Genomic DNA, 57,671 nt, shown 5'->3' on the forward strand with positions numbered 1-57,671 from the left:
ACGAATGAGCCGAAAGAGAAAGCAGATCATAGTTGTCGGAACGAGTTGTCTGGTGTTGGGGCTGGTGTTTGGAAATATATTTGGCGGTATAAGACAAAAGAAACAAGCAGAAAAGCAGATTAAAAAGGTGACAGCGCAGGTTCAAAAGGAAGAGCAGAAAAAGACAAAGGCAGTACAAAAAGAATTAGAGCAGCTGCAGCAAAAACAGGCAGAGCAAGAAGAGGAACTGCCGTGGAATATGGTGCTTGTGAATTCATCGCATCCAATGACGGAAGGATATGTTCCGGAGCTTACGGAGGTGGCGGATGGATATAGTGTGGATTCAAGAATCGCAGAGCCTCTCAATAATATGTTGAAGGCAGCAGAGGCGGATGGAATGAACATTATTATCTGTTCTGCGTATCGTTCGGTGGAAAAACAGGAGCAGGTATTTAACTCATCTGTTCAGGATCGTTTGAATACAGGGATGAATTACTGGGAAGCGTACAGTGACACTGCTATGAGTGTTGCGCTTCCGGGGACAAGTGAGCATGGACTTGGACTTGCGCTTGATCTTATTTCAAATCAATACTCGGAGCTGGATGAAAAACAGGCGGAGACAAAAGAGGCAAAATGGCTGGAAGAGAACTGTTATAAGTATGGGTTTATTCTTCGTTATCCGCCGGAAAAAACAGCCGAGACAGGAATTATCTATGAGCCTTGGCACTATCGGTATGTAGGCCAGGAAGCCGCAAAGGAAATTATGGAATCAGGTGTGACATTGGAAGAGTATTTGGAAGAGAGTTACTAAGGAGGAATCGGACATGGAGAATCTGACATTTGGTGAGCAGGTAAAAATTATCTTAAGTCGCAAGGGGATGACGATCAAAGAGCTGGCAGAGCAGATTGAGGAACGAACCGGGAAAAATATGTCCAGACAGAATATGACGCAGCGGCTCAAAAGAGATAATTTTCAGGAACAGGATATGCGTATGATTGCAGAGATATTGGGATGTTCTTTCCGGCTGAGTATAATGGAACAGATAGAAATGGAGACGGAAAAAGAACAGATTAAGAAAGGAAAACCACAATCGCAGAAGCATGCCGCCGAACGAGATATTACGGTTGGCGAGCTAGTGAAAATGAGCGAGGAACTTCAATTGGAGCCAGTGTCAGAGCCAGAGCCTGTTAAAGAACTTCCGAAAAAGGTGGAAGAAAAGGAGAAGAGAACCGGATTTAGCGGAATCAGAGGCTATATGCGGAAACCAAAGTTTCGAACTGCGGATACAAAGAAAGAGTCAGAGAAGAAAGAGCCGGAAACACCGGTTCTTGGCGAGATCAATCCGTATACGGGAAAAGAATACCAGACAAACAGTGTACGAATACATCCAAAGCGGATCGGCTATGTACAGGTATATGATCAGGAACAGCATAAATGGACAGATATGACAGAGTGGGCATTTCTAGGGTATCAGGAGAGGAAAAAAGCGCTTCTCGGAAAAGATTATGACCCGCCGATTTATTTGGATTAGAGAAACAGTCAATTGGCAAAGAAAGGGGTGAAAGTATGAAGTGGGAGCAGTTATTATCCAGCAAAAGAAACAGAGAGTTTGGCGGTCGGAGTAAGGCGGCGGACCTTCGAAGTGAGTTTGAAAAAGATTATCATCGCATTATTGGGAGTGCCTCGTTTCGAAGACTTCAGGATAAGACACAGGTATTTCCGCTGGATAAAAGTGATTTTATCAGGACAAGACTGACACATTCTTTGGAAGTGTCTTCTTTTGGGAAATCGTTGGGACAGAATATTGGAGAATCGATTTTGGCATATCAGAAAGATTCGGATTTTACGCCGAAGATGAAGGAAGAGATATGTAATATTTTACAATGCGCGGGCTTGATACATGATATTGGGAACCCGCCGTTTGGACATTTTGGTGAGACGGTGATTCGGGATTGGTTCAGGAGAAACCTGCCGGCGCTGCTGTTTCGTGGAGAGTGCATAGATCAGGTCCTGGAGAAACAGATGTGTCAGGACTTTTATCATTTTGAAGGAAATGCACAGGCGCTCAGATTGGTCAGTAAACTGCACTATCTTGTGGATGAGCATGGGATGAACCTGACATATGCACTGCTTGGAACGATTGTAAAATATCCGGTTTCTTCTCTGAAAATCGATAAAACAACGGGAAATATCAAGGATAAAAAGCTTGGGTATTACTATGCCGATCAGGAACTTTATGAGGCGATTTGCAAGGAGACCGGAACGAACGGAAGGCGTCATCCGCTCACATATATATTAGAGGCTGCGGATGATATCGCATACAAAACAGCAGATATCGAAGATGCCTTTATAAAAGGTTTTCTTTCCTATCATCAACTGAAAGAAGAATTAGCAGCTTTGGAAAAAGAGGAAAGTGCCGTTTCTTTTCATGCATTGGAAAAATTAGAAGCAAAATATGAAAGTGGGCAGAGAAGAAAAGTGGAAAATCCAGAAGAATATGCCGTGAAGAACTGGATTGTGCAGATGCAGGGATTTTTGATCAATTGTGCAACATATGGATTTACTTCGAACTATGAGAAGATTATGGATGGAGAGTATGGTTATGATTTGTTCCACGGGACATATGGAGAAAAATTGATGAATCTTCTGGGAGATATTGCGTACCGAAGAGTGTTTTCTACATCGGTCATCTATAAGATGGAGATGGCAGAGTCGGTAATGCTTGATTTTCTGTTGGATAAATTTGTAAAAGCAGTGATTGATTATGATACAGATGAGGAGTTGAGCGAGATTGATAAACGGATTGTCTCGTTTATCTCAGAAAATTATAAGAGTGCTTATCACTGTCATGCAAAGGGGAAAAGCGAGCAGGAAAAGCTGTATCTCAGACTTCTCCTTGTGACGGATTACATCTGTGGAATGACAGACAGCTATGCAAAACGGCTTTATCAGGAGATGAATGCAATTATATAGATAGGGCGATGGCGGTATGCCGTCGCTTTTTAGTTCTTTTCTTTTGTCGAGGTGAATAAAGTGTCTTATAGAGACAAGAAGAAAGGAATCAAATTATGAAACAGGTCATCCGCTATTTGTACGAGTATGAGAATGGAAACAGAATCCGCAATGTCGGTTTTATAAAGCTAGAAAAACGAATGGATAAATGTGCGATTCATATACATGGAAAGAACCTTGATTTTGGACAGAAAAAGAAATTGGAGGTGTTTGTATTCTATGTGCAAGGAGGAGAATGTATCGGAATCCCGCAAGGGGTAATTGAAGGAGAGGCTCCGATGATTAATTATATCCTGAAATTTGAGCCGGAAGATGCAGGCGGACAGGAAATGTTTGACAAGCTTGCAGGGATTATTTTGAGAAATGTATCGGAAAAAACATATGCTGCGATGTGGGAAGAAGAAGCGGCGGATGTGGAACATATGACGACCGGGCAGAGGGAAGTATTGGAAGAGGCAGCAACTGAAGCTGTGCCGGAGGAGAGACAACAATCAGAGGAACCGAAAGTAAGAGAGAGTCTGATCGAGCATGTGGAGAAACTGGTAGAACAGCAGGAATTTCAGGAGGAAATAGAAAAATATATCCCGCCGAAGACAAGAACATATGAGAAGATTCAGAGGCAGGACATTGCAAGACTTCCGAGAACACAGTGGCATCTTGCGAATAACAGTTTTTTGCTGCATGGATTTTATAATTACCATCATCTTCTGTATATTGAGGAAGGGGAAAATCGATGGATCGGTGTGCCTGGAATTTATCATGAAAAAGAACAGGCAGCAGCAAGAGCATTTGGATTTCCGCAATTTCACCGTGTTATGGATGCGGACCTTGAATTGTCGGCAGAAGAGAAGAATACGTTTGATGATTTTGGATATTGGTGTCGACAGATTTAGAAGAAATCAGTATAATTAAGAACGAGTTCTATTTGGAAGTCTGAATTTGCAAGATACAAAAGGTGAGTGTATGATGAATAAAGATGAAAAATATATGAAAGAGGCGATTAAACAGGCGAAGAAGGCATATGCACTTGGAGAGGTTCCAATCGGGTGTGTGATCGTCTACGAAGATAAGATTATCGGACGCGGATACAATCGCAGAACCATTGATAAGAATACGATTGCGCATGCGGAGATGATGGCAATCAAAAAAGCGAGCAAGAAAATGGACGACTGGAGACTTGAGGATTGCACAATGTATGTGACACTGGAGCCGTGTCAGATGTGCTCGGGAGCGATTGTACAGTCCAGAATGAAGAAGGTTGTTGTAGGATGTATGAATCCAAAAGCGGGCTGCGCGGGGTCGATTCTTAATTTACTGCAGATGGAAGAATTCAACCATCAGGTAGAATTGGAAATAGGCGTGCTGGAAGAAGAATGCAGTGCGCTGATGAAAAACTTTTTTAAAGAACTGAGGGAGAAACGAAAAGCTGAGGTGAAATAACACTCTGATGATAGAATTGTAACAGTTCAGCCTTGCCATAGGCAAAAGGGAGAAATTGAAAAAGTTTTTGCAGTTACTTTTCCACATAGGAATCTGTAACTTCACGATTTTAATTGTCCTATTAGTGCCATGTGGATAACTTCCTGATGGAATGCCTGATTTAGATTCTTTTTTCCTGATTTTATAGCAAATATTCCACAGGATCTCCTGACTATCCAATAATAATCCACCGTCATTTTAACGGATCTGTTTTTGAGCGGTTTTTCTTTTTGTTCCGTTCATGATAAACTATGTTTATCATGAACGGACGGAAGGAGATGCCTCATGGGAAGAAAAAGCAGCTATGAAAACGGAATGTACCAACAGCTCATGGAAATCATGGGGCGTCTTGATACCATTGAAAAAGAACACAAAAAGGAAACAGGGGAATTAAAAACTGAAATTGCAGATTTAAAAAAAGAAAATCTGCTCTTACGCCAGGAAAACCAACTGCTCAAGGATGATAATGCACGTTTGAAAAGCATCATTAACAATGACAGTTCTAACACTTCCCTTCCACCCTCTGCCGACCAAAAAGGAAAGCCTGCCAATACCTATAACGGAAGAAAAAAACGGAACGTAAAACAGGTGGACAGAAAGGCCATAAAGGGACAACACTTTCAAAAGCTGAAATAGAGGAAAAAATTGCTTCCGGAAGATACAGACATGAAGTGAAAACGATCGGTAATACATCCGGACAAAAATATGTCACAAAATATGTGGTGGACTTGGCGGTAGAACCCGTAATCACAGAAGTCCGCATTTATGCAGATGAGAATGGGGTTTTACGTATTCCTGCTGAATACCGCAGTGACGTTACCTACGGAGCAAATGTAAAAGCGCTGGCAGTTTCCCTGTACAGCGAAGGCGTTATGTCAAATGACAGAATTGCATCTTTCCTGAATTCAGTAGGTAACGGGGAATTGAACTTATCGGAAGGAAGCATTTATGATTTTTGCAAAAAAATGGAGAATGTATCGGTTACAAGCATTATAAATCTAGAAAAAGAACAGCTGAACCAAAAAGTTGTGGCAACTGATGCTACAACCGTAACTGTGAATGGGAAACTGAACTATATCCGAAATTTCAGCACAGACAACAGTGTTATCTACCATGCAATGAGCAGTAAATCCATAGATGCGTTAAAATAACTGAATTTCCTGAAATGTTATGTAGGAACGCTTCTTCATGACCACGAAACCACTTTGTACCATTTCGGAACAGAACACGCAGAATGTAATGTCCATATTATCCGTTATCTCCGCAAAAATACGGAGGAAACAGGTAATATATGGTCCGATGAAATGATTTCCCACCTGTGTGAAATGAACAGAAAGCGAAAAGCACTGACTTAACTATAAGGCTGAACTGTTACATAGAATTTATCGATTTTAATGAATAGCATTGACAAATATACTGTCTGGAGAGTATAATATAGACTCGTGCAGCCGGGGCGTTAGCGGTGCCTTGTACCTACAATCCGCTATAGTAGGGGTGATGTTACACGGAGGGCTTTTATTTGTGGAGCTGCCTTTTGAAAGTGGCGTTGATGTTTGGGTCTCACGCGACGGGAATCTGTGAACCGTGTCAGGTCGGGAACGAAGCAGCACTAAGCAGAACCTTCCGGGTGCCGTGAGGGTGCCTGGGCTGAGTTAACTGCAAAAGTAACGTTCATGGAGCGAGTTCGAAGTGTAACGCACGAAAAGAAAAATGCTATTGTATGGACAGTTTGAGATTGTCTATACAATAGCATTTTTACTATATCAGGAAATTTGATTTTCAGATACAAAAAGAAAAGGAGAGATATGTTATGAACATTGTTTTGGCGGCGATTAATGCGAAATATATTCATTCGAATCTGGCTGTGTACAGTCTGAGAGCGTATGCGCAGCAGTATAAGGATGAGATACAGATTGCAGAATATACGATCAATCAGCAGATAGACGATATTTTGATGGATTTATATAAGAAAAAACCGGATATCTTATGTTTTTCCTGCTATATATGGAACCTGTCTTATGTGGAAGAGCTGGTTCGAGAGCTTGGAAAGATATTCCCGAGTGTTCCAATCTGGGTGGGGGGACCAGAGGTATCCTACGATACAAAAGATGTGCTGGAACGTCTTCCGGAAGTGACAGGAGTGATCTTCGGAGAGGGAGAAAAGACATTTTTGGAAGTGGTGGAGTATTATCACGGAAAAGATATGCAGCTTTCGGAGATTAAAGGAATTGCCTACCGTGGAGAAGAGGGAGAATTTTTACAGAATTCATGGCGTGAAGTTATGGATTTGAGTGAGGTTCCGTTTGTGTACCATGATATGGCAGATTTTAAAAATAAGATCATCTACTATGAGTCGAGCAGAGGATGTCCGTTTTCCTGCAGTTACTGCCTTTCTTCGATAGACAAATGTTTGCGTTTCCGCAAACTTGAATTGGTAGAAAAAGAGCTTCAGTTTTTTATCGATGAGGAAGTGCCGCAGGTGAAGTTTGTGGATCGAACTTTTAACTGTAATCATAAGCATGCGATTGCCATTTGGAAATATATCAAGGAGCATGACAAAGGGATCACGAATTTTCATTTTGAAGTGGCGGCGGATTTGCTGAATGAAGAAGAATTGAAGCTGATTGAGTCGATGCGTCCGGGATTGATACAACTTGAGATCGGGGTGCAGTCTACAAATGAACAGACGATTCGTGAGATTCGGCGAACGATGCGGTTTGAGGAAGTGGCACGTATTGTGCAGCGCATCAATCAGGGGGAAAATGTGCATCAGCATCTGGACTTAATCGCAGGACTTCCGTATGAAGGTATGGAGAGTTTTCAAAAATCTTTTGATGATGTGTATCGGCTCCATCCGGAACAGCTTCAGCTTGGATTTTTGAAAGTGCTGAAAGGTTCTTATATGGAATCGCAGAAGGAACGTTATGGACTTGTATATAAGAGCCGGCCGCCGTATGAGGTGCTCTACACAAACTGGCTGTCATATGAAGAGATGATGCGGTTAAAGAGTGTGGAAGAGATGGTGGAGGTCTACTATAACAGTGGGCAGTTTTCGTATTGCCTGCGAAAATTGGAAGAAGAGTATGCATCACCATTTGTATTGTATCAGGAACTTGGCAGATATTATGAGAATCATGAACTGCATCTGATGAGTCATTCCAGAATTACAAGATATGAGATTTTACTTGGATTTGTCAGAGAGAAACATAAAGAACGCGAGAGACTTTACCGAGAACTTTTGACATTTGATCTGTATTTTCGCGAGAACGTCAAAAACCGACCGGAATTTGCGGGAGAGCATGAAGTGTCAAAGGACTGGCTGAATGCGTTTTATGAGACGGAATCAAAAGAGCATCAATATTTGATCGGATACGAAGCATACGATAAAAGACAGTTGCGAAAAATGACTCATATTGAAAAATTCCATTATGATGTACTTGGGACATGTGAAGAAAAAGAGAAATTCATTTTATTTGATTATCAGAATAGAAGCAGGCTGACGCACCAGGCAGCAGTAACTGAAATCGAGACGGAATAAGATTTCAACAATGTTTCTTGCAAAAATACAGTAAAGAGTTTAAAATGTAAAGAAATGTATAAAATCGAGGTGTGATCAATGAATTTTTATGACAAAAAAGTAAGAAAAATCATGGCGATTACGATCATGATTATTATAGTGGCGATGGTTGCAACAAGTGTGATTCCATATTTAGTGTAGAGAGGATTGGTTATGCAAAAAACGGCAAAGAATAGAAAGCGGAAAATGAGCGTAAAAAGGAGACGGAAAGTGCTTGCGACGGCGGGAATCATTGCGTTTTCGATTCTTGTTGTGTTGGGAATTGTTTATTTTGTCTTTCGAAGCCGGGTGAAGAGCACTGCGGACAATGAGATTTATAACAATGTCTATATTGAGACGGTGAATGTGTCCGGTATGAAAAAATCAGATGCCAAAAAAGCAGTGGAAGCAAAGATTAAAAAATATCAGGAGCAGAGCATTTCGCTTCGCATAGAAGAAGAGAATGTACAGGTGACATTGGGTGAGCTTGGTTTTACGATAAAAGATGTGGATAAGCTTGTAGAAAAGGCTCTTGCTTACGGAAAAGGTGGAAGTATTTGGAGTCGTTACTTTGAAGTGAAAAAGCTTGACAAAGAAAAGAAAGTCATTTCCGCAGCATATCAGATTGACAGCGAGAAGGCAAAAGCAGTTTTTGAAGCAAAGGCACAGCCACTGGAAAAAGCGGCAACAAATGCGACGATTACTCGTGAGAACGGCGCATTTGTCATTACAGATGAAGTTCAGGGAAAGACGATTGATGCAGAAGCCTCAGTAAAAGCCATTGAGACATATTTAAATAAGAAATGGAATAAGAAAGAGGCATCTGTAGATCTTGTGTCTGTCTCAGATGTACCGGATGTTACGCGGGAGCAGCTCGAGACGATTCAGGATACACTTGGAACATTTACGACATATTGTGGAAGCGGAGGCGGAAGAGTCCAGAACATTGAGTCCGGAACAGCGCATATCAATGGAGCTGTGGTGATGCCGGGCGAGGAATACTCTGCCAACGCAGCGATGGAGCCTTATACAACTGAGAATGGGTTTACAGAAGCGGGCTCTTATGAGAGTGGGAAGGTTGTGCAGAGTATGGGCGGCGGAATCTGCCAGGTGTCCACAACACTTTACAATGCCGTGATCCTTGCGGAACTGGAGGTGACGCAGAGACAGCCACATTCCATGCTGGTAGATTATGTGAAGCCATCTATGGATGCTGCAATCGCAGGTGACTATAAAGATTTAAAATTCAAGAATAATACAGAGACACCGATTTATATTGAAGGATATATATCGGGCGGGAATCTTACATTTACAATTTATGGAAAAGAGACAAGAAATGCGAACCGGAGTATTGAGTTTGTCAGCGAGACGCTGAGCACAACACCGGCAGGAAAGAAGTTTGTCGAGTCCGGGGACTCACTTGGCGTGATGACAAAGAGTGGTTCAGGACATATGGGAAAGACGGCGAGACTTTGGAAGGTTGTCTATGAAAATGGACAGGAAGTGAGCCGAGATATTTTCAACAACAGCACATACAGCGCATCACCGGTTACAGTGAATGTGGGAACGGCATCAGATAATGCGGAGGCTTCGGCGCTCGTCAAGGCGGCAATTGCCACGCAGGATGAAGGGCAGATCAACAATGCAATTGCCGAGGCGAAGGCAAAGATTGAGGAGGCGGCACAAAAGGCGGAAGAGGAAGCACAGAACACACAGAATGCGACACCGCCGGAAGCGCCGACAGAGTAAGGAGGAAGTTATGAAGGTAGGAAAAGTATCTCAGACCGTGTTAAAGCGTTCGCTTTTAAAACCATTACAATTTCATAGAGAAGAATCGATGTTTCCTCCGTCTGTAGAAGAGATGTGTTATGGGATAAAAACAGGAGAGGGGGAGGAAGTGTTATCTTCTACCGCTGTTCTATATGGAAACGAGAAAGATTTGGGCGTGTTTGCGCTTGCGCAGGCGGCGAATGATCTTGCAACCCGCGGGGCAGTGCCTGTGGCGGCAGCAGTATATATTATGCTCCCGCCGTATGCGTATGAATCGCGTCTGAAAGCGATGATTGAGTATGTGGAACGAGCGGGAAGCGCGCATGGTATTCAGATTATATGTGCCAAAGCGGAGACAAGTCCCGCAATCAATCAGGCAATCGTATATGTGAATGGTATGGGCGTATTAAAGAAGGAAGAACTTCTAAGAAGCTGTATGGGGAAACCGGGACAGGATATCGTGCTTTTAAAGTGGATTGCGCTGGAAGGAACATTGCGCGTGATGCGGGAAAAAGAAGAAGAATTGTCAAGACGGTTTATCCCGGCATTTTTGAATCCGATTCGACAGATGGAAGGAGAACTGTTCTCTGTCGATGAACTGCAGACTGCAAAAAAAGCGGGGGTATCAGCGATGCACCAGATTACCGAGGGCGGGATTCTGGCAGCTTTATGGGAGATGGCGGAAAGCTCCGGTGTGGGGATTGAGGTTGATTTGAAAAAGATGGCGATCAGACAGGAGACGGTGGAGATTTGTGAATATTTTCATCTGAATCCGTATCAGCTTACATCGGCGGGAAGTGTTTTGATCTTTGCAGAGGATGGCGAGAAGCTTGTAGAGAAATTCCAAAAAGAAGGGAGACAGGCGGTCGTTCTTGGAAGGACGACTGTAGATACTGCAAGAGTCATTTTGGGCGGCGAAGAGAAAAGATATCTTGACAGACCGGCGCCGGATGAATTATTAAAGATGTATGAGTCAAAGTAAGGAGAGTTTATGAGAACAACAATTTTAAAATATATCGAAAAGAACAGCCGTGTAGATTTGGGCGAGCTGGCAGTGTTACTTGGGACAGATGAGGTGACTGTGGCAAATGAGATTGCACAGATGGAAAAGGAAAAGATTATCTGCGGTTACCATACGTTGATCGACTGGGATAAAGTCGGAACGGAAAAAGTGACTGCACTGATTGAGGTGAAAGTGACTCCACAGAGAAATCAAGGATTTGACAGAATCGCAGAGCGTATCTACAATTATCCGGAAGTGAATGCAGTCTATCTGATTTCCGGAGGATATGATCTTCTGGTGACACTGGATGGAAAAACATTAAAAGAGGTGTCCCAGTTTGTATCGGAAAAGCTTTCTCCGGTTGAGGCTGTAATCAGCACGGCGACACATTTTATCCTGAAAAAATATAAGGATCATGGAACGATACTTGTGAAAAAAGCAGAATCAGAAAGGATGTTGGTGACACCGTAATGAGAAATCCATTATCACAGAAAGTGGTTGGCATTCAGCCGTCAGGAATTCGTAAATTTTTTGACGTGGTAAATGAGATGAAAGATGCGATTTCACTTGGAGTAGGAGAGCCGGACTTCGATACGCCTTGGCGTATTCGGGAAGAAGGAATCTATACATTGGAAAAAGGGCGCACATTTTATACATCGAATGCCGGTCTGAAAGAATTAAAAATAGAAATTTGTAAATACTTAGATAGAAAAGTGAATGTACAATATGATTACAATCATGAAGTGATCGTAACTGTAGGGGGAAGCGAAGGGATTGACATTGCACTGCGTGCCATGCTGGATCCGGGGGATGAGGTTCTCATTCCACAGCCAAGCTACGTTTCCTATCTGCCTTGCACAATTCTTGCAGACGGAGTTCCGGTCGTGATTCCGCTGCAGCATAAGAATGAATTTAAGCTCACAGCAGAGGAGCTTGAAGCCGCTATTACACCGAAGACAAAAATTCTTGTCATGCCGTTTCCAAATAACCCGACGGGTTCTATTATGACAAAAGAAGATTTGGAACCGATTGTGGAACTTGTGAAGAAGCATGATCTGTTCGTAATCTCGGATGAGATTTACTCAGAGCTCAGCTATAAAGGAGAGCATGTGTCAATCGCAAGTTTTGAGGGAATGAAAGAGCGCACGATTCTGATCAATGGATTTTCAAAGGGGTATGCGATGACCGGCTGGCGGCTTGGTTATGCGTGCGGTCCTGCGAACATCATCGAGCAGATGGTGAAGATTCATCAGTTTGCGATTATGTGTGCGCCGACAAACAGCCAGTATGCGGCGGTGGAGGCACTTCGCAACTGTGATGAAGAAGTAAAGGAGATGCGTGAGTCTTATAATCAGAGAAGACGCTTCCTTGTGCATGAATTCAAACGGATGAAGCTTGAATGCTTTGAGCCGTTTGGCGCATTCTATATTTTCCCAAATATCAAAGAGTTTGGGATGACGTCAGAAGAATTCGCGACAAGATTATTGGAAGAAGAAAAGGTGGCGGTCGTTCCGGGAACTGCGTTCGGAGACTGTGGTGAGGGATTCCTTCGTATTTCGTATGCATATTCTTTGGAAGACCTGAAAGAGGCGATTGGGCGTCTTGGCAGATTTATTGACCGACTGAGAAATGAAAGGTAATGTAAGATGTTGAATATTGTATTATTTGAGCCGGAGATTCCGGCAAATACCGGAAATATCGGGAGAACCTGTGTTGCTACAAACACACGTCTCCATCTGATCGAGCCACTAGGCTTCCGATTGAATGAAAAAGCGATCAAGCGTGCAGGAATGGATTATTGGGATGATCTGGACGTGACAACGTATATTGATTTTCAGGATTTTATGGAGAAAAATCCAGGAGCAAAAATTTATATGGCAACGACAAAAGCACCGAATGTATATACTGATGTGAATTATGAGCCGGACTGCTATATTATGTTTGGAAAAGAGAGCGCAGGGATTCCGGAGGAGATTTTGATACACCACAAGGAGGACAGTATCCGTATTCCTATGGTGGGAGATATCAGATCTTTGAATCTCGGGAATTCCGTGGCAATTGTATTATATGAAGCACTGAGACAAAATGGATTTCAGAATATGACAAAAGAGGGGCATTTACACCGTTTAGAGTGGGATTAAATCCCCTCTTTTGTTTTGAAATATATAAAAAATAATACAGACGACAGAAAACTATCTTTTTTGTGCAAAAATTAACAATAAAAAATAAAAAAATACGACAAATTGCTGGACGTAGATAGTTATATGTTGTAAGATTGAGGTGACACTATGAAATACAAAAAAAGTGTGTACAGGACATTTGCATTGATTACTCAGCTGGGAATCAGCATGATCGTTCCGATTCTGCTGTGTGTCTGGGTGGGCGGATGGCTGGAAGAAAAGTTCAAACTTCCGGTTACGATCCCTTTTATTATATTGGGAGTATTGGCAGGGATGCGTAATGTTTATCTGCTTGTAAGACATGCGAATGAAGACCTGGAAGAAAAGAAAGAGGAAGGCAAAGATGAAAAAAGATAATACATTGTTGGAATTGGTTATCGGAATTATTCTGGTAGGCGTGGCAGTGCAGATCGTCTGCCTGATTGCTTTTCCGAACGATTTGTATAATGCGATTGGATTGTGGAGTGGAGTGGCAATTGGAAGCGGAATGGCGATTCATATGAAGCACTCCATAGAAGATGCATTGGATCTTGGAGAGACAGGCGCGGTAAAACATGTCAGAATGACGTATGCACTGAGGATAACGGTAGTTTTGATTTTGATGGGATGCGTACTCTATTTTGATTTGGGAAATCCTCTTACTCTGCTTGCCGGACTGATTGCATTAAAAATATCGGCGTATTTACAGCCGTATATGCATAAACTATTTTTAAAATTAAAAAAATCTAAGTAAAGGAGGGGAATTATGTGGGAAATGGATTAGGGATAGTTGCTGCAAAAGAGGCTGACTTTATGATACACAGCCTTTTGAAGTTTGAACTGTTTGGGCAGGAGCTATACCTTACGACGACGCATGTCAGTATACTGCTCATATGTCTGGGACTGATTATACTTGCACTTATTGCAAGGGTAAAATTGCAGGATACTGACGGGAAGCCGGGAAGGTTTCAAAATGCAGTGGAATACGTTGTGGAGATGCTGGATGGCATGGTGAAAAGTGGCATGGGCAAAAAAGGGATTCCTTACCGAAACTATATAGGGACCTTGTTTTTGTTTATTTTGTTCAGTAATCTCTCGGGACTTTTGGGATTGAGACCACCGACAGCAGATTATGGAGTTACATTTCCGCTTGGTGTGATCACATTTTTCCTGATACAGTTTAACAATATCAGGTATAACAAAGTTGGAGCGTTCACCAACTTGTTCAAACCACTGCCGTTTTTATTCCCGATCAACCTGATTGGGGAGATTGCCGTTCCGTTTTCGTTGTCACTTCGTCTCTTCGGAAACGTCTTGTCAGGAACGGTTATCATGGCCTTGCTGTATGGTCTGCTTTCGCAGATTGCAATCATATGGCCAGGTTTTCTGCATGCCTACTTTGACGTCTTTTCAGGGGCAATTCAGACATACGTATTTTGTATGTTGACGATGGTATTTGTAAGTGATAAGATACCGGATTAATTTAAGAGTAAAATTAGAAGAAGATTTTTAGGAGGAATTTATTATGAGTCAAATTACAAACGAAGCATTAATTTTAGCTTGTTCAGCAATTGGAGCGGGGTTAGCGATGATCGCAGGTATCGGACCTGGTATCGGACAAGGTGTGGCAGCCGGACACGGTGCGGCAGCAGTAGGAAGAAATCCGGGAGCAAAATCTGATATTACATCTACAATGTTACTTGGACAGGCAGTTGCGGAGACGACAGGTCTTTACAGTCTGGTTATCGCATTGATTCTCTTGTTTGCAAACCCACTGTTAGGAAAGTTGTAAGAAAAATAAAAAAGAAAACGAGAAGGAAGGAGGCTGAACCTTGGATCGTTTATTTACACTCGACGCACAGTTTCTGTTTGATGCGGTTGTGCTTGGCTTGAGTATGCTGCTTTTATTTACGATTCTTTCGTATCTTCTGTTTAATCCGGTCAGGAGTCTGCTTGAAAAGCGCAGACAGCGTGTTCTGGATGATCAGGAGACTGCAAAGCGGGAAAAACAGGAGGCAATCGCATACAAAGAAGAGTATGACAGAAAGCTGAAAGAAGTAGATAAAGAAGCGCAGGAGATCTTAAGCGCTGCGCGCAAAAAAGCGATGCAGAATGAGGCAAAGATCGTTGCGGAGGCAAAAGAAGAGGCAGCCCGTATTATAGAGCATGCCAATGCCCAGATTGAGTTAGAAAAAAAACGGGCGTTGGATGATATGAAACAGGAAATGATTACCATTGCATCTATGATGGCAGGAAAAGTGGTAGCAGCTTCGATTGATACAAAAGTACAAGAAGGTCTTATTGATGAGACGTTGAAAGAGATGGGTGATCATACATGGCTAAGTTAGTTTCGAAGACATATGGAGATGCACTGTTTGCAGTCGCCTGTGAAGAAGAGTGCATTGACGAATTCTTTGAGGCGGCAGTGTGTGTGGTGGATAGTTTGTGGGCAAATGAAGAATTTAGCAAACTGATGAATCATCCAAATATTGGAAAAGAAGAAAAAATAAAAATTGTCGAGGAGACATTTTCGCAAAAGATCCCAAAAGAGATCATCGGACTGATGACGCTTCTCATCAAAAAAGGGCATGCGAAAGATATGTGTGCCGTGTTCAAATATTTTATCGGACTTGTGAAAGAAGAGAAGAAGATTGGAAGTGCCCGCGTGGTGACAGCAATTGAACTGAGCGGGGAGCAGAAAGAAAAGGTAGAACAAAAACTTTTGGAGACGACCTCTTATGAGAAGTTCGAGATGAATTATGAAGTGGATTCGTCGCTGATTGGCGGCATGGTCATTCGAATCGGGGATCGCATTGTTGACAGCAGTATTCGGACAAAGCTATATGAGCTGTCGAAAAATTTAAGAAAAATTCAACTATAAAACAGAAGGAAGGTGGATTTGCTCCATGAACTTAAGACCAGAAGAAATCAGCTCTGTCATTAAAGAACAGATTAAAAGATACGCATCGGAGTTAGAAGTATCGGATGTGGGAACGGTTATTCAGGTAGCCGATGGTATTGCACGTATCCACGGACTGGAAAATGCGATGCAGGGAGAGCTGTTAGAGTTCCCTGGTGAAGTGTATGGTATGGTGCTGAACCTGGAAGAAGACAATGTAGGTGCAGTTCTTTTAGGGGATCAGAGAAATATCAACGAGGGAGATACGGTAAAGACGACGGGAAGAGTAGTGGAGGTTCCGGTAGGGGACTGCATGCTTGGACGTGTCGTGAACGCATTAGGACAGCCGATTGATGGGAAAGGACCGATTCAGGCGACAAATTTCAGACAGATAGAAAGAGTTGCTTCCGGAGTTATTGCGCGTAAATCTGTAGATACGCCGCTGCAGACCGGAATCAAGGCGATTGATTCTATGGTTCCGATTGGAAGAGGACAGCGTGAGCTGATCATCGGGGACAGACAGACAGGAAAGACTGCGATTGCGATTGATACGATCATCAATCAAAAAGGGCAGGGAGTAAAATGTATTTACGTTGCCATTGGTCAGAAGGCATCTACAGTGGCAAATATTGTGAAGGTATTTGAAGAATACGGGGCAATGGATTACACAACCGTTGTCGCATCAACGGCAAGTGAGCTTGCACCGCTTCAGTACATCGCACCGTACTCAGGATGTGCGATGGGAGAAGAGTGGATGGAAAATGGAGAGGACGTACTGATCGTGTATGATGATTTGTCCAAACATGCGACAGCTTATCGTACTCTTTCCTTACTTCTTCGCAGACCGCCAGGACGTGAGGCTTATCCGGGAGATGTATTCTATCTGCACTCTAGATTATTGGAACGAGCAGCCAGATTATCAGATAAATTAGGCGGTGGTTCATTAACTGCGCTCCCGATCATTGAGACACAGGCAGGTGATGTATCTGCTTACATTCCGACGAATGTCATCTCAATCACGGACGGACAGATTTTCCTTGAGACAGAGATGTTTAACGCCGGTTTTAGACCTGCGGTCAATCCGGGGATCTCTGTGTCGCGTGTAGGAGGTTCGGCACAGATCAAGGCGATGAAGAAGATTGCGGGACCGATTCGTATTGATCTTGCACAGTACCGTGAACTTGCGGCATTTGCACAGTTTGGATCTGAATTAGATGCAGATACAAAAGAACGACTTGCACAGGGAGTACGAATCAAAGAAGTATTAAAACAGCCGCAGTACAAGCCGATGCCGGTAGAGTATCAGGTAATCATCATCTATGCGGCGACGAGAAAACATCTGCTTGACATTGCGGTGGAAGATATTTTACGTTTTGAGACAGAACTGTTTGAATTTATCCAGACAAAATATCCGGAGATTCCGGAATCAATTAAGACGGAAAAGGTTATCACAGAAGAAAATGAAGCTGCGCTTGTAAAAGCGATTGAAGAGTTCAAGCTACAGTTCACACATCAGTAAAAAAGGAGGAAGACGATCATGGCATCCATGAGAGAGATAAAAAGACGCCGCGGAAGTATTCAAAGTACGCAGCAGATCACCAAAGCCATGAAGCTTGTTTCGACTGTAAAGCTGCAAAAAGCAAGAATGCGTGCAGAGAACTCGAAGGCGTATTTTGAATATATGTATCAGACAGTGACTTCCATGCTTGCGAAGGCGGGCAATATAGAGCATCCGTATTTGCGAAAAAGTGATTCCAAAAATGTTGCGGTTGTGGCAGTGACCTCAAACCGCGGTCTTGCGGGCGGATACAATGCAAATATTGCAAGACTAATCGTGGAAAGCGGGATAGAAAAAGAACGTATCCGGCTTTACACAGTCGGCAGAAAAGGTGTGGAAAGTCTTGCAAGAAAAGGATATCAAATTGCAGAGGATTACTCGGATATCATTGACGAACCGACGTATGCAGATGCACGCCGGATCGGGGAGAGACTGCTTGATGATTTCTCAAAAGGAGAAGTCGGAGAAATCTATGTGGCGTATACAGAGTTTAAAAATACGGTCAGTCATATTCCGAAGCTGATGAAACTGCTTCCGGTGAGTGCAGAAACTGTGCCTGCAGAAGAAAAGAAAGAGTCCGTATTGATGAATTTTGAGCCGAATGAAGAGGAGGCGATCAGTCTTCTCATTCCGAAGTATATGACAAGTATTTTGTACGGCGCTTTTGTGGAGGCGGTTGCAAGCGAGAACGGCGCCCGTATGCAGGCGATGGACTCTGCAACAAACAATGCAGAAGAGATTATTGATGATTTGGAATTAAAATATAATCGCGCCCGTCAGGGAGCGATCACACAGGAATTAACAGAAATTATAGCCGGAGCGGAAGCTATCGGATAGAGGAGTGAAAAAATGGCAGAAAAAAATATAGGAAAAATCACTCAGATTATCGGTGCGGTCTTAGATATCAAATACGCAGACGGACATCTTCCGGAGATTAACGAAGCAATCGAGATCACAAGACAGGATAAAAGCAGACTTGTGGTGGAGGTTGCACAGCATCTAGGAGATGATGTGGTGAGATGTATCGCCATGGGACCGACGGACGGTTTAGTCCGGGGGATGGAAGCGGTTGCCACAGGAGCTGCAATTTCCGTGCCGGTAGGAGAGAATACACTGGGGCGTATCTTTAATGTCCTCGGTGAACCGATTGATGAGAAACCGGCTCCGACAGATGTTGAATATGAGCCGATTCACAGAAAGGCTCCTTCGTTTGAGGAACAGGCAACTGAGGCGGAGATGCTTGAGACAGGTATCAAAGTCGTAGACCTTCTCTGCCCATATCAGAAAGGTGGAAAAATTGGTCTGTTCGGTGGAGCTGGTGTGGGAAAGACAGTGCTGATTCAGGAACTGATCACAAATATTGCGACAGAACACGGTGGATATTCTGTATTTACAGGTGTCGGAGAGCGTACAAGAGAGGGAAATGACCTTTATTATGAGATGCAGGAATCAGGAGTAATCAATAAGACGGCGATGGTGTTCGGGCAGATGAATGAGCCGCCTGGAGCGCGTATGCGCGTAGGGCTTACAGGTCTTACGATGGCAGAATATTTCCGTGACAAAGGTGGAAAAGACGTACTTTTGTTTATCGACAATATTTTCCGTTTTACACAGGCAGGATCGGAAGTGTCCGCGCTTTTGGGACGTATGCCTTCTGCGGTAGGATATCAGCCGACATTGCAGACGGAGATGGGGGCTTTGCAGGAGCGTATCACATCGACAAAGAACGGATCAATCACGTCTGTTCAGGCTGTCTATGTGCCTGCGGACGACTTGACTGACCCGGCTCCGGCTACGACATTTGCCCATCTGGATGCGAAAGTCGTACTTTCCCGTGCAATCACAGAGCTTGGTATTTATCCGGCAGTAGATCCACTTGACTCTTCGTCGAGAATGCTCGACCCGAATATCGTGGGCGAAGAGCATTACAAGGTGGCGCGCGGTGTACAGGAAGTGCTGCAGAAATATAAAGAATTACAGGATATTATTGCAATGCTCGGTATGGATGAGCTTTCAGAGGAAGATAAGCTCACTGTATCACGTGCGCGAAAGATACAAAGATTTTTATCTCAGCCATTCTTTGTCGCGACACAGTTTACAGGGCTTGAGGGGCGATATGTGCCAATCAGTGAGACAGTACAGGGATTCAAAGAAATTTTGGAAGGAAAACATGATGATATTCCGGAAGGTTATTTCTTGAATGCGGGAAATATTGATGACGTACTTGCCAGAGTAAAGTAGAGGTGTGTGCGCATGGCAGAAAATAATATGTTTGAGTTGAAAATTATTTCTCCGGAGGAGATGTTCTACGAAGGGGAAGCAAGCTTTTTGGAATTCACATCTGTGGGCGGCGATATGGGAGTTTACAAGAACCATATCCCGCTGACGACAATTCTGGAGCCTTGTGTGATGAAGATACACAAGGGCACAGAGATGAAAAAAGTAACTGTGTCTGGTGGCTTTGTGGAAATCCTGCAGGAGAAGATCACAGTGCTTGCCGAAGGTGTGCAGTGGACTGAAAAGGTGTCTGTTTAATTACGGACATCTTTTTTCTTGCTAAAAGAGTATATAACAAGCTATAATATTAGTAAATAATGATGCGGAAAGGAAGTGAGAAAGTGGGATTTAAACCGTTTCCAATCGGAGTGGACAATTTTAAGGAAATGATACAAGAGGGGTATTATTACGTAGATAAAACGTTGTTGATAAAAGAACTTTTGGATATGCGGGGAAAAGTTAATTTGTTTACAAGACCAAGGCGTTTCGGTAAGACACTGGGACTTAGCATGTTACAGTGCTTTTTTGAAAAAGATTACTGTGATGCTCGGAAGCTTTTTCAGGGGTTGGAAATTATGGCTGCCGGGGAAAAGTATTTAAAGCACATATCGAGATATCCGGTGATCAGTATTTCACTAAAAACAATGAAGCAGGCGAATTTCGACTTGTCTTATATACAGATGAAGAAAATGATTGCCGAGGAATTTGGCAGACATGAAGAACTTTTGAAAATTGGGAAATTGACGGAAGAAGAAAAAGAACGCTTTCTTGCAATACGCGATGTTAAGGGAACGGATGCAGATTATCTGGATGCACTGCGTTTTCTGTCAGCTTGTCTGGCGAAAAGTTATAGAGAAAAAGTAATTATCCTGATCGATGAGTATGATGTCCCACTGGAGAACTCTTATTTTGGAGGCTTTTATGAGAAGATGATTCCGCTGATCAGATCTCTTTTTGAGTCAGCGTTGAAGACGAATGACAGCTTGGAGTTTGCTGTGATCACAGGTTGTCTTCGAATCTCGAAAGAGAGTATTTTTACAGGATTGAACAATCTGAAGATTATCTCCATTACGAATCCAATGTATTCAGAGCATTTTGGTTTTACACAAAAAGAAGTAGATGAGATTCTTGCATTTTATGATAGAAGTGATTTCGCGGATGTAGTGAAAAGATGGTATGATGGATATGTATTTGGACGGACGGAAGTATATAATCCCTGGAGTGTATTGAATTATGTGGAGTTGATTTGGGCAGATATGACATCTTTACCAAGACCATTTTGGGCAAATACAAGTTCGAACAGTATTGTGAAAACTTTAGTAGAAAAGGCGGATATAAAAGTAAAACAGGAGATAGAGCTGCTGATCCAGGGGGAAAGCATTGAAAAACCAATTCACGAAGATATTACGTATGAGGATATCGGAGTGGAGGAATCAGAGGAAAATATTTGGAATTTCTTGTTTTTTACAGGCTACTTAAAGAAAGTGGATGAGGCGCTGAGAGATGGGATTCGTTATATTTCGATGAGTATTCCGAATGAAGAGATTCTCTATATCTATAAAAATACGGTGCTTTCCTGGTTTGGGAAAAAAGTAAAAAAGAAAGATTTTTCAGAGTTGTATCGATATGTAACAGAGGGCGAGGTAATTGGATTAGAAAAAACGATTTCAGAGCTTTTGCGTGAAGGGATTAGTTTTTACGACACAAAAGAAGCTTTTTATCACGGATTTCTCATGGGTATTTTTGGCGGAATGGGAGACTATTATTCTTACTCCAATCGTGAGTCCGGTGATGGAAGATATGATATTTGCCTGAAAAGTATGGATGTAGAGAAACCGGTGATCCTTTTTGAGCTGAAGGTGTCTGAAAGCTTTCACCAGATGGAAAAATGTAGCTTGAAAGCAGTGGAGCAAATCAGAATGAAGCATTATGAAGAAGAATTTTTGCGTGATGGATACCGTGAAGTACTATGCTATGGCATTGCTTTTTATAAAAAAAATTGTAAAATTACAGTAGAAAAACAAAAGATAGAATCGTAAAGTATAAGGAGGAAGAAAACATGTTTTGCAGAAATTGTGGAAAACCGATTGATCCGAATGCTGCAGTGTGTATAAACTGTGGATTTTCGAATGGAACTGGGGATAACTATTGCCCAAATTGTGGAAATGCTACCAATGTCGGGATGACATATTGTACGATGTGCGGAGCGAGTCTTGTGAATCAAAGACCTATGGTGGAGCAGAAATCAAAGCTGGCAGGAGGACTGTTAGGTATTTTTCTCGGCTCGCTAGGTGTGCATAATTTTTATTTGGGATATACAACAAAAGCGGTTATTCAGCTTGTTCTGACGGTGGCAACCTGTGGAATCGGAAGTATTATTTCAGGAATATGGGGATTTATAGAAGGAATTTTGATCTTGACCGGCAGTATCAATACAGACGGAAGAGGAATTCCGCTGAAAGAATAGAACATCTCAAATATTTTGGCATACTATATACTAGAGCGTATATAGAAATGGAAGTGCAAGCCTGTGGATTACCGATTACCATATTATATGGCATACCCGATGCCCTTACAATATGATGATGAGCGAATAGAACAGCGTGATTTTGAGTATATGAAAAGCATGTATCCGGAGACAGCAAAGAGGTTGCTGCCCTATGTGGAAGATGAGTGTGACAGGATGGCATATGAAGGCAGTGTTGTCTATGATGAATATCCGGATCAGCTGCAGATGCGTATGATGTGCAGAAGAATTTACGACAGAGTGAAAGAACTGGATGGGATAGAGCCGGAAGAAATGCAGATGGAAGCACAGGAACATATGGGGATCAGAAGACGCCGGAAAGAGGACTGGTTGGGAGATATGATTCAGATTATGGTGTATCAGGAGTTATTCCGGCGAAGGTGCGATCATAGAAAATGCAGAAGGAATTTTTATTTCTGATTGAATAATGGAATGGAGAGATACATATGAAAAATATTGTTTTGATTGGAATGCCTGCTGTAGGAAAAAGTACGGTGGGTGTTGTAGTTGCCAAGCGGCTTGGATATGAGTTTGTGGATACGGATCTGCTGATACAAAAGCAGGAGAAGCGATTGCTCAAAGAGATTATCGCGCAGGAAGGAAATGACGGATTTCTTGCAATAGAGAATCAGGTTAACCGGGACTTGGATGTGGAAAATGCGGTGATTGCACCGGGGGGCAGTGTTGTATATTGTGAAGAAGCAATGGAACATTACAAAAAAACGGGAACAGTTGTATATTTAAAGGTATCCTATGAGACAATAGACAGAAGAATCCAAAATGCGAAAAGCCGTGGAGTTGTCTTGAAAGAAGGGCAGACTTTAAAGGATTTATACGAAGAAAGGGTTTGCCTATTCGAAAAGTATGCGGATTATACAATTTGCGAGGACGGATTAACAATTGAAGAGACGATAGGAAATGTATTGAAATTATTTGAAGAATAGGAGGCGCAGACCTCCTATTTCGGTTTATATTTGGAAAAATAATTTTACAAAAATACATTTTGTGTTATAATAGCAAAGAAGTATAAATAAAACTGGGAGAAGTATGACTGAAAAAGTTTCAGCATGGAATGGAAATCTGATAATTGAGGTGTGAAATGGAACAGTATATTATTAAGGGTGGAAATCCGTTAGTAGGGGAAGTAGAGATAGGCGGAGCAAAGAATGCAGCATTAGCTATTTTAGCAGCGGCAATTATGACAGATGAGACTGTTACGATAGAGAATTTACCGGATGTGAATGACATCAATGTGTTGTTGGAAGCGATGGCAGGAATAGGAGCCACGGTTCAGCGTATAGACCGACATACAGTGCGGATCAATGGAGCCGGTGTGCAGGATTTTAGTATTGAGTATGACTATATCAAGAAGATCAGAGCATCTTATTATTTACTAGGAGCATTACTTGGAAAATACAGAAGAGCTGAGGTGGCGCTTCCTGGGGGCTGCAATATCGGAAGCAGACCGATTGACCAGCATCTGAAAGGTTTTAGAGCATTGGGCGCCGAGGTTGAGATTGAATACGGAAAGATCATTGCCGAGGCAGAGAAATTAGAAGGAACACATCTTTATTTTGACGTTGTGAGTGTTGGAGCCACAATCAATGTGATGATGGCTGCAGCGATGGCAGAAGGTGTTACGATTCTTGAGAACGTTGCGAAAGAGCCACATGTAGTGGATGTTGCGAACTTCCTGAACAGTATGGGAGCGAACATCAAAGGCGCCGGAACAGATGTGATCAAGATCAAAGGTGTTGAAAAGCTTCATAAGACGGAGTATTCGATTATTCCGGATCAGATTGAGGCAGGGACATTTATGTTTGCGGCGGCAGTTACAAAAGGAGATGTGACTGTTTTGAATGTCATTCCAAAACATTTGGAGGCTACAATTGCGAAGTTGGAAGAGATTGGGTGTGAGATTGAAGAATTTGACGATGCTGTACGTGTAGTTGCGAAGACGCGTTTGAAGCACACACAGGTAAAGACGCTTCCGTATCCGGGATTCCCGACAGATATGCAGCCGCAGATTGGTGTGACGCTTGCGCTTTGCGAGGGAACAAGTATTATCGCAGAAAGTATTTTTGAAAATCGTTTTAAATATTTAGATGAGCTGGCACGTATGGGAGCGATCGCTAAGATTGAAGGAAATTCTGCAACGATTGAAGGTGTTGAGAGATTTTCGGGAGCGAGAGTAAGTGCTCCGGATTTACGTGCGGGTGCAGCGCTTTGCATCGCAGGACTTGCGGCGGATGGAATTACGATCGTGGATGATATTGTTTACATTCAGAGAGGATATGAGAGATTTGAAGAAAAACTCAGAAGTCTCGGCGGAATAATAGAACGAGTATCCAGTGAAAAAGAGATTCAGAAGTTCAAGTTGAAAGTGAGCTAAAACAGAAGAGCGAAAGGGGTGAATGTATTGCATTCACCTTTTTGTACATTAAACAAGAAGGAGTAAAAAGAGATGGCGGAAGAAAACAAAAAGAAACATCATCGGGGAAGAAGAAAGAAAAAGGGTGGAAGCAATATTGTTTCAAATATCATCCTTGTGATTGCGATTGTAGTGTTTGCGGTTTCGGCGTACAAATTATATGGTATTTTTTCGGAGTACAATAAAGGTGACAAAGAATACCAAAAGATTCAGGATCTGGTCATTAATACAGAGAAAAAAGATGATACGAAAGAAGAGACGTTTTCTGTTGATTTTGAAAAATTGCTGGAGATGAATTCCGATGTGGTTGGATGGATTCGGTTTGACGAACCGTCAGAGATCAATTATCCGGTCGTTCAGGGAAGAGATAACGAAGAATACTTAAAAAGAACGTTTGAAGCAAACACAAATAAATTAGGAACACTGTTTGTGGATGTGAACAATCCGGGAGATTTTTCGGGAAGAAATACATTTATTTATGGACATAACATGAAGAATGGCTCCATGTTTGCGCAGTTGCTGAAATATAAGGATGACAGTTTTTACAAGGAACATCCATATTTTTATATCTATACACCGGACGGAAAAGTAAGAACATATGAGATTTTTTCGGCAGGCGTGGTAAAAGATACTTCTGACAGCTATATTATGGATTATGCAGATGATGCGGCGTTCCAGACTTATATCGATTACATAAAGCAGCAGTCGGCGTACCCGACAAGCGCCGAGGTGACGACGGCGTCTAAGATTGTTAGTTTGTCAACATGTACCAATGTCAGAGATGATGAACGTTTTTTGGTGCATGGCGTGATGATCAAAGAAGAAGCGGTAAAATAGGAAGGGGCAGAATATGGCTGATATGTATGAAGTTGGAGATGTTGTAAGACTGAAAAAAAAGCATCCATGTGGCAGCTTTGAGTGGGAGATATTAAGAGTAGGTGCTGATTTTCGTCTCAAATGTATAGGATGCGGACATCAGATCATGATTGCGAGAAAGCTTGTAGAAAAGAATACAAGAGAATTAAAGAAAAAACAATAAAGTGCTTGCGCCGAGCTTGAAAATGTGGTAAAATGCCAAATTGTGATATATTATTTTATTCCTTGTTCCTGAGTGATTCAGGAGCCAGAGACCATAAGGAGGTGCAAGTGACATGAACAAATATGAATTAGCAGTTGTTGTCAATGCAAAAATCGAAGACGACGCTAGAACAGCTACAATCGAAAAAGTGAAAGAATTAATCGCTCGTTTCGGTGGTAACGTAACTGACGTTGATGAATGGGGTAAGAAAAGATTAGCTTACGAAATTCAGAAGATGAAAGAAGGATATTACTACTTCATCCACTTCGAATCTGATGCTACAGTTCCAGCTGAGATGGAAGCAAGACTTCGTATCATGGATAACGTACTCAGATATTTATGCGTTAGACAGGAAGCATAAGAGAAGAGAGGAAATCGTATGAATAAAGTAATTTTAATGGGACGTTTAACAAGAGATCCAGAAGTTAGATATTCGCAGGGCGAGAGTGCAAATGCAGTTGCCAGATATACATTGGCAGTTGACCGCCGTTTCAAACGTGACGGAGATGCAACAGCAGATTTTATCAACTGTGTATCTTTCGGAAAAGTGGCAGAATTTGCAGAGAAGTATTTGCGCCAGGGAGTGAAGATTGCGGTAACCGGTCGTATTCAGACAGGAAGCTATACGAACAAAGACGGCGTGAGAGTTTACACAACAGATGTTGTTGTTGAGGAACAGGAATTTGCAGAGAGCAAAGCGGCCAGCGCATCAAACAGTGGATACCAGGCAAGTCCTAGTCCATCACCAAGTGCAGACATCGGAGATGGATTCATGAATATTCCAGACGGAATTGATGAGGAATTACCATTCAGCTAGACGATATTGATTGTGTAGTAAATTTTAACAGTCGTGTTCGATGAGTAAAATAGGAGGTATTGACAATGGCTTACGATAAAGGTAATAAAGCAGATTCTCCAATGAAGAGAAGAGGCGGACGCAGAAGAAAAAAAGTTTGTGTATTCTGTGGAAAAGAAAATAACGAAATCGATTACAAAGATGTGGCTAAATTAAGAAAATATGTTTCTGAAAGAGGAAAAATTCTTCCAAGAAGAATCACAGGAAACTGTGCAAAACATCAGAGAGCTCTTACAGTAGCTATCAAGAGAGCAAGACATATCGCTTTAATGCCATACGTACAAGAGTAATTTTATAAGAATGTAAAAAGAGTGAAGTCAGTTTTGACTTCGCTCTTTTTTGTGGTTAAAAAATTGTTTGATAAAGCAGTTCTAAAATACCGCAGCCGACCATGATGAGAATCGGGCTGAGCTTTGTTTTGCGAAGGCAGAGGAGAGCACCGGCAAAGAAAATAATGCCTCGGATATTAAAGTTAGACAAAGCGGGTGCGAACTTTCCGGAAAGAAAGAATACCGAGCTTAGGATTCCGAGTCCTGCCACAGCAATCATAGAGACGACAACCGGGCGGAGTGTGCCGAGAATATCCTGCATGATTTTTACATTGCGGTATTGGATATAAATTTTTGCAAGTAGAGTAACGATGATGCAGGATGGCAGAATACATCCGAGTGTTGCGATGAGTGCCCCGGAAAGTCCGGCGACCTGTGTGCCGACGAAGGTTGCGGAGTTTATGGCGATCGGTCCGGGCGTCATCTCGGCAATCGTCACAAGATCGCCAAATTCTGTCATGCTGAGCCAGTGATATTTTTCAACAACTTGCGCCTGAATGAGAGGCATTGCGGCATAACCGCCGCCAAAACTAAATGCTCCGATCTGCAGATAGCTTAAGAATAATTGTAAATAGATCATTTGTGACTTCTCCTCCGTTCTGTGATAATGGCTTTTGCTGCTGCCAATATAATGCATATTAAAATAATAAGAACAATATTGATTTTTAAGTAATAGTTTGCAATGAATGCGCAAAGCATGATGAGAATCGGAGCAATTTTTTTCTGTTTTACGATTCCGGATCCCATGTCCCACACGACGGATACGATTACGGCACCGACGCCGGAGCGCATTCCGCTCAAGAGAGCTTGAACAGCCTCATTTTCCTGAAATAAAGTGTAAAATCCAGAAATGATTGAGATAATGAAAAATGGTGGGATAATTGCGCCGAGAATTGAAAAAAATACACCTGGAATTCTGCACAATTTATAGCCTACGACAATGGCACCATTGACGGCTACAGCTCCTGGGGAAGATTGTGCAATTGCAATCAAATCCAGCATTTCAGTCTCGTCAATCCAATGAAGCTCATCTACAAATTTTGTTTTCATCAATGAGACGATGACGTATCCTCCTCCAAAAGTAAATGTGCTGAGATATAATGTGGAAAAAAATAATTTTTTCAAAAGTTGTTTTTTACTTATGCTTTGTTCCATAGATTAAAACCTCCTATACAAGTAGTATAGTTGGTGTTATCATATAATGCAAATAGTATTATTTTATATTATCTATAATGAAATGCTTATAAGAGGAGGTATTTATGACAATCAGACATCTCAGGACCTTTGTGATTGTTTTTCAAAAAGAAAGCATTACAAAAGCTTCTGAAATTTTACATGTATCTCAGCCGTCTGTGAGTTTAGCAATTCAAGAGCTGGAAAATTACTATCACATAAGGCTGTTTGACCGAATTGGAAAACGTCTTTCTATTACAGAGCAAGGAAAATGGCTTTACGATTACGCGCTTCATATTGTATCTATGTTTGATGAGATGGAGACGGAGGTTAAGACATGGAATAATAAAGGAACATTGAGAATTGGTTCAAGTATTACAATTGGAAATTTTATATTGCCTCAGTTAATTGAGGAGTTTCAGAAAAGATATCGGGAGGTGGAGATCAAAGTATCTGTATGCAACACGAAGACAATAGAACAGTATATACTGAATAATGAAGTGGATTTGGCATTGATAGAGGGAAAAACAGAATATGAGCAAATTCAGATGGAGCATTTGATGGAAGATCCTTTGTGCTTGATTTGTGCAGCGAATAGTGAACTTGTAAAGCAAGAAAAGATTTCCTTGATAGATTTGGAAAGGTATCCGATGATTTTAAGGGAACGGGGGAGCGCTGTGCGGGAAATGATAGAGGAAAGCTTGGGATATCATCAGATTCATCACAGAGTGATTTGGGAGAGTGTCAGTACGCAGGCAATCATTCGAGCTGTGGCAAAAAAATTGGGGATATCCATTTTGCCATATCTTTTGGTAAGGGATGAGCTTGCAAGGGGATTGGTCAAGCAGCTGCAAGTGGAAGAATTTCATTTGTCTCGGCAATTTTCGATTGCGTATCATAAGAAAAAGTATCTCACGCCTGCAGCGAAAGGATTTATGGAATTGTGTAAAGAAAAAATACCAATGGTATTCTGTGAGGAGGAAAGGGTATGAAGTTTTTGTCAGTGTTGATCAAACCAGCATCTTCACTTTGTAATCTGAGATGTCGTTATTGTTTTTATGAAGATGTGAGCAGGCAGAGGGAGCAGATGTCTTATGGAGTGATGACGAAAGGGGTGATGAAGCATTTAATTGACAGAATATTTGAAGCGGTGGATGAGGATGGGACAGTAGTGTTCGCTTTTCAAGGAGGGGAGCCAACGCTAGCAGGGCTTTCGTATTATCGAGAGTTTGTCGTATATGTCGATAGTAAGAAAAAGAACAGGACAATCTGTTACGTTCTTCAGACAAACGGAACATTACTAGATGACGAGTGGGGAGTTTTCTTTCGGGAAAATCAATTTTTAGTTGGAGTTTCTCTTGATGGATATGAGTCTAATACGAATGAATTCAGAATAGATAGTGAAGGTAGCGGAATATACAGGAATATTATGAATGGAATTGATGTTTTGAGACGATATGGGGTAGAATTCAATATTTTAGCAGTGATCACACAGAAATTATCCAAGCATGCAAAGGCGTTTTATTCATTTTTAAAAAATCAAGGTTTTTCCTATGTGCAATGTATACCGTGTCTTGGAGAATTGCATTGTAAGACAGAGTATCAATTGAGACCGGACGGATATGCAAAATTTTATAAGACACTGTATGATTTATGGCTAGAAGATTATAGAAAAGGAGAATATAGAAGTATTTCGCTTTTTGATAATATTTTGTTAATGCTGACTGACCGTGTGCCAAACCAGTGTGGGATGTTGGGGAGTTGTAATATGCAGTTTGTTGTAGAGGCAGATGGAAGCGTGTATCCGTGTGATTTTTATGTTTTGGATGAATACTGTTGCGGCAATGTTGTGGAGCACAGTGTAGAAGAAATAGGAAATTCCGATGGATGGAAACGGTTTTGGGAGAAAAAAAATAAGACAGAAAGAAGTTGCGAAGACTGTCCGTTCTGGAAAATATGCCGAGGTGGGTGTAAACGCCAACAGGGGAGTTATTTGTGGGAAGATGGGTGTGCCTATCGAGAATTTTTGGAGTATGCATATCCGACATTGCAGATTATTGCACGAGAAATATAAAAAAACGGGTTTTGCCCGTTTTTTATATTTTTTCCTCAAAAGCCCCTTCTGCCATAGCTTTGATAGAGGAAGCATATTCGGAAGGAGTCATATCTGTAATTTTTTTGAATTGTCTTGAAAAATAATGTATAGATGCATACCCCAGCTGTTCGGAAATTTGCGTAAAATTCATATGCCCCGTTCGAATCATCTCCTTTGCGGACTCAATCTTCATGTTGGAGAAATATTCGATAATACCCAAACCGGTCTTTTGCTGGAATAATTTTTGAAGCTGTGAGCGTCCAATCATATTATCCTTGCAAATCTGCTCAATCGTAATCCGCGAATTCAAGTGTGTCTCCATATAATGAATAATTCGGTTCAACACTTCCGTATCACTTTTCATCTTAGTTACTTTTAAAGCTGGAACTGTGCTGTTAGAGTGCACTGCAGATGTCTGGTTGTATCTTCTCATTAAGTGAATCAGGAAATATTCTAAATGGATCTTAATCAGTTGCTCGGCATCCGGTGTGGCAGAAGCTGAGCGAATCATCTCAGTCTGATAAGGATCGTCAAGCCGTCCTTTGAACACTGTTTTTGCTTCGGCGATAATGTCAGCTAAAATAGTTCTTTCTAATTCGTCGATTTTTAAAACCTTTTCTTTGAAAAAGGACATTGCCGGATTCGTGCAGCGAAAAGAAATCACAACCAGATTCGGCGCGGATGTACCTGTTGCATCTACGGTGTGAAATTCGTTTGGCTTATGAAAGGCAACCTGCCCTTTTTTTAAGATGATATCTGAATCACCCATCCGAATCTTTACGTCACCTTTGTCTACACATATAAATTCCCAAAAATCATGTGACTCTCCTGGAAAAGAAAAGTCACTCATATATTCAAAATAGTGTATCGTAAAAATCTTATCGACAGTAATGCAGTCTTTTAAATCAATACTTTTATAATTCATGTCTTATTCCACCTTGTCTCTCATCAAGTCTAGTATCTGATATGACAAGTATAATCGGATTTTTTGGAAAAATCAACTTATGATATGTGAGATTTCTGTAAAAATAGAGCATGTTTTACAAAAAATGACAGGTGAATTATTAAAAATTTGCTATAAAAACAATATTAATAAAAAAACCAGCAACAATTGAGTAGATTTATAGAAAAAACTAAATTATACTGTCTGTATAAATTGAGGTGTACGAAGAAAGGAGTTTCGTTATGAGCGAAAAGTTAAGAGGAAGAGTTACAATTCCTACAGATGTGGACGTAGTTCCTGAGACATTGGAACTGGTAAAACGTTGGGGAGCAGATGCGATCCGTGACTGTGATGGAACAGACTATCCGGCAGAATTAAGAGATGTGGATGCGAAAGTGTATTCTACATATTACACAACAAGAAAAGATAATGCATGGGCAAAGGCGAATCCAGATGAGATTCAGCAGATGTACATTATGACATCTTTCCATACAGCTGTGGAAGCTGAGTTATCTATCCACTTGATGGATCACTTATATCCAGATATGTTGAAAGTAAATTCTTACGATGATATCAGAAGATGGTGGGAAGTCATTGACCGTACAACAGGTGAAGTTGTTCCGGTAGAAGAGTGGGATTACAGTGAGGAGACAGGAGATGTCACAATTCACAACGCAAAGAAATTCCATGATTATACAGTAAGTTTTCTTGCATACATTATGTGGGATCCGGTACATATGTACAATGCAGTAATCAATGACTGGCAAGGTGTGGAAAAACAGATCACATTCGACGTTCGTCAGCCAAAGACAAAAGAATTTACAATGAAGCGTCTTCGCAAATACATCGAAGACAATCCGCATATTGATGTTATTCGTTATACAACATTTTTCCATCAGTTCACATTGATTTTCGATGAACTTGCAAGAGAAAAATATGTAGACTGGTACGGATATTCAGCATCAGTAAGTCCATATATTTTGGAACAGTTTGAACAGGAAGTTGGATATAAATTCAGACCTGAATACATTATCGATCAAGGTTACATGAACAACCAGTATCGTATTCCATCAAAAGAGTTCAAAGACTTCCAAGCATTCCAAAGAAGAGAAGTTGCAAAACTTGCAAAAGAGATGGTAGACATCACACATGAGATGGGTAAAGAAGCAATGATGTTCCTTGGCGATCACTGGATCGGTATGGAACCATTCATGGATGAATTCAAATCCGTTGGTTTGGATGCTGTAGTAGGAAGTGTTGGTAATGGTTCTACACTTCGTCTGATCAGTGATATTCCAAACGTAAAATATACAGAAGGACGTTTCCTTCCATACTTCTTCCCGGATACATTCCACGAAGGCGGAGATCCGGTAAAAGAAGCAAAAGTAAACTGGGTAACAGCAAGACGTGCGATTCTTAGAAAACCAATCGACAGAATCGGATATGGCGGATATTTGAAACTTGCTTTAGACTTCCCTGAGTTTATTGACTATGTGGAAAGTGTGTGTGATGAATTCCGTACATTATACGAAAACATTAAAGGAACAACTCCATACTGCGTGAAGACAGTTGCAGTGTTGAACAGCTGGGGCAAGATGAGAGCATGGGGCAATCACATGGTTCACCACGCTTTATATCAAAAACAGAACTATTCTTATGCAGGAATCGTAGAGGCGCTTTCCGGAGCACCATTTGATGTACGTTTCATCAGCTTTGATGATATCAAAAATGATCCGAAGGTGTTAAATGATATTGACGTTATCATCAACGTAGGTGGCGCATACACAGCACACAGCGGTGGTTCTGCATGGGCAGACGAGACAATCGTAACAGCAGTGAAAGAATTTATCTACAACGGTGGTGGATTTATCGGTGTTGGTGAGCCGACAGCTTACCAGTGGGAAGGACGTTACTTCCAGCTTGCAAATGCACTTGGTGTAGAAAAAGAAAACGGATTTAACTTAAATACAGATAAATATAACTGGGAAGAACATGATCACTTTATCAAAGAAGACTGCACAAAAGACATTGATTTCGGAGAAGGACAGAAGAATATCTTCGCATTGGACGGAACAACAATCTTAAGACAGATTGATAAAGAAGTTCAGATGGCAGTAAATGATTTTGGTAACGGACGTTGTGTATATATCAGCGGTCTTCCATACAGCTTTGAGAACAGCCGTCTGTTGTATCGTTCTATTCTTTGGTCAGCACATGATGAGGACAATCTTCACAAATGGTTCAGCACAAACTTCAATGTGGAAGTACATGCTTATGTGAAAAATGGAAAATATTGTGTTGTAAACAACACATATGAACCACAGAGCACAACAGTATATAAAGGTGACGGAACAAGCTTTGATTTAGATTTAGATGCAAATGAAATCATTTGGTACGAAATTTAATAGTGGTAAATAAAAACGAGGGAGATACAGGCAAATTGATGCTTGTATCTCCCTTGTTTTTTTGAAGTGCTACTTGATAAAACGCTGATATGCGGAAGGAGACATTTTTACTAACTGTTTGAATTTTTTGGAAAAATGATGTACAGAGGAAAAGCCAAGAAATTCAGAAATTTCCGTGAAATTCATGGGAGTTTCACGAATTAAAGTTTTTGCTTTTTCAATTTTCATTTTTTGAAAAAAGGAGATTACACCTTCATTAGAACATTCGCGAAAAACCCTTTGGATTTTAGAAATATTTGTAAAGTTATCCGCGCTGATCTGTTCTAAAGTCAGCGACTCGCTGATATGCGCTTCTAAGTAATTTACAATCTGCTCAAAGAAGAAGTTGCTGTCGATATTTTGCATAATGAGAGTTTCTCGTATGAGTTCGGAATAACTATTTTCAAAATTTTCCTCACTTTGTCGGAGGATTTCGATTAATAATAATTCGGCATAATTTTTTAGCATTTGTTTGGCACCCGAAGGAGCATTGGGATTTTCGATTAATTCGTTGTAATCGAATATTCTCAAATCGTTTTTATAGGCAAATTTAGCTTCTTTTAATATAACTTTTAAATAGCTTCGGATAATTCCGTTGACAGGAAAAATCTTATTTGTTATTTGATTAAGCAATTTGGAATTACATTCGAACACGACAATGTAAATGTTAGCAGCTTTTCCAATAATTTTCATTTCGTTATCTGCATTGGGGGGAGTAAAATTCCGTTCCCTTGTTCCATTTCGGTCAAAGTATTCTGTAAGTGAATAAAGGCAGTTCCTTTATCAATATATGTAAGAGAAAAACCGAAATAAGGAATGGAAGGTTTTTGGTATCCGGAAGATAATTCTAAATAGTGAATCCTGTAGAATCCTTGTATTTCTAAAAAAGTATCTAAATGATCTAACATAATGCACACCTCAAAACTGTGGAATCTTTATACCTGTACCTGTAATTATACAATAAATTAAGAACTATAAATGAGCAAGTTCGTGATTTTGCATAAAAGAAAGACACCTTGAATTCGATAGTGTTGTATAATGAAAGTGCCAAAACAAACATTTGCAACATTTACGAAAGAAGGTGTCTCTCGCAAATACTATACATCATTCCTCATTCATATACAACCAGTTTAAAAAATTAAACTTATGCAAATTTTATTCGAACCGAGTAGTAAACCATCTTATGAGTATCCTAATCAGTATTTTCATTTCAGGATATCATGGAAAAACCACGGACCTTGCTAAAAACAGTTCCTGTCACAGAACTACGATTGTCCATTTCCTCAATTCCGGAAAATGGGATGATTCATTACTTTCAGATACGTTAAAATGCTCTGTCATTGAGATTATTTATTCGGAAGCAGCACGCACCGGAAAGCCTGTTTTCTGTATTGTGGACGATACGATCGCTTCAAAGACAAAGCCTTCGTCACGGGCTTTACATCCGATTGAAGATGCGTATTTTCACCAATCCCATTTAAAGGGAAAACAGGATTACGGGCATCAGGCAGTTGCTGTTATGCTTTCCTGCAATGGCATTGTTCTGAACTATGCTTTTGTAATGTACAATAAGTCAATTTCCAAGATTGACATTGTACAAAGCATTGCAAAGGAGCTGCCTGTTCCACCGGTAATGTCCTATTTTCTTTGTGACTGCTGGTATGTTTCTGAAAAGATAATCAATACCTTTGCACAGAGAGGGTTCCATACCATCGGTGCTTTGAAAACAAACCGTTTGCTGTATCCATCGGGAATCAAAAGGTACTGGCTGCTTATGTCACTGGCACATTTCATGTGTGCAGTAGGTACTGGTAGATTCTGCTCGTTTGAAATTGGATATCACGAAATCTGTGATACCATTCAGCTGGAAAAGTATCGTTATCTTTTTCAATGCGCAAAGGAAAGTAATGATTTTGATTTATTTATGAAATTCGCAGTGTAGTTTTGTGCAATTTTTCAAATTTGCTCATTTATAGATATATGAATGAAAATGGAGCAAGTGTTGGAACGGAAGCGTTGGGTGATTTTAATCAGTTAATTAATTTTGTTCATTGGAATACGGATATGTATTATTCTACTGGCGGCGGACAAAGTGAAGTTCTGAAATTTGTGACACATGGAGTTGGAGACTTGGCTGCACCGGATCGCGCTTTGTTGGGAGCTTTGATGCCGGGGGTTGCAGACTGGCGAAATGTAAATGATTTCAATGAAGGAGAGAGAGTATTTTATAGAAATAATCTTCCTACAAAATACTTACAGCATTTTGATTTATTAAAATGGGATGTAAATAAAGAAGCAATGTTCTCGGATAATGTGAAAACAAAGGTAGAGGGAGACTACACTTTGGTTTATAAAGATGAGAAGTTGTTGGCAAAAATCAATACAAGCAATTTAAAAGCATACCATGAACAGTCCGGAAATCCGGTTGCACCAAAGAGTGCAGAAATTTTTATTCCGTGGAGTCCGGAAGTGGAAGATAAAATTTATTGCTATAATGATGTAAATGGAACAAGTACATGGAGCGTTCCAAATAGTTGGGAAGATGTAACAACAGCACAGTTATATCAGCTTACAGAAAACGGAAGAAGTTATGTAGGTGAAGTGGCAGTACAAAATGGACAGGTAACATTGCAGCTAGATTTGTCGATACCTTATATTTTGGTAAAAGAGAAAGCAGCACAGGCACATCGCTATAATGCGGATGGCTCTGTAATGAAAAAAGACGGAGCAACTGTAATGCTTCCTACATCGGAAGAACATCCTTGGGGATATGGAAGTGCAATTGAAAACTTTGGTTTCTCAGGAAAAACATTTGATGGTTGGGAAAAGACTGTAACAGAAGGAACAAAAGAGCAAATTACAATTGACACAACTATTACAGGCACAAAAGGAAATGCTCGTGTAATGTTTGCAGAACAAGTAGCAGGCTCGATTTCGCAAAACGTGACAGTGGAATCGGGAAAAACATATTCATTCTCGGCATGGACAATGGCAGAGGGAATACGTTCTCCGAAATTAACTGTGAAAGCAGGAAAAGAAGTTGAGGAAGCAAGTGTTGAGACAACAGCAGGAATTCCGATTAAGGTGAGACCGTCTAAATATAATGGGAAAAACTATCAGAGAGTTAAAGTTGATATTACTATTCCGGAAGGTGTAAAAGAAGCAACAATTAGTTTTTCGGCAGAAGCAGGAGAACAGCCGGTATATGTAGATGATTTCCGCTGCTGGGAATGGCTTACAGCGCCAAAAGCAGAAGAAGAGGAATATTATTACTTCGAAGATTTTGAAAATGTGGATGAAAACTGGGGACCATTTATTTCTCAGGTGGGAGGACAGCCATGGACTCATTTAGCTTACAAGAATCCGGAAGGCGGTCAAATGAAATATTATACATTGGATAATGTAGATGGAACAGAGGATGAGGACAATCTCGTTTCACTGAAAGGTCGCCAGACCGGTACTGGTGTGCTTATGCGTACACTTCCTAGCACGATTGATTTTAAACAAGGAAATAAATATGTGGTGCAAATGGATCATGCAACTTATCATGAGCAATTAGAAGCAGAAAGCGGAAAACATGTAGGATACAATTATCCGTTGGAAAAATCATACTTTAATATTGATGATGTTGGGGTCAAAAGCCCCTCTATAGTACCTTGAAAAGTTCATATATTTTGTAGTAAATACAAGCCTAAATGGTTTACTTGCTGTATAATAGAGATATCTTAGCAGGAAAGAAGGTAATCTCTATGTCATTCAAAGAAAACGCTTACCAGCAAATGTCATTTACAGATAGTTGTTCTGGATTAACTGCCAGAGAACAAAAAGCACTGGAAAAATCCTGGGCAAAAGTCTTTGCCGATGAAATATTTCCTGCCATTGATGAAAAGCGTTTTTCTGTCTTATACAGTGATAAGGCATCCAGACCGAATACTCCGGTTAACGTGATTGTTGGTGCACTCATTATTAAAGAGCTTTTTGATTATTCCGATGATGAGATGGTTGAAAATCTTATGTTGGATTTTCGGATTCAGTACGCACTGCACACAACAAGTTTTGAAGAACAGCCTTTGAGTGACAAAACATTGAGCCGTTTCCGTAAACGGTGTTACGATTACGAAACGCTTCACAACAAGGATCTCTACCACGATTGTGTGAAGGAGTTAAGTACTTCTATTGCAAAACTGATGGGGATCAGCGGTAAAGTCAGACGTATGGATTCCATGATGATCGAATCCAACATCCGCAAACTTAGCCGGATGGAGCTGATATACACCTGTATCGCAAAGCTGGCGATGTACGTGAATAAAATCAATGTCTCTGCTCTGCCTGACGATTGAAAACATTATATTGATCCGAATGACTTTAACAAAGTGATCTATCATCAGCGAAGTACTGATACAGATGAGCGCATGAAGCAGTTCTTAACGGATGCAGATAAACTTCTTGCCTTGTGTGAGTCTGCTTACAATGATTGAACAGAGTATGATCTGTTTGTCAGATGTCTATCGGAACAGACTATTGTTGAAAATGAAAGCCGAAGACTTCGCATGAAAGAAGACGGCGGCATGAAATCAACCATGCTACAGAATCCTCCTGACCCTGAAGCAACTTTCAGGAATAAAGCAGGAAAAGAGCATCGAGGATATGCTGCCAATCTTGAAGAATCTGTTGGAACTAATGGTTCTGTTGTAACAGAGTACCAGTATGAGCAAAACAACCATAGTGACAGTCAATTTATCCAGGAGCACCTTGAGCAAATGGATAAACAGAAAGAACGGACTGTTATAGCCACGGATGGGGCATATAGTGGGATAGAAAACACACAACTTGCAGCTGATAAAAATGTAGAACTGATTACCACAAGTCTGACAGGGAAGCCGGCTCCGGATATCCTTGCGGATTTTGAATTCAACGAAGAGGGAACAAAAGTCCTCCGGTGTACTGCGGGTCATGAACCGAAAAGCTGTTCTTATATGAACCAAAGCAATCAGTGTGCCGTTTCCTTTCGGCATGAGCAGTGTGTCAGCTGTCCATATCGGGATCAATGCAAGCCGAAGATCTTTAAGCAGGTTGCAAAAATAGTAACATCCAAAGCAGCACATGAACGCGCGAAAATCCAACGGAACATGAACAGCGAAGAATTCAAAAATTATGCAAGGCTTCGTAATGGGGTGGAAACTGTTCCATCAAATATACGCAGAAATTACCATTTGGAAAAGATACCTCGTATGAATTTTTCAAGGTGCTATAGAAATAGGAGCAAAGTTCTTTATGGTTTTGACCCCAACATCATATTGATGTGAGACATGCAAATGGAGAAGTGATTGAATCTCATCCATTGAAACCAAGTACAATTACAGGCGAAGGATTCAATGCGAGACCGTCAACAGAAGTGTTAGAGTTTGAAGTAGATGCGACAAATGAAACGGGAATTTATCTGACACTGAGCAGAAATGCAGAAGGAAGCAGCGATGCAAGAGCAACATTTGTACTTGATAATATCCGAGTGACGGAGGTTACTACAGAACCAGAACCATCTGTAGATAAATCAAACTTAGAAGCTTTAGTTGCATATGCAGAAAGCCAAAAAGAAAAGGCAGAATATGAAGATGTTGTGGATGTAGTGAAAGAATTGTTTGAAAAAACACTTGCAGAAGCGAAAACAGTATTAGAAGACACAAAAGCAGAGCAGTCAGAGGTGGATGCTGCTTATGATGCACTTCTTGCCAATGTACACTTGTTAGGATTTACAGGAAATACAGAGGACTTGGAACTTGCATTAGAACTAGTAAAGACAACAAATACAGAAGGGAAAACGCCAGAATCTGTACAGGTATTAAATGATGCAATTGCAAAAGCAGAAGAGATTATTGCGTCAGGAAATATACTTCAAGAAGAAATTGACGCTGCAAGAGAAGCATTACTTGCTGCAATAAACGGATTAGAAGACATTGTTTTGGCAGATAAAACAAAATTAAAAGATTTGTTGGAAAATTCTCAAAAATATGCAGATAGAATTGATCAGTATACAGAGGCAACAGCTGATGCCTTTATGGCAGCAAGAGCTGCGGCACAAAAAGTATATGATACTGTTGAAGCAACACAGGATGAGGTAAATGCGGCATATAATTCACTTCGTCAGGCGATTTTTGAACTGAGAGAGATTCCTGATAAGAGTAAGCTGGAGGATTTGATTAACGAGGCGGAAAAGATTGATATTGACAAGTATACAGATGAGACAGCAGAAGCTTTTACTGCAGCACTGGCAAATGCAAAATCAGTATTTGAAAATAAAAATACTTCTGACGCAGAAGTGAAAGCGGCAGAAAAGATGCTTCGTGCAGCAATTGATGGTTTGCAGGAAAAGAAAGTTGATTCGCAAAAACCGAATGCAGGTCAGGAGGAAAATGATAAAACACCAACAACAGGAGATACAACAGGAGTGTCGGTTGTTGTGTGGATGATAACTGCTTTAGTAATTGTTATTGTAATCAATGCGAAAAAAAAGAAAATTAAATAAAATTTATTTTTGAGTAGGTGGCCTCGATATTGACAGTGCGTTAATATCGAGGCTGTTTCATTTTAAAGAGTTTACAGATTTGATTTTTTTGTCTAATAATTGTTCTTGATGTTTATATACTTTTATCATGTTTTGGGGCGAACCGTTTGAATAATAATTTTTATTTCTCATAAATTCAATCTCCTTGATTGTTTACCTAACGTATTATTATACTATTGTATAACTGAAAAGAAAAGGAACAAAGAAAAAATGGTATTTGATATAAAGCAAAAATTTTGAATTTTATTTGACTACTCTGGAGAGAACGATACTGATAAAATATACGAAAGGAAAATACCATGAAAAAATAATTTATAGAAGATATATCAGAAAAAATTAAAGGCAAAATAAAAGGAGATATTGATAAATTGCAAGAAAAAAATCAAAGATTACCTAAACTAGTGGTCATCTTAGTAGGTAATAACCAAGCAAGTAATGCGTATGTTAAAGGAAAAGTAAGGATTGTGAGGAAGTTGGAATACTCAACACTACTTTGAGATATGATTATATTTCAGAGAATGACCTTTTATCTAAAATACGAGAATTAAATACGGATGATACTGTTGATGGAATACTGGTACAGTTACCACTGCCGGAATATATTGATTAAAAACGTGTGCTTGAAACAATTAGTCCGCTAAAAGATAAAAGATGTGGACGGTTTTCATACGCAAAATGTGGGTAAATTATATATCGGAGATAACACGTTTGTTCCTTGTGCGCCGAAAGGAATTATCCGAATTTTAGAAGAAATTGGGTTAGAGAATCCTCAAGGGAAAAAAGCTGTTGTTTTGGGAAGAAGTGAGACAAGCGGATATTGTGGTATCTGCTATGGGGCAAGCAAAGTTAGTGAAAAAAGAATGGTTAAAGCAAGGAACAGTTGTTATTGATGTGGAAATGAACCGAGACAAAAATGGAAAGTTATGTGGAGATGTGGAGTTGAATGATGTAATGGAAAAAGTTTCATATATCACGCCTGTTTCAAAAGGTGATGGATTTGTAACAAGGGCTATGTTATTGGAAAATATCATGCAGGCATATAGTGGCAAAATGAATAAGTAGTCATAGTGGGAATTTATGTGCTGATTCCAACTAATTATTGCTACGTCAAACTGTTTGTTTGGCGTAGCGATAATTGATTTTATAAGAAGCATAATCATTTCAAGATGTGTGAAAGGCTATTTAAAGGAGTGCATCCTGTTTTGAGGGAAGCTCCGTCACTGTAGCCCTCTTCGCGATCTTTCAGTTCCTGAATTAAGACGCTTCTAAGGTATGCAATCCGTTCTTGATATTTGGTATCGTTGATTGCATTATGCTCTTCTCTTGGATCTTTTTCTAGATTAAAATATTGTTCTTCATTTTTTTCACTGTACCATATGTATTTATCTGTTTTAGTTACGATGAACTGAGAAGATAAGCTAGAGTGAAAACTATGTTCGCCGTGGAGAAATTCGCGTTCGTTTTTCTCTTCTCCAAGAATTTCAGGTGCAAGTGAAAAACCATCCACGCTGTCGGGAATTGGAATGCCGGCAAAATCTAAGATTGTAGGCATGATATCCCGTAATTCTGTGAGTGTGTCGCTTCGGAAAGGTGTAATGTTCTGAACATTTTTTCCGACGTGCACAAGTAAAGGAATGTGTGTGCTTCCTTCATAAGGGAGTGCTTTTCGATAGAAGTTATTATCAAAAAGCAATTCTCCGTGGTCTGCCAAAAATAAGACTATAGTATTGTTATAGTCGCCTGTTTCGGCGAGTGCGGTGAGAATGCGCCCAATTTGGTGATCCACATGTGTGATGCATGCATAATATCCGGCCATTGCAAGGCGGCGTGATTCGGAATCATTGCAGCCAAAAATAGAATCTTTTATAAAACCGTACTTTTCGGTGAGGGTAGGGTCTACCCAATCTCCCTGTGCCGGAGCTCGCAGTTCCTTGTCTCTATACAAATCAAAATAGGTTTGTGGCGGATCGAAAGGCTGGTGAGGACGGACAAAAGAAGTCATTAAAAAAAATGGTCTTGTTCTGTCGCGGGTTTGCAAAAAACGGATGCTTTCGTCTGCTGTCCAGTTGGTGGGATGCAATTTTTCGTCATAGATCCAAGGATGCACAATCCAGGAGTTACATTCCGGCCCAGTTGAGGTAATGTCAGCATGTTGTCCGAGCTTGTCTTTTAAGTAATAGAGATAGTCGTCTGTAACCTCTTGATGCTGATGATGCGGAATGTTTTGACTGCGATAATGCCCGAGATATCCATCGTGGAGTTTGAGACCTTGAAAGCCGCAGTGCTTTCTTGCGGGGTGCACATGCATTTTTCCAATACATTCTGTCTGGTAACCGTTTGAGCTGAATTCCTCTGCCATCATATGTTCGTAATTCCAGTCGATTCCATCCTCATAACCGACGCGACCGTGCCCTTCCTGACTCTTCCCGGTAAACAGTGCCACTCTTGCCGGAATACAACTTGGACAGGATGAGTAGGCATTATCAAAAGAAACGCCCTGTGCAGCCAGACTGTCAAGGTAAGGAGTTTTTACATCTGGGTGTCCGGAGTACGATAAACAGTCCCCACGGAATTGATCGCACATAAGAAGTAAAATATTAGGTTGTGTCATAAAAGCATAAATCCTTTCTATAAATATAATAAAAATCTTCTTATTTAATATGATAAAAAGTTTTTGTCGGAAAAGCAATCTTTTTGAGTAATTAATCTAAAAATATGGATGGAAAAGCAATATATATAAAATATAGAGCAAAATTCGTATAGAAAAAATGACGGTAGTGGTGTAAGATAAATATCAAGAAATAAACAGAATGAACAATTAAGGAGGAAATTGTTATGAAAATGAAAAAAGTTGTAGCTATGTTACTTTCAGTGGCTATGGTTGCATCTATGGCAGTTGGTTGCGGAAGCAAAGACGATAGTAAAGATGCAAATGAAGATGGAAAAAAAGTATTAAAGTTTGCTGCTTTTGAAGGTGGTAACGGTACTGAAATTTGGGAAAATATTGAAAAGGCTTTTGAAGAATCTCACGAAGATGTAGACGTTCAGTTAGAGTTATCTTCTGAATTGGACAAGGATCTTACAAAAGATTTCCAGAATGGAGATATTCCGGACGTTGTATACTACAACTTAGGACAAAAAAGCGGTTTCACAGAGACGATGTTAAAAGAGCATGCAATCGCAGATATTTCAGATGTGTTTGATGATGAACTGAAATCCAAGTTGGTTGGTGGCATTACAGAAAATGCTGCAGCTCAGCCATATGGTGACGGAAAAGTTTATCTTGCACCGATTATCTATACACCAACAGGATTATGGTACAACAAAGACATGTTTGGTGAAGGAAAATACACACTTCCAACAACATGGGATGAGTTCTTTGCACTTGGTGAACAGGCAAAAGAAGATGGAATTGCATTATTTACATATCCACAACCAGGTTATTTTGATGCAACAATGTATCAGATGTTAGCTCAGGCTGGTGGAATGGAATTCTACAACAAAGCTGTTAACTATGATGCAAACACATGGACATCAGCAGAAGGAAAACAAGTTATTGATACAATTGCTAAATTGGCTTCACCAGAATATTTATGGTCAGATACAGTTGCAAATGCAAATGCTGACGGTGGATTCAAAATTAATCAGCAGGCAGTAATTGATAATAAGGCATTATTTATGCCAAACGGTAACTGGGTGATTGGAGAGATGGCAAACTCTACTCCGGAAGGATTTAACTGGGGAATGATGGCACCGCCGAAATTTACAGCTGATCAGGAGAATTATATCTACACATTTACAGAGCAAATGTGGGTACCGGCTGAAGCTCCTAACATGGAATTAGCAAAAGAATTTATCAAATTCATGTACTCAGATGAAGTAGTAGATCTTATGTTAGCTAACAAAGTTGAGAATAAAGAAACAGGCGAAAAAGTCGCAACACCGATTGTGTCACCAGTTCTTGGGGCATCTGACAAATTGGAGGATGGTGTTGTTAAAGATACATACACATTAGCATCTTCAGAAGGATATAATGCAGTAGCTGGTACTTGGGCAACAACAAAAGCTATCGATGGCTTTGATATGAAAGGGACAGTATACGGAGCAATTGATGCACTTAACACTGGTGACTTAACAGCAGACGCTTATCAACAACAATTGATTGATGCATGGACAAAATGCTTAGAGAATCTTCAATAATTAAGATAAGACTCAAAGTAAATTTTGAATGTTTATTAAAAGCGGTGAGTTCCAATAACTCACCGCTTTTCTAGGAGAAAGAGGAAGATATATGAACAGAAAAAGCGCAGAAAGAAAATTTATTTTTATTTGTCTTGCTCCAGCAGTTATTTTAGTATCTCTGTTTATTTTTATCCCTACAGTCAATGTATTTAGAATGTCATTGTATCGTATGGGAGGTATTACAAATAAACAAACATTTATTGGATTTGAGAACTTTAAGACATTAATGGGAGACAAGAACTTCTTACAGGCGATGCAGAACTCTATTTTGATTATTGTTCTTGTGACAATCTGCACAATTGTGCTTGCAATTTTATTTGCAACATTATTACAGAGAGGAAACTTTAAGGGAAACAACTTTTTTAGAATTATTTTTTACATTCCTAATATTTTAAGTATAGTTGTTATTGCTGGTATTTTTGGAGCGATTTATAATCCGACTACTGGTTTGTTAAACACATTTTTGAGAGCAATCGGGTTAGATGCCTTGGCGAGAAACTGGATGTCCGAATCTAACATTGTAATCTATTCGGTAATTTTTGCGTTGGTATGGCAGGCAATCGGTTATTATATGGTTATGTATATGGCAAGTATGGCTGCAATTCCACCGGATTATTATGAGGCGGCATCGCTTGATGGTGCAACAGAACTTCAGATGTTCTCTAAGATTACATTCCCGTTGATTTGGAGCAATATCCGTACAACACTTACATTCTACATTATCAGTACAATCAACTTGAGTTTCTTGTTTGTTCAGATTATGTCAGATGGTGGACCGAATGGAAAAACAGAAGTATTCTTGAACTATATGTATAAACAGGCATATGGAAATGGTGCATACGGATACGGAATGGCAATCGGTGTAGTAGTATTTATCTTCTCATTTGTATTATCAGGAATTGTGAATAAAATTACTGACCGTGAAGTATATGAATTTTAGGAAGGGAGAGCGAAAAGATGAAGAAAAAACCAGGAAAAATTATATCTAAAATATTAATCTATGTAGCTCTTTTTGCCTTGGCAGTTTCCATTATTGTGCCAGTTGCATGGGTATTTATGGCGAGTTTGAAAAAAAATGCAGAATTCATTGGTGGAGATGTAAATCCGTGGGCTTTGCCGAAGACGTTTCATTATCAGAACTTTATCACGGCATTCCAAGATGCAAACATGGGAACTTTCTTTTTGAATTCTGTAATTGTAACAGCAATTGCATTGTTACTGCTGTTGGTGCTTGCACTTCCGGCATCTTATGTACTTGCAAGATTTAATTTTAAAGGAAGAAAATTTTTAAACGGTGCATTTATGGCGGGACTTTTTGTAAACATCAACTACATTGTAGTGCCGATTTTCTTGATGTTAAGTTCTGCAAACAGAGCGTTGGGAGTAGAGTTCTTTTTGAATAACCGTTTTATTTTGGCAGTTATCTATGCGACAAGTGCCCTTCCATTTACGATTTATCTGTTGAGTGGCTACTTTAAGACACTTCCAAAAGGATTTGAGGAAGCCGCTTACATCGATGGATGTGGTCACTTTAAGACGATGACAAAGATTATGATTCCAATGGCAAAACCAAGTATTATTACAGTAATCTTGTTTAACTTCCTGTCATTCTGGAATGAATATATCATTGCTTACACATTGATGGATGGTAATGACACTCTTGCTATGGGACTTAAGAACCTGATGGCAGTAGAGAGAACAGCAACAAACTATGGTATCATGTATGCAGGTCTTGTAATCGTTATGTTGCCAACGTTGATTCTGTACATTTGTGTTCAGAAACGTTTGACAGAGGGTATGACTCTCGGTGGATTGAAAGGTTAGGAGGTAGATGAGATGAATAATGCAGTAAGAAACATTATTATGATTATCGTATTTGTTGTCTGCCTGGCTCTGATCATTATTGGACAAAGAAATATCTCAGTCTCAGGTCTTGTGATGGAACTTGTTGGACTTGTTGGGCTGCTGACTCTTTTGTTCGTATACAACCACAGATATAAATAGAGATTATGATAGAAAGACACCGGATTATGATTGTCCGGTGTCTTTTTGTAACTCTTCATTTTGTCGGTAGGCATTTGGCGACATGCCTGTCTCTTTTCGAAAAACCTGGGAAAAATAGGATTGGGAAGAAAAGCCGATGGAAGCTGCAATTTTGGAGATTGGATAATTGGTTGTAGCAAGTAAATGTTTGGCTTCAACAAGTCTTCGGTTAATCAAATAATTGATTGGAGACACTCCCTTATAGTTTTTAAATGCATGAACAAGATAATATTTGTTCAAATAAGTGAGATCACTCAGCGTCTGAAGTGTAATATCTTCCATAAAATGCTCATCAATATATTGTTCGACAAAACGACATTCTTTTGTAATCTTTTTTGTTGGTGTGAATGACAGCTGTTTCTTTGTTCTTCTAACCAATGTTAATACAAGCGCCTCCAATAAATTTTGGCAGACAGTTTCGAAATACTCTCCTTTATTTTGAATCTCCCGAAGAAGTGTCTTTAAGTAAAAAGAGAATTCTTCTTTATATTCATGAAAATTATGCAGACTGTAATCATAGGTGGTGTCAAGATTCCCATCTTTGAATTTCAGGCCGTTGATTCCAAGTGCGATATACTCAAGTGGTCTGCCTTTGCTGCCCAGCTCTGTATGAGAAACATTTGGGTTGATGATGACGAGGTCATCTTCTTTGACCGGAAATTTTTTATCCTCCACAAGAAAATAGCCACTGCCCTGAACGACATAGAATAATTCTGTAAAATGATGCGTATGGGCAATGCTGTGCCAGTCTGTATCATATCGAGCTTGAGTGATATATAGTAAACGGATATTCAGTTTTTCAAGTTCGGTCTCCTCAAGACCATAACGTCGATTGCTCATATAAATCTTCTCCCTTGTATTTTAGGCGTTTTTAATGATATTATATCTTATAGAATTCTAGAATGCAAAGAAAAAGTGTAAATAATACAAACATAGAGATTAATCAGATAAAGATTTTTAAAGACATTTGTACTAGAATAAAAGATAGAAAAGAAATTGGGGTTTGGAGGTCTTAATCATGAAAAAACCAGTATTAGTAATTATGGCAGCAGGAATGGGAAGCAGATATGGCGGATTAAAACAGATTGATCCGGTGGACGAGCAAGGTCATATCATTATGGATTTCTCAATCTATGATGCAAAAAAAGCGGGATTTGAAAAAGTAGTATTTATCATTAAAAAAGAAAATGAGGCTGATTTTAAAGAGGCTGTCGGAAAACGTATGGAAGAAGTAATGGAAGTGTCTTATGTATTCCAGGATTTACATAACTTGCCGGAAGGATATGAAGTGCCTGAAGGACGTGTGAAACCATGGGGAACAGCACATGCAGTATTCAGCTGTATCGATGAGATTGACGGACCTTTCGCAGTAATCAATGCAGATGATTACTATGGAAGAGATGCATTCCAGAAAATTTATGACTATCTGTCAACACACGAAGACGATGATAAATTCCGTTACACAATGGTAGGTTATCAATTAGAAAATACATTGACTGAGAACGGTCATGTGGCACGTGGTGTCTGCACGATGAATGAAGCCGGAGAACTTGTGAGCGTTGTGGAAAGAACACGCATCGAGAAAAAAGGAGACGGAGCGGCGTACACAGAAGATGAAGGAGAGACATGGACAGAACTTCCAAAAGGAAGCATTGTTTCTATGAATATGTGGGGATTCACAGCAAGCATCCTTCAGGAGATTAAGAACGGATTTACAGCATTTTTAGATGAAGGACTTAAGACAAATCCTTTGAAATGTGAATACTTCCTTCCGACAGTTGTAAGTAATCTGCTTGCAGAAGACCGTGCAACAGTGGCAGTTCTGACATCAGCAGACAAATGGTACGGAGTGACATATAAAGAAGATAAACCGGTTGTAGTGAATGCGATTAAAAATATGAAAGAATCAGGTTTGTATCCAGAGAACCTGTGGGGAGAAAAATAATGGGAAGAATTTCAGATAGACAAATAGATGAAGCAATTGCAAATTTTAGATTTGAAGGGACATTGATTGAACAAAGACCATATGGAAACGGACACATCAATGATACATTCCTTTTGACATTTGATATCGGGGAGATGGGAAGACTGCGCGTGATCTTACAGTGCATGAACAAATCCATTTTTACAAAACCGGTAGAACTTATGGAGAATGTTTTAGGAGTGACTTCTTATCTGCGCAAAAAGATTATCGAGAACGGTGGAGACCCGGAAAGAGAGACTTTGAACGTAATTCGCACTGTAGCAAACAGACCATATTTTGTGGATTCACAGGGAGATTACTGGAGAGCATATAAATTCATCGAAGGGGCAACAAGCTATGATCAGGTAGAGACACCGGAGGATTTCTATCAGAGCGCAGTTTCATTTGGTAATTTCCAAAGACTGCTTGCAGACTATCCGGCAGAGACACTTCACGAGACAATTGTAGGCTTCCATGATACAAAAGCAAGATTTGCTACATTCAAGAAAGCGGTAGAAGAAGATGTGTGCGGACGTGCAGCATCTGTACAGAAAGAAATCGATTTTGTACTTGCACATGAAGACGTTGCAAATGTATTCGGAGATATGCTTGCAAATGGAGAACTTCCACTTCGTGTTACTCACAATGACACAAAATTGAATAACATCATGATTGATGACAAGACAGGAAAAGGTATCTGTGTGATTGACTTAGACACTGTTATGCCAGGACTTGCAATGAATGACTTTGGTGATTCTATCCGTTTTGGTGCAAGCACAGCAGCAGAAGACGAGCAGGATCTTTCAAAAGTATCTTGTGATATGGAATTGTTTGATGTGTATGCAAAAGGTTTCATTGAAGGATGCGGCGGCAAATTGACACAGAAAGAAATTGAAATGATGCCGATGGGAGCAAAAGTAATGACATTTGAATGTGGTATGAGATTCCTTACTGACCACCTTCAGGGAGATACATACTTTAAGATCCACAGAGAGAACCATAACCTTGACAGATGTCGTACACAGTTTAAACTGGTGGAAGACATGGAAGCAAAATGGGATACAATGCAGGAAATTATTAAAAAATACAATTCATAACAGAAAAAATGTTTTGAAACAAAATAGTTGTATATATTAGAGTGAAGTATTATAATAAAGGGCGGGAGAAAAACTCTCGTCCTTGTTAACAAGATGATTAAAAGGAGGATACAATTATGACGATTTTAGTAACAGGTGGAGCAGGATATATCGGAAGCCATACATGTATTGAACTGATCAGTGCAGGATATGATGTGGTTGTAGTAGACAATTTATGTAATTCTTGTAAAGAAGCGTTAGACCGTGTGGAAAAGATTGTCGGAAAGACAATTAAGTTCTATGAAGCAGATATTCGTGATGCAGAAGCGATGAAAAATATCTTTGAGAAAGAAGATATTGATGCAGTAATTCATTTTGCAGGATTGAAATCAGTAGGTGAATCTGTAGCAAAGCCATTAGAATATTATGATAACAATATTGCAGGAACTTTGGTGCTTTGTGATGCGATGAGAAATGCAGGCGTGAAGAACATTATCTTCAGCTCTTCTGCAACAGTTTATGGAGATCCTGCATTCGTACCGATCACAGAAGAATGCCCAAAAGGACAGTGCACAAATCCATATGGATGGTCAAAATCAATGCTGGAACAGATTTTAACAGATCTTCATACAGCAGATTCAGAATGGAACGTAGTATTACTTCGTTACTTCAATCCAGTTGGAGCACATAAGAGCGGAACAATCGGAGAGAATCCAAAAGGAATCCCAAACAACTTAATGCCATACATCACACAGGTAGCGGTTGGCAAATTGGAATGCCTTGGAGTGTTCGGTGATGATTATGATACACCGGATGGAACAGGGGTACGTGATTACATCCACGTAGTAGACCTTGCACTTGGACACGTAAAAGCTTTGAAGAAAATTGAAGAAAAAGCAGGAGTGAAAGTTTACAATCTTGGAACAGGAAACGGATACTCTGTACTTGATATGGTAAAAGCATTCGGAAAAGCATGCGGAAAAGAGATTCCATATCAGATCAAGGCGAGAAGACCTGGCGATATTGCATCATGTTATGCAGACCCAACAAAAGCGAAAGAAGAACTTGGCTGGGTAGCAGAAAGAGGACTTGATGAGATGTGCGAGGATTCTTGGAGATGGCAGTCAAATAATCCAGAAGGATATGCTGAATAAAATGTGAGACACCACGCGGTTTGAACCGACCCCCAAAAGTCTAACTTTTGGGGGTCACCTCAGTTGCGTGGTGTTTTATATTCTATGCAAGGAAGCTGCATCCTGTGTAATAAAAGATGCTTTGCAAGGAGCGCTTTAAAAGTTCTTGCAAGCCAGAGAGTTCAATGATATGATGAAAAAAAGCATTATATTTTCTATTTATTCTAACCGGAATCTAGTACATTTCATATAGCGGATTTTAGAAAAATCCGTCCTTTCAGAAAATTCATGCTTTCAATTCACAAATTTTACAAGCAGGAGTTTTCGAGGAAGGAAATCTCCTGAACAATTTCATAAGAGGAGGTTTTATACGGAAACGTCGGCGACAGACCGATGGTTGCCTACCACTATATTGAGGGTTATCAGCCACAGGCTTACAACCTGACAAAGACCTTGAGCAAGAATGAAGCAGAAAATGTATTTACATTCGTATATAGCCGGTTCCGGAGGATACGGTGACAACTGAGACAGAAGTGATCACAAGACCGGACGGAACGACAGGAACCGCAGGCGGCAATGCCGGACAAAATGTGGGAACAACAACCGGTGGAAATACAGCAAACGGAGACGCGCAGGGCACAACAGAAGTTCCGGACGAGGATGTTCCACAAAATGTAGTAGATTTGGACGATGAAGATGTGCCTTTGGACAACAAAGATCTGGATCGTCCGGGAAGCACAACAAACCGTATTCCAATCTATGCAACAATCGCAGTGGCAGCAGCAACTGCATTGGCGGCAGCCGGATTTGTATATGTGGAACGATTTAAAAAGAAATAAGACATTCTAAAGGGAGAGACCAGATGAAAAAACCAATTGCAGCGACGGTGTGCAGTGTCGTGGGAACAATTCTTCTGGCGCTTGTCATTGTCGTATGTATTCCGCTGACAGTTCCGCGGATTGCGGGGTATCAGATCTACACAGTGATCAGTGGAAGTATGGAGCCGGCAATTCCGACAGGCAGCCTTGTATATGTAAGAAATACGGCTCCGTCCGGAATCGAAAAAGGTGATGTGATTGCATTTTACGGCTCTTTAGAGAATGGTTCAATCATCACGCACCGTGTTGTGTCAAACAACAGTGTATCCGGTGAGTTTGTCACCAAAGGGGATGCGAATGCAAAAGAGGATATGGAGCCGGTAAGCTATGAGAACTTCCTTGGGAAAGTCACTTTGAGTGTGCCGGTGCTTGGCGGAATACTGGCGGCGGTTGTTACTGTTCCGGGAAAAATCGCAGCGGGGAGTATGATTTTGCTGGCGCTGGTGTTACATGTGATTGCCGGGAAACTGAAAGGGAGTTCAAAGGAGCAATAAGATTCAAAACAGGTGAAAATGCTTTGATAAAGAGTATTTTTACCTGTTTTTTTGGTGTATATTTATGCGGTGTGGCAGTAGGAGATAGATAGTGACTCATACAGTGGTTTAAAAAGTGAATAAAAATTGTATAAAATTTTCTGGGAAAACAGTCGACAAAAGTAGAAAAATGTCGTAACATTAAAGAAGCGTATAATATCATACTAGGTAAGATAAGGCATTTTAATAAGATGTGACAAAATAAAACAGTTGGAGGATGGTTAGATGAGAGAAGTTTTGGGAAACTTTCAGTGGCGTGTCAGAGCATTTGTTTTGTTATTGCTTGACATTATTGCGATGGGGGTCGCATCGTTCCTTGCACTTTGGGTACAGAGTGAGTTCGTATTTTCAGATATCGGAACAGATGTACTACGGTCTGTATATGAGTATATGCCGTTCAATGTTGTGATTACAGTGGTGATATTTGCACTGTTCCACCTGTATACAAGTCTTTGGAAGTATGCAAGTGTCAATGAGTTGGTGAATGCCGGGCTGGCAGTATTGACAGCCGGAATTTTGAACTGGATTGTTATGTGGATTGCAGGTGTGGGCGCACCAAAGAGCTATCCGATTTTATATATTACATTTTTAGAAATTTTAGTTGTCGTGATTCGTTTTTGGTATCGATTTGTGCGTTATATGCGCAATGAATTCCACGCGCGCGGCAAGAAAGAGAAGATTGCCAATGTTATGGTAATAGGAGCCGGAGATGCCGGAGCTGCCATTGTAAAAGAGATTGGTCTGAGTAAGAATGTCACAAGAAGAGCATGCTGTATGATTGATGACAATCCTGAAAAGCAAGGGAAATACGTTCAGGGATGCCCGGTTGTCGGCGGACGTGATAAGATTGAAAAAGCAGTAGAGCGTTTCCATATAGACAAGATTATCATCGCGATCCCGAACGCTTCTAAGCAGGTGATTCGAGATTTGGTAGAGATTTGCAAAGATACAGGCTGCGATCTTCTGATCCTTCCGGGAATCTACCAGATGATTGACGGAGAGGTCAGCGTGTCACAGTTAAGAGAAGTGAATATTGAGGATTTGCTCGGAAGAGAGCCGATTCAGACGAATTTAGATGAGATTCTTGGATATGTTCAGGGAAAAGTTGTCATGGTAACCGGTGGAGGCGGTTCCATCGGTAGTGAGTTGTGCCGTCAGCTGGCATCACACGATGTAAAACAGCTGATCATCGTGGATATATATGAGAATGGCGCATATGATATACAGCAGGAATTACAGCGGAAATATCCAAATCTCGACTTAGTTGTGCTGATTGCCTCTGTCAGAAGCTCTCATCGTATCAATGAGATTATGGAAAAATACCGTCCAAACGTAATCTACCATGCAGCAGCGCATAAGCATGTGCCGCTTATGGAAAGCAGCCCGAATGAGGCGATCAAGAATAATGTCGTCGGTACATATTATCTGGCAACTGCAGCCGGAACCTTCGGAGCAGACAGATTCGTACTGATTTCCACAGATAAAGCGGTGAACCCGACAAGTATTATGGGAGCATCTAAGCGTATCTGTGAGATGATCGTACAGACATTGAACCATAAGTATGACACAGAGTTCGTGGCAGTACGTTTCGGAAACGTACTTGGAAGCAACGGAAGTGTGATTCCGTTGTTCAAAAAGCAGATTGCAGCCGGGGGACCGGTTACGGTTACACATCCGGATATCATACGTTACTTTATGACGATTCCGGAAGCGGTATCGCTTGTACTGCAGGCCGGAGCTTACGCAAAAGGCGGGGAGATCTTTGTGCTTGATATGGGAGAACCGGTTAAGATTGCAGATCTTGCAAAGAATTTGATTCGTTTGTCAGGATACAAAGTCGGAGAAGATATTGAGATTAAATACACAGGACTTCGTCCGGGTGAGAAGTTGTATGAAGAACTTCTGATGGATGAAGAAGGAATGCAGGATACAGCGAATAAGCTGATTCATATCGGAAAACCAATTGAATTCGATGAGACGGAATTTTTAAGACAGTTGAGATCTTTACAGATTGCGGCGGATAACAACAGTGATAACATCCGACAGCTCGTAAAAGAAATCGTTCCTGCATATGTGATTAAAGAGCATAAAGAACCGGAAGCAAAGAGAATTTTCTTATCTTCCCCAACGATTCGTGGATTGGAACAGGAATTTGTAAAACAGGCATTTGATACAAACTGGGTAGCTCCGCTTGGACCGAATGTCAATGAATTTGAAAAAGAGCTTGCTCAGTATGTACATGGCGGATATGCAGCGGCAGTCAGCGCTGGAACAGCGGCAATCCATCTTGCGTTGAAGCTTGCAGGTGTCAGAGCAGGTGAGAACGTATTCGTATCCTCACTGACATTCTCAGCTACCTGTAACCCAATTCGATATGAGAACGCGGTGCCGATCTTTATCGATTCGGAAGAAGATACCTGGAATATGGATCCGGAAGCACTGCGTAAGGCGTTCAAGAAATATCCGGATACAAGAGTCGTTGTGATCGTGCATCTGTACGGAACACCGGCGAAGATGGATGAGATCATGGACATCTGTAAAGAGCACAATGCAATCCTCATCGAAGATGCGGCAGAAAGCTTAGGTGCGACATACAAAGGAAAACAGACCGGAACATTTGGAAAGTTCGGTATCTATTCTTTCAACGGAAACAAGATTATCACAACATCAGGCGGTGGTATGCTTGTTTCACATGATGAAAAAGCAATTGAAAAAGCAAAATTCCTTGCTACACAGGCAAGAGAGCAGGAGATTTATTACCAGCATAAGGAAATCGGTTACAACTACCGTATGTCCAACGTCACAGCCGGTATCGGTCGAGGACAGCTTCATTATTTAGATGAGAATATTTCTTTGAAGAGAAATATTTATGAAACATATGAAGATGCGTTTAAAGATATTCCTGAGATTACAATGAATCCGATTCCGGAAGATTGTGAAGCAAACTACTGGCTGTCAGCAATGACACTTTCTAAAGACAGCAAGGTAACACCGATGAATATCATCAACGCATTGAGTGATGAGAATATCGAGAGCCGTCCAATTTGGAAACCAATGCATATGCAGCCGGTATATGAGAATTGCGATTTTATCACAACGAAAGAAGACGGAACAAGTGTTGCAGAAGATATCTTCAACAGGGGACTTTGTCTACCGAGTGATATTAAGAATACGAGAGCAGATATGGAACGTATTATCAAAGTAGTGAGAGGGTTGTTTGTTACTGTTCGCTCCTAACCGCCACCCGTATGCGCACTCGTCGTGCTTTCGCACTCCAGTCCCGCACTATGTGCTAAGACTGCTTATTCGGGTGGAGGTTACGGATTGACACTCATAGAAATAAGCGCAATTTTTCTTTTACATGCAAGCATGACAATATAAATTTCGATTATTTCTATGGAGAGAACAGTAACACTAGAGGTGATAATGATGTATAAAAAATATGTCAAGCGATGGATGGATTTTTTATTGTCTTTGCTGGCGATTATAGTTCTATCTCCTATCATAGCGGTTGTGGCAGCACTGGTGCGGGTGAAACTCGGAAGTCCGGTGCTGTTTCGCCAGCCGCGTCCGGGGAAGGACGAAAAGATATTCAATATGTATAAATTCCGCACAATGACAGATGGGCGGGATGAAAATGGAGAATTGCTTCCGGATGAAGTGAGACTTACGAAGTTCGGAAAATTCTTGCGCTCCACAAGTTTGGATGAGCTGCCGGAACTTTTTAACATCTTAAAAGGAGATATGAGCATCATTGGACCGCGTCCGCTTTTGGTTGAGTATCTTCCAAGATACAACGCTGAACAAAAACGCCGCCATGAAGTGCGTCCGGGACTTAGCGGACTTGCTCAGGCAAACGGAAGAAATGCGATTAGCTGGGAGCAGAAATTCAAATACGATGTGGAGTATGTAGACCATGTGACATTTCTGGGGGATTGGAAGATTATCTTTCAGACAATCTGGAATGTGTTAAAACGAGATGGGATTAGTTCGGATACAGCTGTGACTATGGAAAAATTCATGGGAACAGAAGAAAGTGTGGAGTCAAAACATGTCTAAAAAATTAGTGATCATAGGTGCCAGCGGGCATGGAAAAGTCATTGCAGACATTGCACTGAAAAATGGATATGAGATTGTTGGATTTTTAGATGACAATGATGCGGTAAAAGAGATTGCAGGATTTCCGGTACTTGGAAGCGTATCCGAAATTCCAAGTTATCAGACGGAATGTGAATTCATTATCGCAATCGGAAATAATCGGATTCGCGAGATGATCGCCGAACAGTATGCGGTGAACTGGGCAACACTGATTCATCCGACTGCGGTCATCGGAATGGATGTTCAGATTGAAGTAGGAACGGTCGTGATGGCAAACGCGGTCATCAATCCGTCTGCTCGTATCGGAAAGCATTGTATTATCAATACAGGAGCCGTCATCGAGCATGATAATTTCCTGCAGAATTACGTACATGTGTCACCGAATGCAGCGCTTGCCGGAACGGTTCATGTCGGAGAGCGAGTACATGTAGGTGTTGGCGCCTGTGTGAAAAATAACACAAATATCACAGCCGATGTGACAGTTGGCGCAGGGGCAGCAGTAGTGAAGGATATCACAGAAGCCGGAGTGTATGTTGGCGTGCCGGCAAGGAGAATGAGATAGATGAAGAGAATCTTGATTTTAGCAAATTTTGACGTGGGCTTATATAAATTCCGAAAGGAACTGATTCAGGAACTTTTGCATCAGGGAAATGAAGTGTATATTTCCCTGCCGGATGGGGAACTTGTGCGAAACTTAGAAAAGATGGGGTGCAAGTTCGTCAACACTTCGGTAGACCGAAGAGGTATCAACCCAAAGACGGATGCGAAGCTTATGCTGTTTTACCGGAAGTTAATTAAAAAATTACATCCGGATATGGTTATTACTTACACAATCAAGCCAAACATTTACGGCGGTTTGATGTGCCGCATGCTCCGCACACCGTATGCAGTTAATATTACCGGACTTGGAACAGCGTTCCAAAGCGAGAGTACGGTAAAGAAATTAGTGACATTTTTATATAAGATTGCTTTGAAAAAAGCGAAAGTAGTATTTTTTGAAAACATAGGAAACAAACAGACCTTTTTAGATTTGAACATATTGAAAGAAAAACAGATATGTGTGTTGAATGGAGCAGGTGTAAACCTTGCAGAATATCCATTTTGTGAGTATCCTTCCGGAGAGGAAACCCGATTCTTGTTTATCGGACGTGTTATGAAAGAAAAAGGGGTGGACGAATTATTTGAGGCAGCAGAGAGGATCAAACAGCAACATTCTGATGTCTTTTTTGACGTTGTGGGACCTTTGGAAGATGATTATAAGGCACGAATCGAAGAATTGGTTCAAAAGGGCGTGATTGAGTATCACGGCTACCAGAAAGATGTAAAGCCATTTATTGAAAAATGTCACTGTTTTGTATTGCCGTCTTATCACGAAGGAATGGCAAATACACTTTTGGAGGCAGGAGCGATGGGAAGACCGTTGATTACAAGCAATATTCATGGCTGCCTTGAGGCGGTGGAAGAAGGAAGAAACGGATATTTGGCAGAGGCGAAAAATGCAGAGGCACTTCGTGGGCAGATGGAGAAGTTCCTTGGACTTTCCTATGAAGAGAAAAAAGAAATGGGACAGGCAT

60 protein-coding genes, 1 other RNA gene and 4 pseudogenes (2 of these 65 cut by a window edge) are annotated in these 57,671 nt (G+C 40.7%); 58 read left to right on the forward strand and 7 right to left on the reverse strand.

Annotated elements, in window-relative coordinates; genetic code table 11:
- The 34 genes from BQ5364_RS02260 to rpsR all read left to right on the forward strand — a co-directional run.
- A protein-coding gene (locus tag BQ5364_RS02260; protein ID WP_004613015.1) for a M15 family metallopeptidase crosses the window boundary here: on the forward strand, positions 1-790 show its 3' portion. Its footprint begins 56 nt before the window's first position; only the last 790 of its 846 coding nucleotides appear in the window; its start codon lies off the left edge, out of view; the stop codon is at positions 788-790.
- A gap of 13 nt (positions 791-803) precedes the next feature.
- Positions 804-1,511, forward strand: coding sequence for a hypothetical protein (locus tag BQ5364_RS02265; protein WP_004613014.1), 708 nt, complete (start codon positions 804-806; stop codon positions 1,509-1,511).
- A gap of 35 nt (positions 1,512-1,546) precedes the next feature.
- Complete coding sequence (locus BQ5364_RS02270; protein WP_004613013.1) at positions 1,547-2,953, forward strand: deoxyguanosinetriphosphate triphosphohydrolase; 1,407 nt, start codon at positions 1,547-1,549, stop codon at positions 2,951-2,953.
- 95 nt (positions 2,954-3,048) lie between these two features.
- Positions 3,049-3,885, forward strand: coding sequence for a DUF6128 domain-containing protein (locus tag BQ5364_RS02275; protein WP_071143556.1), 837 nt, complete (start codon positions 3,049-3,051; stop codon positions 3,883-3,885).
- A gap of 73 nt (positions 3,886-3,958) precedes the next feature.
- Positions 3,959-4,432, forward strand: a complete 474-nt coding sequence (gene tadA, locus BQ5364_RS02280; RefSeq protein ID WP_044987430.1) for a tRNA adenosine(34) deaminase TadA — start codon at positions 3,959-3,961, stop codon at positions 4,430-4,432.
- A gap of 324 nt (positions 4,433-4,756) precedes the next feature.
- Positions 4,757-5,107: a hypothetical protein gene (locus BQ5364_RS02285; protein ID WP_004613009.1), complete on the forward strand. Its 351-nt coding sequence runs from the start codon at positions 4,757-4,759 to the stop codon at positions 5,105-5,107.
- 35 nt (positions 5,108-5,142) lie between these two features.
- Positions 5,143-5,622, forward strand: a complete 480-nt coding sequence (locus BQ5364_RS02290) for a hypothetical protein (RefSeq protein WP_004613008.1) — start codon at positions 5,143-5,145, stop codon at positions 5,620-5,622.
- Positions 5,623-5,911: 289 nt separating this feature from the next.
- An RNA gene (ffs, locus tag BQ5364_RS02295) (signal recognition particle sRNA large type) lies at positions 5,912-6,173 on the forward strand.
- Between the two features lie 108 nt (positions 6,174-6,281).
- A complete protein-coding gene (locus BQ5364_RS02300) occupies positions 6,282-8,009 on the forward strand; it encodes a B12-binding domain-containing radical SAM protein (protein WP_004613007.1) in 1,728 nt (575 codons plus the stop codon).
- 225 nt (positions 8,010-8,234) lie between these two features.
- Positions 8,235-9,776: a VanW family protein gene (locus tag BQ5364_RS02305; protein ID WP_235837110.1), complete on the forward strand. Its 1,542-nt coding sequence runs from the start codon at positions 8,235-8,237 to the stop codon at positions 9,774-9,776.
- Positions 9,777-9,786: 10 nt separating this feature from the next.
- On the forward strand, positions 9,787-10,779 hold the full coding sequence (locus BQ5364_RS02310; protein ID WP_004613005.1) for an AIR synthase-related protein: 993 nt from the start codon (positions 9,787-9,789) through the stop codon (positions 10,777-10,779).
- Between the two features lie 9 nt (positions 10,780-10,788).
- Positions 10,789-11,271: an Lrp/AsnC family transcriptional regulator gene (locus BQ5364_RS02315; protein ID WP_004613004.1), complete on the forward strand. Its 483-nt coding sequence runs from the start codon at positions 10,789-10,791 to the stop codon at positions 11,269-11,271.
- Complete coding sequence (locus BQ5364_RS02320) at positions 11,271-12,440, forward strand: aminotransferase class I/II-fold pyridoxal phosphate-dependent enzyme (protein WP_004613003.1); 1,170 nt, start codon at positions 11,271-11,273, stop codon at positions 12,438-12,440. The genes BQ5364_RS02315 and BQ5364_RS02320 overlap by 1 nt, the downstream gene beginning before the upstream one ends.
- Positions 12,441-12,446: 6 nt before the next feature.
- Positions 12,447-12,941 carry a tRNA (cytidine(34)-2'-O)-methyltransferase gene (locus tag BQ5364_RS02325; protein WP_004613002.1) on the forward strand — a complete coding sequence of 165 codons (495 nt, stop codon included), beginning with the start codon at positions 12,447-12,449 and terminating at the stop codon, positions 12,939-12,941.
- A 147-nt stretch (positions 12,942-13,088) separates the two neighbouring features.
- Positions 13,089-13,337, forward strand: coding sequence for an AtpZ/AtpI family protein (locus BQ5364_RS02330; RefSeq protein ID WP_022250700.1), 249 nt, complete (start codon positions 13,089-13,091; stop codon positions 13,335-13,337).
- Positions 13,324-13,713, forward strand: coding sequence for a hypothetical protein (locus tag BQ5364_RS02335; protein ID WP_071143558.1), 390 nt, complete (start codon positions 13,324-13,326; stop codon positions 13,711-13,713). Before BQ5364_RS02330 ends, BQ5364_RS02335 begins: the two co-directional genes overlap by 14 nt.
- Positions 13,714-13,727: 14 nt before the next feature.
- Positions 13,728-14,441: a F0F1 ATP synthase subunit A gene (gene atpB, locus BQ5364_RS02340; RefSeq protein ID WP_004612999.1), complete on the forward strand. Its 714-nt coding sequence runs from the start codon at positions 13,728-13,730 to the stop codon at positions 14,439-14,441.
- 43 nt (positions 14,442-14,484) lie between these two features.
- Positions 14,485-14,751 (forward strand): ATP synthase F0 subunit C, encoded by a 267-nt coding sequence (atpE, locus tag BQ5364_RS02345; RefSeq protein WP_004612998.1) that lies wholly within the window; start codon positions 14,485-14,487, stop codon positions 14,749-14,751.
- Positions 14,752-14,791: 40 nt separating this feature from the next.
- Positions 14,792-15,307, forward strand: coding sequence for a F0F1 ATP synthase subunit B (gene atpF / locus BQ5364_RS02350; RefSeq protein ID WP_004612997.1), 516 nt, complete (start codon positions 14,792-14,794; stop codon positions 15,305-15,307).
- Positions 15,295-15,840, forward strand: coding sequence for an ATP synthase F1 subunit delta (atpH, locus tag BQ5364_RS02355; protein WP_004612996.1), 546 nt, complete (start codon positions 15,295-15,297; stop codon positions 15,838-15,840). The genes atpF and atpH overlap by 13 nt, the downstream gene beginning before the upstream one ends.
- A gap of 25 nt (positions 15,841-15,865) precedes the next feature.
- Complete coding sequence (gene atpA / locus BQ5364_RS02360; RefSeq protein ID WP_004612995.1) at positions 15,866-17,377, forward strand: F0F1 ATP synthase subunit alpha; 1,512 nt, start codon at positions 15,866-15,868, stop codon at positions 17,375-17,377.
- Between the two features lie 18 nt (positions 17,378-17,395).
- Complete coding sequence (gene atpG, locus BQ5364_RS02365; RefSeq protein WP_071143559.1) at positions 17,396-18,253, forward strand: ATP synthase F1 subunit gamma; 858 nt, start codon at positions 17,396-17,398, stop codon at positions 18,251-18,253.
- Positions 18,254-18,265: 12 nt separating this feature from the next.
- Positions 18,266-19,657: a F0F1 ATP synthase subunit beta gene (gene atpD, locus BQ5364_RS02370; protein ID WP_004612993.1), complete on the forward strand. Its 1,392-nt coding sequence runs from the start codon at positions 18,266-18,268 to the stop codon at positions 19,655-19,657.
- 12 nt (positions 19,658-19,669) lie between these two features.
- Entirely contained in the window at positions 19,670-19,951 is a 282-nt protein-coding gene (atpC, locus tag BQ5364_RS02375) for an ATP synthase F1 subunit epsilon (protein ID WP_004612992.1), read from the forward strand.
- A 59-nt stretch (positions 19,952-20,010) separates the two neighbouring features.
- Positions 20,011-21,732 carry an AAA family ATPase gene (locus tag BQ5364_RS02380; RefSeq protein WP_004612991.1) on the forward strand — a complete coding sequence of 574 codons (1,722 nt, stop codon included), beginning with the start codon at positions 20,011-20,013 and terminating at the stop codon, positions 21,730-21,732.
- Positions 21,733-21,752: 20 nt separating this feature from the next.
- A complete protein-coding gene (locus tag BQ5364_RS02385; RefSeq protein WP_022250703.1) occupies positions 21,753-22,160 on the forward strand; it encodes a TM2 domain-containing protein in 408 nt (135 codons plus the stop codon).
- Positions 22,161-22,223: 63 nt separating this feature from the next.
- Positions 22,224-22,640: a hypothetical protein gene (locus tag BQ5364_RS02390; RefSeq protein ID WP_022250704.1), complete on the forward strand. Its 417-nt coding sequence runs from the start codon at positions 22,224-22,226 to the stop codon at positions 22,638-22,640.
- 26 nt (positions 22,641-22,666) lie between these two features.
- The gene (locus BQ5364_RS02395) at positions 22,667-23,164 is read left to right on the forward strand and encodes a shikimate kinase (RefSeq protein ID WP_004612988.1); all 498 of its coding nucleotides are present in this window, start codon (positions 22,667-22,669) and stop codon (positions 23,162-23,164) included.
- 155 nt (positions 23,165-23,319) lie between these two features.
- Positions 23,320-24,612, forward strand: coding sequence for a UDP-N-acetylglucosamine 1-carboxyvinyltransferase (locus BQ5364_RS02400; RefSeq protein WP_004612987.1), 1,293 nt, complete (start codon positions 23,320-23,322; stop codon positions 24,610-24,612).
- A 72-nt stretch (positions 24,613-24,684) separates the two neighbouring features.
- Positions 24,685-25,488 (forward strand): class B sortase, encoded by an 804-nt coding sequence (gene srtB / locus BQ5364_RS02405; protein WP_004612986.1) that lies wholly within the window; start codon positions 24,685-24,687, stop codon positions 25,486-25,488.
- A gap of 13 nt (positions 25,489-25,501) precedes the next feature.
- Entirely contained in the window at positions 25,502-25,690 is a 189-nt protein-coding gene (locus tag BQ5364_RS02410; RefSeq protein WP_004612985.1) for a DUF951 domain-containing protein, read from the forward strand.
- Positions 25,691-25,802: 112 nt separating this feature from the next.
- Positions 25,803-26,090: a 30S ribosomal protein S6 gene (rpsF, locus tag BQ5364_RS02415; protein ID WP_004612984.1), complete on the forward strand. Its 288-nt coding sequence runs from the start codon at positions 25,803-25,805 to the stop codon at positions 26,088-26,090.
- A gap of 18 nt (positions 26,091-26,108) precedes the next feature.
- Positions 26,109-26,546 (forward strand): single-stranded DNA-binding protein, encoded by a 438-nt coding sequence (locus BQ5364_RS02420; protein ID WP_071143560.1) that lies wholly within the window; start codon positions 26,109-26,111, stop codon positions 26,544-26,546.
- A gap of 65 nt (positions 26,547-26,611) precedes the next feature.
- Positions 26,612-26,875 carry a 30S ribosomal protein S18 gene (gene rpsR / locus BQ5364_RS02425; RefSeq protein WP_004612982.1) on the forward strand — a complete coding sequence of 88 codons (264 nt, stop codon included), beginning with the start codon at positions 26,612-26,614 and terminating at the stop codon, positions 26,873-26,875.
- A 55-nt stretch (positions 26,876-26,930) separates the two neighbouring features.
- Here the strand turns inward: rpsR and BQ5364_RS02430 are convergent, their stop codons facing one another.
- Together BQ5364_RS02430 and BQ5364_RS02435 are read right to left on the reverse strand one after the other, a co-directional pair.
- Complete coding sequence (locus BQ5364_RS02430; RefSeq protein ID WP_004612981.1) at positions 26,931-27,494, reverse strand: chromate transporter; 564 nt, start codon at positions 27,492-27,494, stop codon at positions 26,931-26,933.
- The gene (locus BQ5364_RS02435) at positions 27,491-28,069 is read right to left on the reverse strand and encodes a chromate transporter (RefSeq protein ID WP_004612980.1); all 579 of its coding nucleotides are present in this window, start codon (positions 28,067-28,069) and stop codon (positions 27,491-27,493) included. The genes BQ5364_RS02430 and BQ5364_RS02435 overlap by 4 nt, the downstream gene beginning before the upstream one ends.
- A gap of 104 nt (positions 28,070-28,173) precedes the next feature.
- On the opposite strand from BQ5364_RS02435, the gene BQ5364_RS02440 reads away from it, so the two are divergent.
- Together BQ5364_RS02440 and BQ5364_RS02445 are read left to right on the forward strand one after the other, a co-directional pair.
- Positions 28,174-29,079 (forward strand): LysR family transcriptional regulator, encoded by a 906-nt coding sequence (locus BQ5364_RS02440; protein ID WP_004612979.1) that lies wholly within the window; start codon positions 28,174-28,176, stop codon positions 29,077-29,079.
- Positions 29,076-30,161: a radical SAM/SPASM domain-containing protein gene (locus BQ5364_RS02445; protein ID WP_004612978.1), complete on the forward strand. Its 1,086-nt coding sequence runs from the start codon at positions 29,076-29,078 to the stop codon at positions 30,159-30,161. Before BQ5364_RS02440 ends, BQ5364_RS02445 begins: the two co-directional genes overlap by 4 nt.
- Positions 30,162-30,183: 22 nt before the next feature.
- Here BQ5364_RS02445 and BQ5364_RS02450 read toward each other — a convergent pair whose 3' ends face one another.
- Positions 30,184-31,107, reverse strand: coding sequence for an AraC family transcriptional regulator (locus BQ5364_RS02450; protein ID WP_004612977.1), 924 nt, complete (start codon positions 31,105-31,107; stop codon positions 30,184-30,186).
- Between the two features lie 260 nt (positions 31,108-31,367).
- Between BQ5364_RS02450 and gnpA the strand changes: the two genes are divergently transcribed.
- A complete protein-coding gene (gnpA, locus tag BQ5364_RS02455) occupies positions 31,368-33,530 on the forward strand; it encodes a 1,3-beta-galactosyl-N-acetylhexosamine phosphorylase (protein ID WP_004612976.1) in 2,163 nt (720 codons plus the stop codon).
- A gap of 69 nt (positions 33,531-33,599) precedes the next feature.
- Here the strand turns inward: gnpA and BQ5364_RS02460 are convergent, their stop codons facing one another.
- Together BQ5364_RS02460 and BQ5364_RS02465 are read right to left on the reverse strand one after the other, a co-directional pair.
- Positions 33,600-34,262 (reverse strand): helix-turn-helix transcriptional regulator, encoded by a 663-nt coding sequence (locus tag BQ5364_RS02460; RefSeq protein ID WP_004612975.1) that lies wholly within the window; start codon positions 34,260-34,262, stop codon positions 33,600-33,602.
- Positions 34,259-34,477 (reverse strand): hypothetical protein, encoded by a 219-nt coding sequence (locus BQ5364_RS02465; protein ID WP_004612974.1) that lies wholly within the window; start codon positions 34,475-34,477, stop codon positions 34,259-34,261. The genes BQ5364_RS02460 and BQ5364_RS02465 overlap by 4 nt, the downstream gene beginning before the upstream one ends.
- Positions 34,478-34,752: 275 nt before the next feature.
- On the opposite strand from BQ5364_RS02465, the gene BQ5364_RS02470 reads away from it, so the two are divergent.
- From BQ5364_RS02470 to BQ5364_RS18250, 7 genes and pseudogenes are all read left to right on the forward strand, one after another.
- Positions 34,753-35,511, forward strand: coding sequence for a transposase (locus BQ5364_RS02470; protein ID WP_071143561.1), 759 nt, complete (start codon positions 34,753-34,755; stop codon positions 35,509-35,511).
- A gap of 38 nt (positions 35,512-35,549) precedes the next feature.
- On the forward strand, positions 35,550-37,229 hold the full coding sequence (locus tag BQ5364_RS02475) for a glycoside hydrolase family 101 beta sandwich domain-containing protein (RefSeq protein ID WP_136017785.1): 1,680 nt from the start codon (positions 35,550-35,552) through the stop codon (positions 37,227-37,229).
- Between the two features lie 89 nt (positions 37,230-37,318).
- Complete coding sequence (locus BQ5364_RS18235) at positions 37,319-37,909, forward strand: transposase (protein WP_235837111.1); 591 nt, start codon at positions 37,319-37,321, stop codon at positions 37,907-37,909.
- Positions 37,910-38,119: 210 nt separating this feature from the next.
- Positions 38,120-38,875 carry a transposase gene (locus BQ5364_RS18240; RefSeq protein WP_071143563.1) on the forward strand — a complete coding sequence of 252 codons (756 nt, stop codon included), beginning with the start codon at positions 38,120-38,122 and terminating at the stop codon, positions 38,873-38,875.
- A 35-nt stretch (positions 38,876-38,910) separates the two neighbouring features.
- Positions 38,911-40,092: a hypothetical protein gene (locus BQ5364_RS02490; protein ID WP_235837112.1), complete on the forward strand. Its 1,182-nt coding sequence runs from the start codon at positions 38,911-38,913 to the stop codon at positions 40,090-40,092.
- 407 nt (positions 40,093-40,499) lie between these two features.
- A pseudogene (locus BQ5364_RS18245) lies at positions 40,500-40,741 on the forward strand (tetrahydrofolate dehydrogenase/cyclohydrolase catalytic domain-containing protein).
- Between the two features lie 67 nt (positions 40,742-40,808).
- Positions 40,809-41,193: pseudogene (locus BQ5364_RS18250) on the forward strand (hypothetical protein).
- A 94-nt stretch (positions 41,194-41,287) separates the two neighbouring features.
- Here the strand turns inward: BQ5364_RS18250 and BQ5364_RS02500 are convergent.
- Entirely contained in the window at positions 41,288-42,742 is a 1,455-nt protein-coding gene (locus tag BQ5364_RS02500; RefSeq protein ID WP_022250986.1) for an arylsulfatase, read from the reverse strand.
- A gap of 224 nt (positions 42,743-42,966) precedes the next feature.
- On the opposite strand from BQ5364_RS02500, the gene BQ5364_RS02505 reads away from it, so the two are divergent.
- From BQ5364_RS02505 to BQ5364_RS18055, 4 genes are all read left to right on the forward strand, one after another.
- A complete protein-coding gene (locus BQ5364_RS02505) occupies positions 42,967-44,331 on the forward strand; it encodes a carbohydrate ABC transporter substrate-binding protein (protein WP_004612969.1) in 1,365 nt (454 codons plus the stop codon).
- A 91-nt stretch (positions 44,332-44,422) separates the two neighbouring features.
- The gene (locus BQ5364_RS02510) at positions 44,423-45,313 is read left to right on the forward strand and encodes a carbohydrate ABC transporter permease (RefSeq protein WP_004612968.1); all 891 of its coding nucleotides are present in this window, start codon (positions 44,423-44,425) and stop codon (positions 45,311-45,313) included.
- 17 nt (positions 45,314-45,330) lie between these two features.
- Positions 45,331-46,197 carry a carbohydrate ABC transporter permease gene (locus BQ5364_RS02515; protein ID WP_004612967.1) on the forward strand — a complete coding sequence of 289 codons (867 nt, stop codon included), beginning with the start codon at positions 45,331-45,333 and terminating at the stop codon, positions 46,195-46,197.
- A 12-nt stretch (positions 46,198-46,209) separates the two neighbouring features.
- A complete protein-coding gene (locus BQ5364_RS18055) occupies positions 46,210-46,377 on the forward strand; it encodes a DUF6903 family protein (protein WP_004612966.1) in 168 nt (55 codons plus the stop codon).
- 24 nt (positions 46,378-46,401) lie between these two features.
- Here the strand turns inward: BQ5364_RS18055 and BQ5364_RS02520 are convergent, their stop codons facing one another.
- On the reverse strand, positions 46,402-47,256 hold the full coding sequence (locus tag BQ5364_RS02520) for an AraC family transcriptional regulator (protein ID WP_004612965.1): 855 nt from the start codon (positions 47,254-47,256) through the stop codon (positions 46,402-46,404).
- Between the two features lie 178 nt (positions 47,257-47,434).
- Between BQ5364_RS02520 and BQ5364_RS02525 the strand changes: the two genes are divergently transcribed.
- The 10 genes and pseudogenes from BQ5364_RS02525 to BQ5364_RS02565 all read left to right on the forward strand — a co-directional run.
- Positions 47,435-48,361: a nucleotidyltransferase family protein gene (locus BQ5364_RS02525; protein WP_004612964.1), complete on the forward strand. Its 927-nt coding sequence runs from the start codon at positions 47,435-47,437 to the stop codon at positions 48,359-48,361.
- Entirely contained in the window at positions 48,361-49,476 is a 1,116-nt protein-coding gene (locus tag BQ5364_RS02530; RefSeq protein ID WP_004612963.1) for a phosphotransferase enzyme family protein, read from the forward strand. Before BQ5364_RS02525 ends, BQ5364_RS02530 begins: the two co-directional genes overlap by 1 nt.
- Before the next feature lie 116 nt (positions 49,477-49,592).
- The gene (gene galE / locus BQ5364_RS02535) at positions 49,593-50,609 is read left to right on the forward strand and encodes a UDP-glucose 4-epimerase GalE (protein ID WP_004612962.1); all 1,017 of its coding nucleotides are present in this window, start codon (positions 49,593-49,595) and stop codon (positions 50,607-50,609) included.
- A 494-nt stretch (positions 50,610-51,103) separates the two neighbouring features.
- A complete protein-coding gene (locus BQ5364_RS02540; protein ID WP_071143565.1) occupies positions 51,104-51,427 on the forward strand; it encodes a hypothetical protein in 324 nt (107 codons plus the stop codon).
- A gap of 23 nt (positions 51,428-51,450) precedes the next feature.
- The gene (locus tag BQ5364_RS02545) at positions 51,451-51,960 is read left to right on the forward strand and encodes a signal peptidase I (protein WP_071143566.1); all 510 of its coding nucleotides are present in this window, start codon (positions 51,451-51,453) and stop codon (positions 51,958-51,960) included.
- A 264-nt stretch (positions 51,961-52,224) separates the two neighbouring features.
- Positions 52,225-54,084 (forward strand): annotated as a pseudogene (locus tag BQ5364_RS18985) (polysaccharide biosynthesis protein); the annotation flags it as partial.
- A gap of 57 nt (positions 54,085-54,141) precedes the next feature.
- Positions 54,142-55,236, forward strand: a pseudogene (locus tag BQ5364_RS18990) (aminotransferase class I/II-fold pyridoxal phosphate-dependent enzyme); the annotation flags it as partial.
- 192 nt (positions 55,237-55,428) lie between these two features.
- Positions 55,429-56,058 (forward strand): sugar transferase, encoded by a 630-nt coding sequence (locus BQ5364_RS02555; RefSeq protein ID WP_071143567.1) that lies wholly within the window; start codon positions 55,429-55,431, stop codon positions 56,056-56,058.
- A complete protein-coding gene (locus BQ5364_RS02560; RefSeq protein WP_071143568.1) occupies positions 56,051-56,659 on the forward strand; it encodes an acetyltransferase in 609 nt (202 codons plus the stop codon). Before BQ5364_RS02555 ends, BQ5364_RS02560 begins: the two co-directional genes overlap by 8 nt.
- Positions 56,660-57,671 carry the 5' portion of a glycosyltransferase family 4 protein gene (locus BQ5364_RS02565; protein ID WP_071143569.1) on the forward strand. The gene runs 74 nt beyond the window's last position, so 1,012 of the gene's 1,086 nt are visible here — the first part of the coding sequence; the start codon lies at positions 56,660-56,662; its stop codon lies off the right edge, out of view. It abuts the gene before it with no gap.

The sequence above is a fragment of the Coprococcus phoceensis genome (assembly GCF_900104635.1).
GTDB classification, from domain to species: Bacteria; Bacillota; Clostridia; order Lachnospirales; family Lachnospiraceae; genus Faecalimonas; species Faecalimonas phoceensis.

Excerpts from the sequence above, each read along its gene's own strand:
- BQ5364_RS02265 (WP_004613014.1), top strand. The coding sequence starts at position 804 with ATGGAGAATCTGACATTTGGTGAGCAGGTAAAAATTATCTTAAGTCGC.
- BQ5364_RS02270 (WP_004613013.1), top strand. The coding sequence starts at position 1,547 with ATGAAGTGGGAGCAGTTATTATCCAGCAAAAGAAACAGAGAGTTTGGC.
- BQ5364_RS02275 (WP_071143556.1), top strand. The coding sequence starts at position 3,049 with ATGAAACAGGTCATCCGCTATTTGTACGAGTATGAGAATGGAAACAGA.
- tadA (WP_044987430.1), top strand. The coding sequence starts at position 3,959 with ATGAATAAAGATGAAAAATATATGAAAGAGGCGATTAAACAGGCGAAG.
- BQ5364_RS02285 (WP_004613009.1), top strand. The coding sequence starts at position 4,757 with ATGGGAAGAAAAAGCAGCTATGAAAACGGAATGTACCAACAGCTCATG.
- BQ5364_RS02300 (WP_004613007.1), top strand. The coding sequence starts at position 6,282 with ATGAACATTGTTTTGGCGGCGATTAATGCGAAATATATTCATTCGAAT.
- BQ5364_RS02305 (WP_235837110.1), top strand. The coding sequence starts at position 8,235 with ATGAGCGTAAAAAGGAGACGGAAAGTGCTTGCGACGGCGGGAATCATT.
- BQ5364_RS02310 (WP_004613005.1), top strand. The coding sequence starts at position 9,787 with ATGAAGGTAGGAAAAGTATCTCAGACCGTGTTAAAGCGTTCGCTTTTA.
- BQ5364_RS02315 (WP_004613004.1), top strand. The coding sequence starts at position 10,789 with ATGAGAACAACAATTTTAAAATATATCGAAAAGAACAGCCGTGTAGAT.
- BQ5364_RS02320 (WP_004613003.1), top strand. The coding sequence starts at position 11,271 with ATGAGAAATCCATTATCACAGAAAGTGGTTGGCATTCAGCCGTCAGGA.
- BQ5364_RS02325 (WP_004613002.1), top strand. The coding sequence starts at position 12,447 with ATGTTGAATATTGTATTATTTGAGCCGGAGATTCCGGCAAATACCGGA.
- BQ5364_RS02330 (WP_022250700.1), top strand. The coding sequence starts at position 13,089 with ATGAAATACAAAAAAAGTGTGTACAGGACATTTGCATTGATTACTCAG.
- BQ5364_RS02335 (WP_071143558.1), top strand. The coding sequence starts at position 13,324 with ATGAAAAAAGATAATACATTGTTGGAATTGGTTATCGGAATTATTCTG.
- atpE (WP_004612998.1), top strand. The coding sequence starts at position 14,485 with ATGAGTCAAATTACAAACGAAGCATTAATTTTAGCTTGTTCAGCAATT.
- atpH (WP_004612996.1), top strand. The coding sequence starts at position 15,295 with ATGGCTAAGTTAGTTTCGAAGACATATGGAGATGCACTGTTTGCAGTC.
- atpA (WP_004612995.1), top strand. The coding sequence starts at position 15,866 with ATGAACTTAAGACCAGAAGAAATCAGCTCTGTCATTAAAGAACAGATT.
- atpG (WP_071143559.1), top strand. The coding sequence starts at position 17,396 with ATGGCATCCATGAGAGAGATAAAAAGACGCCGCGGAAGTATTCAAAGT.
- atpD (WP_004612993.1), top strand. The coding sequence starts at position 18,266 with ATGGCAGAAAAAAATATAGGAAAAATCACTCAGATTATCGGTGCGGTC.
- atpC (WP_004612992.1), top strand. The coding sequence starts at position 19,670 with ATGGCAGAAAATAATATGTTTGAGTTGAAAATTATTTCTCCGGAGGAG.
- BQ5364_RS02380 (WP_004612991.1), top strand. The coding sequence starts at position 20,011 with ATGATGCGGAAAGGAAGTGAGAAAGTGGGATTTAAACCGTTTCCAATC.
- BQ5364_RS02385 (WP_022250703.1), top strand. The coding sequence starts at position 21,753 with ATGTTTTGCAGAAATTGTGGAAAACCGATTGATCCGAATGCTGCAGTG.
- BQ5364_RS02395 (WP_004612988.1), top strand. The coding sequence starts at position 22,667 with ATGAAAAATATTGTTTTGATTGGAATGCCTGCTGTAGGAAAAAGTACG.
- BQ5364_RS02400 (WP_004612987.1), top strand. The coding sequence starts at position 23,320 with ATGGAACAGTATATTATTAAGGGTGGAAATCCGTTAGTAGGGGAAGTA.
- srtB (WP_004612986.1), top strand. The coding sequence starts at position 24,685 with ATGGCGGAAGAAAACAAAAAGAAACATCATCGGGGAAGAAGAAAGAAA.
- BQ5364_RS02410 (WP_004612985.1), top strand. The coding sequence starts at position 25,502 with ATGGCTGATATGTATGAAGTTGGAGATGTTGTAAGACTGAAAAAAAAG.
- rpsF (WP_004612984.1), top strand. The coding sequence starts at position 25,803 with ATGAACAAATATGAATTAGCAGTTGTTGTCAATGCAAAAATCGAAGAC.
- BQ5364_RS02420 (WP_071143560.1), top strand. The coding sequence starts at position 26,109 with ATGAATAAAGTAATTTTAATGGGACGTTTAACAAGAGATCCAGAAGTT.
- rpsR (WP_004612982.1), top strand. The coding sequence starts at position 26,612 with ATGGCTTACGATAAAGGTAATAAAGCAGATTCTCCAATGAAGAGAAGA.
- BQ5364_RS02430 (WP_004612981.1), bottom strand. The coding sequence starts at position 27,494 with ATGATCTATTTACAATTATTCTTAAGCTATCTGCAGATCGGAGCATTT.
- BQ5364_RS02435 (WP_004612980.1), bottom strand. The coding sequence starts at position 28,069 with ATGGAACAAAGCATAAGTAAAAAACAACTTTTGAAAAAATTATTTTTT.
- BQ5364_RS02440 (WP_004612979.1), top strand. The coding sequence starts at position 28,174 with ATGACAATCAGACATCTCAGGACCTTTGTGATTGTTTTTCAAAAAGAA.
- BQ5364_RS02445 (WP_004612978.1), top strand. The coding sequence starts at position 29,076 with ATGAAGTTTTTGTCAGTGTTGATCAAACCAGCATCTTCACTTTGTAAT.
- BQ5364_RS02450 (WP_004612977.1), bottom strand. The coding sequence starts at position 31,107 with ATGAATTATAAAAGTATTGATTTAAAAGACTGCATTACTGTCGATAAG.
- gnpA (WP_004612976.1), top strand. The coding sequence starts at position 31,368 with ATGAGCGAAAAGTTAAGAGGAAGAGTTACAATTCCTACAGATGTGGAC.
- BQ5364_RS02460 (WP_004612975.1), bottom strand. The coding sequence starts at position 34,262 with ATGAAAATTATTGGAAAAGCTGCTAACATTTACATTGTCGTGTTCGAA.
- BQ5364_RS02465 (WP_004612974.1), bottom strand. The coding sequence starts at position 34,477 with ATGTTAGATCATTTAGATACTTTTTTAGAAATACAAGGATTCTACAGG.
- BQ5364_RS02470 (WP_071143561.1), top strand. The coding sequence starts at position 34,753 with ATGAGTATCCTAATCAGTATTTTCATTTCAGGATATCATGGAAAAACC.
- BQ5364_RS02475 (WP_136017785.1), top strand. The coding sequence starts at position 35,550 with ATGAATGAAAATGGAGCAAGTGTTGGAACGGAAGCGTTGGGTGATTTT.
- BQ5364_RS18235 (WP_235837111.1), top strand. The coding sequence starts at position 37,319 with ATGTCATTCAAAGAAAACGCTTACCAGCAAATGTCATTTACAGATAGT.
- BQ5364_RS18240 (WP_071143563.1), top strand. The coding sequence starts at position 38,120 with ATGAAAGAAGACGGCGGCATGAAATCAACCATGCTACAGAATCCTCCT.
- BQ5364_RS02500 (WP_022250986.1), bottom strand. The coding sequence starts at position 42,742 with ATGACACAACCTAATATTTTACTTCTTATGTGCGATCAATTCCGTGGG.
- BQ5364_RS02505 (WP_004612969.1), top strand. The coding sequence starts at position 42,967 with ATGAAAATGAAAAAAGTTGTAGCTATGTTACTTTCAGTGGCTATGGTT.
- BQ5364_RS02510 (WP_004612968.1), top strand. The coding sequence starts at position 44,423 with ATGAACAGAAAAAGCGCAGAAAGAAAATTTATTTTTATTTGTCTTGCT.
- BQ5364_RS02515 (WP_004612967.1), top strand. The coding sequence starts at position 45,331 with ATGAAGAAAAAACCAGGAAAAATTATATCTAAAATATTAATCTATGTA.
- BQ5364_RS18055 (WP_004612966.1), top strand. The coding sequence starts at position 46,210 with ATGAATAATGCAGTAAGAAACATTATTATGATTATCGTATTTGTTGTC.
- BQ5364_RS02520 (WP_004612965.1), bottom strand. The coding sequence starts at position 47,256 with ATGAGCAATCGACGTTATGGTCTTGAGGAGACCGAACTTGAAAAACTG.
- BQ5364_RS02525 (WP_004612964.1), top strand. The coding sequence starts at position 47,435 with ATGAAAAAACCAGTATTAGTAATTATGGCAGCAGGAATGGGAAGCAGA.
- BQ5364_RS02530 (WP_004612963.1), top strand. The coding sequence starts at position 48,361 with ATGGGAAGAATTTCAGATAGACAAATAGATGAAGCAATTGCAAATTTT.
- galE (WP_004612962.1), top strand. The coding sequence starts at position 49,593 with ATGACGATTTTAGTAACAGGTGGAGCAGGATATATCGGAAGCCATACA.
- BQ5364_RS02545 (WP_071143566.1), top strand. The coding sequence starts at position 51,451 with ATGAAAAAACCAATTGCAGCGACGGTGTGCAGTGTCGTGGGAACAATT.
- BQ5364_RS02555 (WP_071143567.1), top strand. The coding sequence starts at position 55,429 with ATGTATAAAAAATATGTCAAGCGATGGATGGATTTTTTATTGTCTTTG.
- BQ5364_RS02560 (WP_071143568.1), top strand. The coding sequence starts at position 56,051 with ATGTCTAAAAAATTAGTGATCATAGGTGCCAGCGGGCATGGAAAAGTC.